The organism is Wenzhouxiangella sp. YN9 (genome assembly GCF_056324165.1).
Genome location: NZ_JBJNIP010000086.1, coordinates 1 through 57176 on the forward strand (window position 1 = coordinate 1; position 57176 = coordinate 57176).

The 57176-nt window shown below is 64.0% G+C and carries 49 protein-coding genes and 2 tRNA genes (1 of these 51 running past the window's edge); 19 read left to right on the forward strand and 32 right to left on the reverse strand.

The window, feature by feature from the left end; genetic code table 11:
* Positions 1–198: 198 nt before the first annotated feature.
* The 3 genes from ACEWQ0_RS05650 to ACEWQ0_RS05660 form a co-directional block, all read right to left on the reverse strand.
* Positions 199–1095 (reverse strand): diguanylate cyclase, encoded by an 897-nt coding sequence (locus ACEWQ0_RS05650; protein WP_476481545.1) that lies wholly within the window; start codon positions 1093–1095, stop codon positions 199–201.
* Between the two features lie 88 nt (positions 1096–1183).
* Entirely contained in the window at positions 1184–3202 is a 2019-nt protein-coding gene (locus ACEWQ0_RS05655) for a TonB-dependent receptor (protein WP_476484781.1), read from the reverse strand.
* Positions 3199–4500, reverse strand: a complete 1302-nt coding sequence (locus tag ACEWQ0_RS05660; RefSeq protein WP_476481543.1) for an MFS transporter — start codon at positions 4498–4500, stop codon at positions 3199–3201. The genes ACEWQ0_RS05655 and ACEWQ0_RS05660 overlap by 4 nt, the downstream gene beginning before the upstream one ends.
* Before the next feature lie 75 nt (positions 4501–4575).
* On the opposite strand from ACEWQ0_RS05660, the gene ACEWQ0_RS05665 reads away from it, so the two are divergent.
* Genes ACEWQ0_RS05665 through ACEWQ0_RS05675 form a run of 3 tightly spaced genes read left to right on the forward strand, consistent with a single transcriptional unit; the run spans position 4576 to position 6162 of the window.
* Positions 4576–5037 carry a YiiD C-terminal domain-containing protein gene (locus ACEWQ0_RS05665; RefSeq protein ID WP_476481542.1) on the forward strand — a complete coding sequence of 154 codons (462 nt, stop codon included), beginning with the start codon at positions 4576–4578 and terminating at the stop codon, positions 5035–5037.
* Positions 5038–5049: 12 nt separating this feature from the next.
* On the forward strand, positions 5050–5460 hold the full coding sequence (locus tag ACEWQ0_RS05670; RefSeq protein WP_476484782.1) for a hypothetical protein: 411 nt from the start codon (positions 5050–5052) through the stop codon (positions 5458–5460).
* Between the two features lie 60 nt (positions 5461–5520).
* Positions 5521–6162 carry a nucleotide-binding protein gene (locus ACEWQ0_RS05675; RefSeq protein ID WP_476481540.1) on the forward strand — a complete coding sequence of 214 codons (642 nt, stop codon included), beginning with the start codon at positions 5521–5523 and terminating at the stop codon, positions 6160–6162.
* 51 nt (positions 6163–6213) lie between these two features.
* Here the strand turns inward: ACEWQ0_RS05675 and panC are convergent, their stop codons facing one another.
* The 4 genes from panC to pcnB are packed head-to-tail and all read right to left on the reverse strand — an operon-like array spanning position 6214 to position 9675.
* Positions 6214–7068 carry a pantoate--beta-alanine ligase gene (panC, locus tag ACEWQ0_RS05680; protein ID WP_476481539.1) on the reverse strand — a complete coding sequence of 285 codons (855 nt, stop codon included), beginning with the start codon at positions 7066–7068 and terminating at the stop codon, positions 6214–6216.
* On the reverse strand, positions 7068–7874 hold the full coding sequence (gene panB, locus ACEWQ0_RS05685) for a 3-methyl-2-oxobutanoate hydroxymethyltransferase (RefSeq protein WP_476484783.1): 807 nt from the start codon (positions 7872–7874) through the stop codon (positions 7068–7070). The genes panC and panB overlap by 1 nt, the downstream gene beginning before the upstream one ends.
* The gene (gene folK, locus ACEWQ0_RS05690; protein ID WP_476481537.1) at positions 7874–8407 is read right to left on the reverse strand and encodes a 2-amino-4-hydroxy-6-hydroxymethyldihydropteridine diphosphokinase; all 534 of its coding nucleotides are present in this window, start codon (positions 8405–8407) and stop codon (positions 7874–7876) included. Before folK ends, panB begins: the two co-directional genes overlap by 1 nt.
* The gene (gene pcnB, locus ACEWQ0_RS05695) at positions 8404–9675 is read right to left on the reverse strand and encodes a polynucleotide adenylyltransferase PcnB (protein WP_476481536.1); all 1272 of its coding nucleotides are present in this window, start codon (positions 9673–9675) and stop codon (positions 8404–8406) included. The genes folK and pcnB overlap by 4 nt, the downstream gene beginning before the upstream one ends.
* Positions 9676–9838: 163 nt before the next feature.
* Here pcnB and fdxA point away from each other — a divergent pair, with 163 nt between their 5' ends.
* On the forward strand, positions 9839–10162 hold the full coding sequence (gene fdxA / locus ACEWQ0_RS05700; RefSeq protein WP_476481535.1) for a ferredoxin FdxA: 324 nt from the start codon (positions 9839–9841) through the stop codon (positions 10160–10162).
* Between the two features lie 60 nt (positions 10163–10222).
* Here fdxA and bamC read toward each other — a convergent pair whose 3' ends face one another.
* Complete coding sequence (gene bamC / locus ACEWQ0_RS05705; protein ID WP_476481534.1) at positions 10223–10855, reverse strand: outer membrane protein assembly factor BamC; 633 nt, start codon at positions 10853–10855, stop codon at positions 10223–10225.
* A 377-nt stretch (positions 10856–11232) separates the two neighbouring features.
* Here bamC and ACEWQ0_RS05710 point away from each other — a divergent pair, with 377 nt between their 5' ends.
* Together ACEWQ0_RS05710 and ACEWQ0_RS05715 are read left to right on the forward strand one after the other, a co-directional pair.
* Positions 11233–11697 carry a peroxiredoxin gene (locus ACEWQ0_RS05710; RefSeq protein ID WP_476481533.1) on the forward strand — a complete coding sequence of 155 codons (465 nt, stop codon included), beginning with the start codon at positions 11233–11235 and terminating at the stop codon, positions 11695–11697.
* Positions 11698–11730: 33 nt separating this feature from the next.
* On the forward strand, positions 11731–13122 hold the full coding sequence (locus ACEWQ0_RS05715) for a PhoH family protein (protein WP_476484784.1): 1392 nt from the start codon (positions 11731–11733) through the stop codon (positions 13120–13122).
* Positions 13123–13164: 42 nt separating this feature from the next.
* On the opposite strand, the gene ACEWQ0_RS05720 is transcribed toward ACEWQ0_RS05715, so the two are convergent.
* From ACEWQ0_RS05720 to clpB, 3 genes are all read right to left on the reverse strand, one after another.
* Positions 13165–13920, reverse strand: a complete 756-nt coding sequence (locus ACEWQ0_RS05720; protein WP_476481531.1) for an NRDE family protein — start codon at positions 13918–13920, stop codon at positions 13165–13167.
* 109 nt (positions 13921–14029) lie between these two features.
* Complete coding sequence (locus ACEWQ0_RS05725) at positions 14030–14491, reverse strand: flavodoxin family protein (RefSeq protein WP_476481530.1); 462 nt, start codon at positions 14489–14491, stop codon at positions 14030–14032.
* Position 14492: 1 nt separating this feature from the next.
* Positions 14493–17090, reverse strand: a complete 2598-nt coding sequence (gene clpB, locus ACEWQ0_RS05730; protein ID WP_476481529.1) for an ATP-dependent chaperone ClpB — start codon at positions 17088–17090, stop codon at positions 14493–14495.
* 157 nt (positions 17091–17247) lie between these two features.
* Between clpB and ACEWQ0_RS05735 the strand changes: the two genes are divergently transcribed.
* A complete protein-coding gene (locus tag ACEWQ0_RS05735) occupies positions 17248–19842 on the forward strand; it encodes a S8 family serine peptidase (RefSeq protein WP_476484785.1) in 2595 nt (864 codons plus the stop codon).
* 68 nt (positions 19843–19910) lie between these two features.
* Here ACEWQ0_RS05735 and ACEWQ0_RS05740 read toward each other — a convergent pair whose 3' ends face one another.
* The gene (locus ACEWQ0_RS05740) at positions 19911–21338 is read right to left on the reverse strand and encodes an aldehyde dehydrogenase family protein (RefSeq protein WP_476484786.1); all 1428 of its coding nucleotides are present in this window, start codon (positions 21336–21338) and stop codon (positions 19911–19913) included.
* A 122-nt stretch (positions 21339–21460) separates the two neighbouring features.
* Between ACEWQ0_RS05740 and ACEWQ0_RS05745 the strand changes: the two genes are divergently transcribed.
* Positions 21461–22027 (forward strand): cob(I)yrinic acid a,c-diamide adenosyltransferase, encoded by a 567-nt coding sequence (locus ACEWQ0_RS05745; protein ID WP_476481526.1) that lies wholly within the window; start codon positions 21461–21463, stop codon positions 22025–22027.
* Between the two features lie 6 nt (positions 22028–22033).
* Complete coding sequence (locus ACEWQ0_RS05750) at positions 22034–22945, forward strand: histone deacetylase family protein (RefSeq protein WP_476484787.1); 912 nt, start codon at positions 22034–22036, stop codon at positions 22943–22945.
* Positions 22946–23298: 353 nt separating this feature from the next.
* Here ACEWQ0_RS05750 and ACEWQ0_RS05755 read toward each other — a convergent pair.
* From ACEWQ0_RS05755 to ACEWQ0_RS05775, 5 genes are all read right to left on the reverse strand, one after another.
* Positions 23299–23372, reverse strand: a tRNA-Gly gene (locus tag ACEWQ0_RS05755).
* 136 nt (positions 23373–23508) lie between these two features.
* Complete coding sequence (locus ACEWQ0_RS05760; protein WP_476481524.1) at positions 23509–25122, reverse strand: BCCT family transporter; 1614 nt, start codon at positions 25120–25122, stop codon at positions 23509–23511.
* Positions 25123–25231: 109 nt separating this feature from the next.
* On the reverse strand, positions 25232–26587 hold the full coding sequence (locus tag ACEWQ0_RS05765) for a carbohydrate porin (protein ID WP_476484788.1): 1356 nt from the start codon (positions 26585–26587) through the stop codon (positions 25232–25234).
* 332 nt (positions 26588–26919) lie between these two features.
* Entirely contained in the window at positions 26920–27942 is a 1023-nt protein-coding gene (locus tag ACEWQ0_RS05770) for an HD domain-containing protein (RefSeq protein WP_476481522.1), read from the reverse strand.
* Positions 27943–27952: 10 nt separating this feature from the next.
* A complete protein-coding gene (locus ACEWQ0_RS05775) occupies positions 27953–28306 on the reverse strand; it encodes a Spx/MgsR family RNA polymerase-binding regulatory protein (RefSeq protein ID WP_476484789.1) in 354 nt (117 codons plus the stop codon).
* A gap of 109 nt (positions 28307–28415) precedes the next feature.
* On the opposite strand from ACEWQ0_RS05775, the gene ACEWQ0_RS05780 reads away from it, so the two are divergent.
* Both ACEWQ0_RS05780 and ACEWQ0_RS05785 read left to right on the forward strand, forming a co-directional pair.
* Entirely contained in the window at positions 28416–29438 is a 1023-nt protein-coding gene (locus ACEWQ0_RS05780) for an efflux RND transporter periplasmic adaptor subunit (protein ID WP_476484790.1), read from the forward strand.
* The gene (locus ACEWQ0_RS05785) at positions 29435–32662 is read left to right on the forward strand and encodes an efflux RND transporter permease subunit (protein ID WP_476484791.1); all 3228 of its coding nucleotides are present in this window, start codon (positions 29435–29437) and stop codon (positions 32660–32662) included. Before ACEWQ0_RS05780 ends, ACEWQ0_RS05785 begins: the two co-directional genes overlap by 4 nt.
* Before the next feature lie 193 nt (positions 32663–32855).
* On the opposite strand, the gene dapD is transcribed toward ACEWQ0_RS05785, so the two are convergent.
* The 3 genes from dapD to map form a co-directional block, all read right to left on the reverse strand.
* Complete coding sequence (gene dapD / locus ACEWQ0_RS05790) at positions 32856–33692, reverse strand: 2,3,4,5-tetrahydropyridine-2,6-dicarboxylate N-succinyltransferase (protein ID WP_476481518.1); 837 nt, start codon at positions 33690–33692, stop codon at positions 32856–32858.
* A 181-nt stretch (positions 33693–33873) separates the two neighbouring features.
* The gene (glnD, locus tag ACEWQ0_RS05795; RefSeq protein WP_476484792.1) at positions 33874–36510 is read right to left on the reverse strand and encodes a [protein-PII] uridylyltransferase; all 2637 of its coding nucleotides are present in this window, start codon (positions 36508–36510) and stop codon (positions 33874–33876) included.
* Positions 36511–36518: 8 nt separating this feature from the next.
* Positions 36519–37292 carry a type I methionyl aminopeptidase gene (map, locus tag ACEWQ0_RS05800; RefSeq protein ID WP_476481516.1) on the reverse strand — a complete coding sequence of 258 codons (774 nt, stop codon included), beginning with the start codon at positions 37290–37292 and terminating at the stop codon, positions 36519–36521.
* A gap of 193 nt (positions 37293–37485) precedes the next feature.
* On the opposite strand from map, the gene ACEWQ0_RS05805 reads away from it, so the two are divergent.
* The 7 genes from ACEWQ0_RS05805 to ACEWQ0_RS05835 all read left to right on the forward strand — a co-directional run bounded on the left by ACEWQ0_RS05805 (position 37486) and on the right by ACEWQ0_RS05835 (position 46136).
* Positions 37486–38757, forward strand: a complete 1272-nt coding sequence (locus ACEWQ0_RS05805; protein ID WP_476484793.1) for an efflux RND transporter periplasmic adaptor subunit — start codon at positions 37486–37488, stop codon at positions 38755–38757.
* On the forward strand, positions 38754–41933 hold the full coding sequence (locus ACEWQ0_RS05810; RefSeq protein WP_476481514.1) for an efflux RND transporter permease subunit: 3180 nt from the start codon (positions 38754–38756) through the stop codon (positions 41931–41933). Before ACEWQ0_RS05805 ends, ACEWQ0_RS05810 begins: the two co-directional genes overlap by 4 nt.
* Before the next feature lie 67 nt (positions 41934–42000).
* On the forward strand, positions 42001–42660 hold the full coding sequence (locus tag ACEWQ0_RS05815) for a DUF2959 domain-containing protein (RefSeq protein WP_476481513.1): 660 nt from the start codon (positions 42001–42003) through the stop codon (positions 42658–42660).
* A 392-nt stretch (positions 42661–43052) separates the two neighbouring features.
* Positions 43053–43700: an isochorismatase family protein gene (locus ACEWQ0_RS05820; protein WP_476484794.1), complete on the forward strand. Its 648-nt coding sequence runs from the start codon at positions 43053–43055 to the stop codon at positions 43698–43700.
* The gene (pncB, locus tag ACEWQ0_RS05825; RefSeq protein WP_476481511.1) at positions 43697–44866 is read left to right on the forward strand and encodes a nicotinate phosphoribosyltransferase; all 1170 of its coding nucleotides are present in this window, start codon (positions 43697–43699) and stop codon (positions 44864–44866) included. Before ACEWQ0_RS05820 ends, pncB begins: the two co-directional genes overlap by 4 nt.
* 46 nt (positions 44867–44912) lie before the next feature.
* The gene (locus ACEWQ0_RS05830; protein WP_476484795.1) at positions 44913–45812 is read left to right on the forward strand and encodes a patatin-like phospholipase family protein; all 900 of its coding nucleotides are present in this window, start codon (positions 44913–44915) and stop codon (positions 45810–45812) included.
* 27 nt (positions 45813–45839) lie between these two features.
* Entirely contained in the window at positions 45840–46136 is a 297-nt protein-coding gene (locus ACEWQ0_RS05835) for a hypothetical protein (RefSeq protein ID WP_476481509.1), read from the forward strand.
* Positions 46137–46204: 68 nt separating this feature from the next.
* Here ACEWQ0_RS05835 and ACEWQ0_RS05840 read toward each other — a convergent pair whose 3' ends face one another.
* The 10 genes from ACEWQ0_RS05840 to ACEWQ0_RS05885 all read right to left on the reverse strand — a co-directional run bounded on the left by ACEWQ0_RS05840 (position 46205) and on the right by ACEWQ0_RS05885 (position 55104).
* On the reverse strand, positions 46205–47965 hold the full coding sequence (locus tag ACEWQ0_RS05840; RefSeq protein ID WP_476484796.1) for a M28 family peptidase: 1761 nt from the start codon (positions 47963–47965) through the stop codon (positions 46205–46207).
* A 53-nt stretch (positions 47966–48018) separates the two neighbouring features.
* Complete coding sequence (locus tag ACEWQ0_RS05845; protein ID WP_476484797.1) at positions 48019–48660, reverse strand: response regulator; 642 nt, start codon at positions 48658–48660, stop codon at positions 48019–48021.
* Positions 48657–49841, reverse strand: coding sequence for a sensor histidine kinase (locus ACEWQ0_RS05850; protein ID WP_476484798.1), 1185 nt, complete (start codon positions 49839–49841; stop codon positions 48657–48659). Before ACEWQ0_RS05850 ends, ACEWQ0_RS05845 begins: the two co-directional genes overlap by 4 nt.
* A 160-nt stretch (positions 49842–50001) precedes the next feature.
* Positions 50002–51234, reverse strand: coding sequence for an IPTL-CTERM sorting domain-containing protein (locus tag ACEWQ0_RS05855; RefSeq protein ID WP_476484799.1), 1233 nt, complete (start codon positions 51232–51234; stop codon positions 50002–50004).
* A gap of 54 nt (positions 51235–51288) precedes the next feature.
* Positions 51289–52158, reverse strand: coding sequence for a hypothetical protein (locus ACEWQ0_RS05860; RefSeq protein WP_476484800.1), 870 nt, complete (start codon positions 52156–52158; stop codon positions 51289–51291).
* A gap of 823 nt (positions 52159–52981) precedes the next feature.
* Positions 52982–53055, reverse strand: a tRNA-Gln gene (locus ACEWQ0_RS05865).
* A gap of 88 nt (positions 53056–53143) precedes the next feature.
* Positions 53144–53536 carry a 30S ribosomal protein S9 gene (gene rpsI / locus ACEWQ0_RS05870; protein ID WP_476481503.1) on the reverse strand — a complete coding sequence of 131 codons (393 nt, stop codon included), beginning with the start codon at positions 53534–53536 and terminating at the stop codon, positions 53144–53146.
* A gap of 21 nt (positions 53537–53557) precedes the next feature.
* A complete protein-coding gene (gene rplM / locus ACEWQ0_RS05875; protein ID WP_476481502.1) occupies positions 53558–53986 on the reverse strand; it encodes a 50S ribosomal protein L13 in 429 nt (142 codons plus the stop codon).
* A gap of 87 nt (positions 53987–54073) precedes the next feature.
* A complete protein-coding gene (locus ACEWQ0_RS05880) occupies positions 54074–54412 on the reverse strand; it encodes a (2Fe-2S) ferredoxin domain-containing protein (RefSeq protein ID WP_476481501.1) in 339 nt (112 codons plus the stop codon).
* On the reverse strand, positions 54409–55104 hold the full coding sequence (locus tag ACEWQ0_RS05885) for a DUF481 domain-containing protein (RefSeq protein WP_476481500.1): 696 nt from the start codon (positions 55102–55104) through the stop codon (positions 54409–54411). Before ACEWQ0_RS05885 ends, ACEWQ0_RS05880 begins: the two co-directional genes overlap by 4 nt.
* Before the next feature lie 193 nt (positions 55105–55297).
* Between ACEWQ0_RS05885 and coq7 the strand changes: the two genes are divergently transcribed.
* On the forward strand, positions 55298–55936 hold the full coding sequence (gene coq7 / locus ACEWQ0_RS05890) for a 2-polyprenyl-3-methyl-6-methoxy-1,4-benzoquinone monooxygenase (RefSeq protein WP_476481499.1): 639 nt from the start codon (positions 55298–55300) through the stop codon (positions 55934–55936).
* A gap of 35 nt (positions 55937–55971) precedes the next feature.
* Here coq7 and ACEWQ0_RS05895 read toward each other — a convergent pair whose 3' ends face one another.
* Both ACEWQ0_RS05895 and ACEWQ0_RS05900 read right to left on the reverse strand, forming a co-directional pair.
* Positions 55972–56970, reverse strand: a complete 999-nt coding sequence (locus tag ACEWQ0_RS05895; RefSeq protein ID WP_476484801.1) for a YheT family hydrolase — start codon at positions 56968–56970, stop codon at positions 55972–55974.
* Positions 56957–57176 carry the 3' end of a lysophospholipid acyltransferase family protein gene (locus ACEWQ0_RS05900; protein WP_476484802.1) on the reverse strand. It continues 566 nt past the right edge of the window, so 220 of the gene's 786 nt are visible here — the last part of the coding sequence; its start codon lies off the right edge, out of view; it ends in the stop codon at positions 56957–56959. Before ACEWQ0_RS05900 ends, ACEWQ0_RS05895 begins: the two co-directional genes overlap by 14 nt.

The following is a 57176-nucleotide window of genomic DNA, read 5'->3' on the forward strand; positions in this document are numbered from 1 at the left end:
AATACCGAAACCGGCGGCCGGCTGGCGCGCGAAATCCTGGAAGTCGGCTCAAGCCGTCCGATTCAGGAATCCTGGCTGGCTTTCAGGGGTCGCGAACCGGCGCTGGAGCCGTTGCTGGCTTCTTACGGCATCGCCGCCTGAGCAAACCGACCGCTAATCAACGCAACGGGCGGGCGCCACCCTGTTTTCAGAGGCTGCTCAGCAAACGCGGTTTCGGCCCGAAGCCTTGGCTTCGTAGAGCTGCCCGTCGGCGGCCTTGAGCAGTTCGCTGATGCTGTCCATGCCGGGCTGCCAAGTGGCGACGCCGGCCGAAAGGGTGATGGTGTGCTCTTCATCGCCCAGGCGAAAGGTCTCGCTTTCGATCGATTGGCGAATGGTTTCTGCCAGCTGCCGCGCCTCATCACGGGTGGTATCGGGCAGGATCAGCGCGAATTCTTCGCCGCCGATCCGCGCCAGGGTATCGCTGGCGCGCACCCGCTCGGCGGCAATGGCGGTCAGCTCACGCAAAACACCATCGCCGGCCAGGTGGCCGTGGCGATCATTGATGTCCTTGAAGAAGTCCAGGTCGAGAATGACCAGCGCCAGGCGCGAGCCGGCGTCGCGCTGCGCCCGCGCGAACTCCTTTTCCAGCACGGCCATGGCGTGTCGACGATTGTAGAGCCCGGTCAGCGTGTCGCGAATGGTGCTTTCGTGCAGCTCGGAGTGATAGCCGGCCTCGATATTGCCCTCGTCGACGAACTTGAGCACGGTCTGGCTGATGCGCACCAGATCACCGTCGCGCAGGACGGAGCGCTGGATCTGTTGATCGTTCAACCAGGTATGGTTGGTCGAACCCAGATCTTCGATCCAGTAACGATCGGATTCGAGAAAGATCCGGCAATGCTGGCGGGAAATGCTGCGCTCGGAGATCTGAAAATCCGCATCCACCGCCCGGCCGATGACCAGAGGCGCCTCACCGGGCACGATTCTCGAGCCCAGGCGCGCGCCGCGAATGATGACCAGGCAGGCCTCGTGTCCCTCGTCGCGTCCGCGGGTCGTGCCGACGAATGCGGTCTCGCCGTCGGTCGCTGGCTGTCGGTCTGCTTCCTTGCTCACAATCTCGCTTCGAACTTCAAGGGGCCACCGGAACGCGAGTGCCCGGGCCAGTCAGCCGGTAGTGTACCCTGCCGTCGCAGAAAATGACTCAGCGCATCCACTCCAGAGCCACGAAGGCGCTGCGCCCGGCGCCGGGGAAGTAACGGTAGCCTCCGAAAGCGTAGTCGGCGCGCTCGGCGTACCGGCGATCGAACAGATTGCGCAGGCGCAGCGCAAGCTCCCAGCGGCTGTTGAGGGCAACGACGCCAGAAAGATGCGCCAGCGTATGCCCGTTGTAGCGCTTTGAATTGCGCGCATCCAGCCAGTACCTGCCCACATGTTCGGCCGTCAATTGCATTTGGAGTCGGCTGCCGGGCCGCCAGTTCAGGCTGGCGCTGGCCATGCGTTCGGGAGCAGCAGGAATACTGCGGCCGGAAACAATCCGCTCGCCCCCGAGGTCGCGATTGAAACGATACCAGTGGGTGGCATGGCTGCCGCGGGCCGCCAGATCCAGCGTGTCACTCAGTGAAAAGCCCAGCGAGAACTCGATGCCGCGATGCCCCGATTTGCCGTCGCTGACGTTGAAGCCCTCGCCGTCGCGAAAGATGTAGTTGCGCTTGTACTGATAAAAAGCCACGAGCTCCCAGTTCAGCCGGCCACGGCCACTGATACCCAGCTCCACGGCATCGAGTTGCTCGGGCTCGAGATCGGCCACGTCCTGGCCACGCTGCAGGCGGTACAGTTCGGTGGCCTGGGGCGCGCGAAACCCGCGGGCGATGCGCAGCCAGGCGCGCCCGTTCTGCAACGGTCTGGAAAGCGTGATTTCCGGAGCCAGCTCAAGAAAATCATCGCTGCGATCGGTCGGCCGGTTGTAGAGACAGCCGCCGGAATCGCAGGCCGTACCGTCTTCGGCCCGGTTGCCGGCGGCCATGCGATTGTCGTAGTCGTAGCGAATCCAGTCGGCGTGGGCGCCGGCGCGCAGGCGCCAGCCTTCGGTCAGGTCGAAGCTGCGGGCCAGATAACCGCCCAGGCGCTGGCCATCAACCACATAATCATAGTGCCGGCCTTCCGGGCGGATGGCAGCCACCGGCGGCGGCCCCTCGGTCGGGCCGTCCTGGATCTGGCTCAGATCGCCGCGGAAAATCTCTGCATCGATGCCCCAGTCCCAGCCGGCAGCAGGGGCTGCCCGGTCGTACTGCAGCCCCAGCGAAACCTGGCCATTGCGCTCCAGCGGCTGCCCCGGCAGATAGTGCTGCAAAAAAGTCATGTTCGAGCGACGGGCAAAGCCGCTGAAACGGTGCTCGACACCCTGCTGATCGCGCCACTCGCGCCGGCTGATCAGGCGCACGGCGTTGGCCCGGCGGAACGCCTCCGGGTTGACGTTGCTGCGACGCAGCTCGGGATCGGCATAAGCGCGGTAGCCATGGATATAGCCGGCGGTGTCCTGATCCAGTCGCGCAGCGCTGAGCAGCGTGCGCCACTGGCCTTCCGCTACCGGCACGGCGTGCTGCACGGTGGCGAGCTGATGGTCATAAGCCTCGTCAACGCGGAAGCTGCCGGCGTCGATGGCGGAAAAATCAACGCCGAAGGCGCCCGTGCCGACCTCGGCAGTGAGGGCTCCGCCCAGCCGATGATAGTCATTGCTGCCGGCTTCCAGGCGCAGGCGATTTTCACGATCGGTCAGCGGCGATCGCGGGGTGATGTCGATGACGCCGTGCAGGCCGCCGGAGGCGTGGCCGATACCACCGGGCCCGCGCAGCACGCTGACCGCCTCAGCCTGTGCCAGGTTGACCTCGAAAAGATTGTTGACGTTGCAAAACCCCGGGGGGCGAATGGGAATGCCCGCTTCCAGTATCAGCAGCGCACCACAGCCACCGGCTCCGGAGAGAATCGGCGAGCGAATGGCAGTCAGGTGTTCCTGGCCACTGCCGCGCGTCACCCAGCTGCCCGGCAGGCGTGAAAAAAGCTCGGCAGGATGCGTCGGCTGGAGCAACTCGAGCTCGGACTCGTCAAGCGTTGCCGTCGCCTGCGGCGAGTCCGGGGCAATGTCGCGACCGCGAACCGCGACGCGCGGCAGCTCCTCGGATGCCGAAGACAGGGCAGCGGTCATCAGCAGTGCCAGCATCATGACGGCGCCAGCTCCCGCTGGCGCAGGCGCGCGAGCAGCACGAAGGTGGTAGCCCCGCCGAGCGTGAGCGCGAACGGAAACAACAGCACAAAACGACCCCAGCCGGTACCGCCGGCCTCGAGCAGCTGGTAAACGCTGACGCCCAGCAGGGGGGCAATCAGCCCGCGAATGCCGGTCAGGGTCACGTGAATTCCCATGTAGAGCGTGGACTGATCATCGCTTGCAAAGTCGTTGTGGCCCAGATTCCAGCCCAGCTTGCCGCCGGCAAACGACGCCCCCAGCGACAGCGCGCCGGCCCAGAACAGCTGGTGAACACCGCTGATCGAGGCGATCATGAACAACAGCATGGTAATCACGAACATCCAAGCCTGGCGGGCACGATAGTCGAGCACGTGCATGGCATCAAGACGACGCGCCCAGATGGGCATGAACACCGCCAGGGTGGTCAGCGGCAAGGCGGTGGTGATCAGCACCTGTTCGAAGCGGGCAAAGCCGAACTGCTCGTTGAGCAGCACCACCAGCAAGGCAATGACCATCAGGTTGCCGCTGCCAAAGACGAACATCGTCATCATGTAGCGCCGATACCAGCGGTCAGTGCGCAGAATGTCAAACGCCGCGCGCAGCTGGCCGCCGCTGCGGCCGCGGCGCTGATGCAGCTCTTCGTGCTGAATGCGTCGCCCCTGCCGAACCCGCGTCGTCTGATAGCGCCAGGCAGTCAGCAGGCCGACCAGGCCGGCCGCCGGAAAGACCAGCCGCCAGACCTCCGGCCACCAGGTCATCAGCAAGCCGATGACCGTGGACACGCCGGCAATGGTCAGCGAATAGATGATGGTGATCCGGGCGGTGATCCGCGCGCGCACCTGACGCGGAAAGTTCGCCCGCCATATCGCCGCGCGCAGGGTAATGACGCCGGCCCAGCACAGCCGCGCGGCAATCATGCCGGCAGCAATGGCCACCAGGCCGATCCGATGGGTCGGCACCAGCGCAATCAGCGCCAGAAACACGCTGGTCAAGGCCATCAGCGCGGCCACCCAGGCGGCCTTGTCGCGCCCTTCAGCCAGGCCGGAAATCCACAGGCTGACCATATTGGCAAACGCCGGCGCACCGGCTACCAGCGCCACGGCCAGGTTGACCCAGACCGGCTCGGCCACCGCAGCGAACTGCGTCTTGACCACAATGCCGACCACGCCGCCTTCGAGCGCGCCCAGCGCCACCGCCATGGCCGCGTTGGCGCGCACCTCCCGCGGCATCAGGGTACGGGCGACAAAGGGCAGTGTTGATTTGCGGGCAGCAGGCATGCCGGCATTCTAGTGCACCCCGACATGCCGGGAAACCGTGGCGCCGTAACCGCTCGTCGCGGATAGAATGTGCGCATGGAACAAAACGCCAACGCAGCCGCCTGGCTGGAAAAAACGCTTACGACTGACATCCCGCTCGGCGGCGCGATGGCACTGCGCGTATGCCGCCTTGACGAAGCCGGCGTGGAGCTCGCCCTGCCGCTGGATCCGAACATCAACGACAAGGGCACGGCCTTTGGCGGGGCGCTGGCCAGCGCAATGATCCTGGCGGGCTGGTCGCTGCCGCGGCTGATCCTGCGCCGCGCCGGAGTCGATGCCGAGCTCGTCATCGGGCGCTGCGAAATCCGCTTTTCAACCCCGGTCGACACGGCTTTTCGGGCCACCTGCCGCTGGCCGGAAGCGTCGGCCCAGCAGCGCTTTCTGGACCGTCTCGAACAACGAGGTCGCGCCAGCCTGGAGCTCGAGCCCGAACTGCTTGCCGGCGGCAAGGTGGCAGCCAGGCTCGCGGCCAAGTATGCTGCTCTGGTCAGGAGCTGAGTGGGAACCCCGATGCGCAAGCCGTTGATTTTCATTCTGATGGCGTTGACCCTGGCCGCCTGCGCCGGCGGCAGCCAGATGCAGCGCGAGCGCCATCAGGCCATGGACCTGTGGCGGGAGATGGTGCGCTGGAACGAACATGACGCCCTGGTGGACATGATTCACCCCGACTGGCTGGCCGAACACCCCGTTCGCAGCGTGGACCTCGAACGCCTGCGCCAGTTCCGGGTCACCGAGTACCGCCCCCGCCAGATCAACAGCACGGCCGACGGCACACAGGTGGAACGCATCGCACAGATTCGGATGTATCATGTTCACAGCGCCCGCGAACGCGTCATTCAGCATCGCGAAGTCTGGCGCTGGGACGAAACCCGGGGGCGCTGGCTGCTCCACTCCGGTCTGCCGGATCCAAGCCGGAACTGAGTAACGGGGTACACCGGGACCGGGCCTTCGCCGTCAAGCTGAAAACGGAGGGTCGGACTGATGCGAACCATTGCCATTGTCAACGCCAAGGGCGGCTGCGGCAAATCGACTGTCGCCACCTCGCTGGCCGCCGCCCTGGCCTGGGAAGGCTACGCGGTGGCGCTGGGCGACATGGATCCCCAGCACTCGGCCGGCGACTGGCTCGAGCTGCGCCCTGACGATTATCCCGAGATCATTGCCGCCGAGCCCCACAAGGGCCAGCTGCGCGCGCCCGCCGAAGCCGACACGCTGGTGCTCGATACACCGGCCGCCGTTTCCGGGCAGGAGCTGGGCAACATCGTTCGGCGCTCGCAAACCCTGCTGGTTCCCGTGTTGCCCTCACCGGTGGACATGCGCGCGGCCTGGCGATTCCTCAACCAGCTGCTGCCGCTCAAGCCGGTCAAGGAGAAAAAGGTGCGCGTCGGGCTGGTGGCCAACCGCATCAAGCCCCACACCGTCATCTTTCGCGAACTCACGGGCTTTCTCGATGACTTTCGGGTGCCGGTCGTTGGCCGCCTGCGCGATTCGATGAACTACGTGCGCGCCTTTGAACAGGGGCTGAGCGTCTCCGACCTGCCGCCTTATCTGGCTTGGCAGGATTGGGAGCAATGGGAGGAATTGATGGGCTGGATTCGGAGCAGAAGATCGATTGGAAAGGGGTAAGTGTGAAGTGTGAAGTGTGAAGTGGGGAGTGTGAAGTGTGAGTACCAAGTGTCAAGTATCAGGGGGTTGGGGGACGGGGTGGTTGTCTATCAGCCTTGCTTTGCCCAGCCAGGCGGCGGCGAACAATCTGCCGGGTTCGCCGGGGGTTGCCGGGGCCAGGTTCCGGGGTGAACGCCATTCCAGGTAGTCCGGGCGAAATCCGGCGCTCTCGAGTGTTTCGATCGCACGCTCTTTGAGCACCGCGAAATCTTCGCCGGCGGCCAGCGCGCGGGCCGTTTCGACCAGCACGCGGTGTAGTGCCGGCGCAGTCGCGCGCTGCCCTGCGTCGAGATAGCCGTTGCGCGAGCTCATTGCCAGGCCGTCAGCCTCGCGCGCAATCGGCGCGCCGACCAGCTCGACGGGCAGCGACAGATCGCGCGCCATTTTCCGCAGAATCAACAGCTGCTGAAAGTCCTTTTTGCCAAAGACCGCGAGGTCGGGCTGAACCTGGCTGAACAGCCGCAACACCACGGTGGCGACACCATCAAAATGCCCGGGCCGCGAGCGCCCGCACAGGCAATCGGACAGGGCTGCCGGCACGCGCAGCATGAACGGATCATCGAGCGGATACATGACCTCGACCGGCGGCGCCCAGACCAGATCGCAGCCAACCGAGGCCAGGCCCTCGAGATCAGCGTCAAGGCTGCGGGGATAGGCCTCGAAATCCTCGCCGGGGCCGAACTGCGTCGGGTTGACGAAGATGGACGCCACCGTCGCCTCGCAGCGCCGGCCGGCCTCCTCGACCAGCCCGAGGTGGCCACGATGCAGATTGCCCATGGTGGGCACGAACCCGACCCGACCGCGCTTCTCACGCAAGCGCGCAACCGCATCGCGCAGCTCCGCCAGTGACTCGATAACCCGCGGCATTACTGCCAGGCGTGTTCCGGGCCGGGAAAGCGGCGCTCGCGCACCGCGGTGACGTAGGCCTCGAGTGCTTTGGACACGCTGCCGCCGTCGCCAAGAAAGTCGTGCACGAACTTTGGCACCTTGCCGCCGGAAACGCCCAGCATGTCGTGCAGCACGAGCACCTGTCCGTCGACTTCACTGCCGGCGCCGATGCCGATCACCGGAATACTCAACGCCGCGGTCACCTCGCGCGCCAGCGATGCCGGGACGCATTCCAGAACCAGCAGGCCGGCGCCGGCCTCGGCCAGCGCCTGAGCGTCGTCTTTCAGGCGCTGCGCCGCGCCTTCTTCGCGGCCCTGCACGCGATAGCCACCGAGCTGATGAACGTGCTGGGGAGTCAGGCCGAGATGAGCGCACACCGGCACGCCGTTGGCCACCATCGAGGCAACGGTGTCGGCATGGGCACGGCCGCCTTCGAGCTTGACCATCTGCGCGCCGGCGCGCATCAGCTCCGCTGCGGCAGCCATGGCGGTGGGCCGGTCGTGATAACTCATGAACGGCAGGTCACTGATCAGCAGCGGACGCTTCAGGCCGCGGCGCACGGCCCGGGTGTGATAGACCATGTCGTCAACCGTGACCGGCAGGGTGGAATCACGCCCCTGGACCACGTTACCCAGCGAGTCGCCAACCAGCACACAGTCCACGCCGGCGGCGTCGAGCAGGCGGGCGAAGCTGGCATCGTAGGCGGTCAGCATGGCAATCGGGCGGCCCTCGCTCTTCATGGTGGCCAGCGACGGCACGCTTACGGGACTGCTGGCGGTACTCATCAACGCGTCTCCATACTTTTCTTCAACGGTTCAAACTTCGAATGCGGTCCGGGTCGAATGCCGGCGCGCTCATTATCTGCCAGTTGGGCCAGCAGTGCATCCACCCGATCCAGGCCGGGCACCATCCGCTTTGGCGCCAGCTCGGCCAGCGGCAGCAGCACAAAGGCCCGCTGATGCAGTCGCGGATGGGGCACGGTCAGCCCCGGCTCATCGATTTTCTCATCGCCGTAGAGCAGCAGATCAAGATCGATCACCCGCGGCCCCCAGCGCCGATCGCTGCGCGCCCGCCCCAGCTCCGACTCGACGGTCAGCAGTTCACGCAGCAGCGCCGCGGCCCCCAGCCGGGTGCGCAGCCCGGCGACCGCGTTGAGAAACTCGGGCTGATCCGTATCGCCCCAGGGCGGAGTGCAATAAAAGCCGGAAACGCAGTGCACGGACACATCGGCCAGCGCATGTACCCGCGCCAGCGCGGCATCGAGCGTGGCCGCCCGGTCACCCAGGTTGGCGCCCAGCCCCACCCAGGCTTCGATCAAGAGGCCGCCTTGCGACGCTTTTTGCGCCGTTGACGCTTGCCGGGCGCTGCACGAGTCATTTCCCGACGTTCATCACCATCGACTTCCTGGAAAGTGGTCCACCAGTCAGCCAGCTCCTGCAGCTCGGGATTCTCGATGGCACGCAGCAGCAGAAAGTCGTAGGCAGCGCGAAACCGGCGCTCGCTCATCAGGCGAAACGCGCGCTTGCCACGCCGCCTCTCGAAGCGCGGCTGCAGGCACCACATCTCCTTGGCCATGCTGGAAAAACGCCGGTGAATGGCCACCCGCTGCGCCTGAGCCGCAAATGCTTCTTCGCCGGACACGGCCAGCGCTTCGACCTGCGGCAGCCCCTCGGCAACCAGCTGCTCGGAACGCGCACTGACCCGCTGCCAAAGAAAGGCCGCGAACAGAAAGGCCGGCGTGACCGGCTTGCCCTCGGCCACGCGCTGGTCGGTATTCTGCAGCGCCTGCTCGACGAGCACCGGAGGCCTGGCGGGATCATCAAACAGATTCGGAAACAACGGCTCCCACAGCCTGAAGCGAACCAGGGCCTGGAAAGTCGGCCAGGCGCGCCCGCCCATGAACAGCTTGATGATTTCATCGAACAGGCGTGCCGGAGGGATGTCGTGAAGCAGTTCGGCCATTTCCGGGATCGGCGCGGCCGTGGCCGGGTCGAGTTCCAGGTCGAGCTTGATCTTGAAGCGTACCGCCCGCAGCAGGCGCACCGGGTCCTCACGATAGCGGGTGACCGGATCGCCGATCAGGCGCAGGCGGCGCTTGAGCAAATCGTCGTAGCCACCCACATAGTCGCGGATGGTGGCCGTGTGCGGGTCATACATCAGGGCGTTGATGGTGAAATCCCGGCGTCGGGCGTCCTCGGCCTCGCTGCCCCACACGTTGTCGCGCACCAGCCGCCCCTGATCAACCTCACGGTGCTGATCGTCACCGCCGTCGCCCTCGCCGCTGCCGCGAAAGGTTGCCACTTCGATGACTTCGCGCCCGAAGCGGATATGAGCCAGCCGGAAGCGCCGGCCAATCAGGCGTGCGTTGCGAAAGAGCTCTGCGACCTGTTCCGGTGTGGCGTCGGTCGCCACATCGAAATCCTTGGGGTGATGGCCAAGAACCAGGTCGCGGATGCTGCCGCCAACGATGTAGGCCAGATAACCGGCCTGCTGCAATCGCTCGACGACCTTGCAGGCATTGACGCTGACGCGCTCAGGGCGAATGCCGTGACGCTTCTGGGGGATGATGCTTGCCGGATCAGACAATGGGTACGTTCCGTTTTCAGTGTGAAGTACAGACGGTCGCTGCGGCCCGTTCTTCTGGCGGCGCAGCTGTTAAAATGCAGTTTATCACCTGCCTGCACTCAAGCTCTTCCAAGTCTGGCCGGGGCCGCAGGCAAGCCCGGCAGCCAACCCGGAAAATAACTACATGACCTTCGTTGTTACCGAAAACTGCATCAAGTGCAAATACACCGACTGCGTTGAAGTCTGCCCCGTCGACTGTTTTCACGAAGGCCCCAACTTTCTGGTCATCGACCCCGAGGAGTGCATCGACTGCACTCTGTGCGAGCCCGAGTGCCCGGTGCAGGCGATCTATCCCGAAGACGACCTGCCCGCCGATCAACAGCATTTTCTCGAGCTCAACGAGGAGCTGTCGCAGGAGTGGCCGGTCATTACCGAAATGAAGCCGGCACCCGAAGATGCCGAACAATGGGAAGACGTGCCGGACAAGTTCAAGTATCTGGAGCGCTGAGTCTGGCGCAACCAGCGGCGAGCACCGCGTTCATTCAGCGCTCACGCAGCCAGCGGGCGCTCACCCCAGCTGTTCGCGCAGACGGGCCAGCACGAATTCCGCGCGGTCCATGTCAATGACTTCGCCATCGGCGTCGAGCAGCTCGACCCGCGTGATGACCTTGCCTCTGGATTCTTCCTCGACCACGTGGGCGATGTAATCGCCGCTGTAATCAATCGTGTCGGGGCGACTCCAGAACGTCAGCCGGTCGAAAAAGCCGATCTCGGGGCGAATCGGCTCATGGCTGAAGTGAAACTGATAGCGCCGCTGCCGTTCGTCTATGCGCTGGAGCTGCATGCCGTTTTGATCCAGCAGATCGCGCAGGTTCTGCCACACGCTTTCGGCTTCGCCCTGCACTGCGAGGTAAAGACCGGTGCGGCCAAAACGGATCTGCGAGCGCGACTGCTCGGCAACCGAGCTGGGCTGCACCTCCGGCGGCAGTTCCTGATTGCCCTGGGCGGCCAGCTCCGGCAGCGAGTGGCCGGGCACCTCGTAGGTGTTGCGCACCTCGGGCTGGTCCAGGCCCGGAGGCGCCTCGATGGGCTTGACCTCCTCGCTGGCAACGTAGATGGGTTGCTTTTCGCGGCTGGAGCAGGCGGCCAGCGTCAGCAGCGCGGCCGGCATGAGAATGAACAGGGTTCGGGCTCGAGTCATACCCCTTGGAATCCGGTCAGTGATATACGTTCAGTCGCTGCAGTCACGGCCAGAATGCTTTCTCGCCGACCGCGTGCTGACAACGACCGCATGAAACAGCAGCGCAGTTTATGCAACATGCCAGCTCACGTCCAGCAGGCTGGTGGGGTCATCAACCATGCGGCGAGCGCATGAAGGCAACTCGATCCTTGGATGCAACATCATTCAGGTCCTCCAGTCTTGCGTGTTGAACGCCTGGGCGTGTCCATGTTCCGGCTTGCTTGCGCCCCCCCTGGGGCGCAAGTATCCTGACGACAGGCGGATTGTAACCCAGGCCGGCGCACTGTCGCGGCGTCGACACAGCATAACCTACTGATTAAACGAAACCTTTACATTTCATGAGCCACTCTGACATCAAGCTTTCTTCTCCGCCGCTGGAAGCCACCGGCGGCGCAACCATTCAACTCGACGACTGCCTCGGGCAGCCATTGGTGGTCTACTTCTACCCCCGCGACAACACGCCCGGCTGCACCCGCCAAGGCGAGGCCTTTCGCGATCACTTTCCGGCCTTCGAGCAGGCGGGCTGTCGCATTCTCGGGGTCTCGCGCGACTCCTTGAAAAGTCATCAGCGCTTTGCCGAAAAGCATGATTTTCCGTTTTCGCTGATCGCCGACCCGGACGAGATCCTGTGCCGACAGTTCGATGTGATCAAGGAAAAGAACATGTACGGCAAGAAGGTCATGGGCATCGAGCGCAGCACTTTTCTGTTCGACGCCGACGGCAAGCTGGTGCACGAGTGGCGCAAGGTGCGCGTGCCCGGCCATGTTGAAGAAGTACTCGAAGCCGTTCAGGCACTTGGCTGAGCACGATCTTTTTGCACCTCTGGAGTCATTGTCATGGCGGAGCATCCGCGGCTCTACATTCTCGACACCAACGTGCTGATGCACGACCCCACGGCGTTGTTCCGCTTCGCCGAGCACGATGTCTTCTTGCCCATGATCGTGCTCGAAGAGCTTGATCGAGCGAAGAAGGGCGTGTCCGAGGTGGCTCGCAACGTGCGTCAGGTCAGTCGCTTCATCGGGCAGATGATGGAAGACGAAGAGTCGCTGGATGCCGGTGTGCCCATCAGCGAGCCCGATGGCTTGCGCCTGGAGGCCGGAAACGGTCGCCTGTATTTTCAGACCGAGCCACTGGGCGGCAGCGACGAGCTGGTCGGCGACCGCGCGCTGGCCGACAACGAAATCCTGCTGGCCGCGCTCGGCCTCGAAAAGCGCCATGAGCACCGGCAGGTGATTCTGGTCTCCAAGGACATCAACCTGCGCATCAAGGCGGCCATCCACGGCATCACCGCAGAGGACTATCACAGCGATCGGGCGCTCGACGACCTCAGCCTGCTCTACTCGGGCATCCGCGAGCGCGACAACCGCTTCTGGACCGAGCGCGATACGCGCGACTCCTGGACCGAACACGGGCGAACCTTCTATCGCATTGGCCGCGAAGCCGACGATGAATGGCACCCCAACCAATGCCTGCGCATCGACGACGACAACGGTCTGGAAATCATCGTTCGTCAGGTCGAAGCCGACAGCGTGGTATTCGAGGTGGCACCCGACTACTGCCGCTCTCAGCACGGCGTGTGGGGTATCCATGCGCGCAATCCGGAGCAGAATTTCGCCCTCAACCTGCTGATGGATCCCGAGATCGACTTCGTGACCCTGCTGGGTACGGCCGGCACCGGCAAGACGCTGCTGGCGCTCGCCGCCGGCCTGTCGCAGACGCTCGACGACAAGATTTATCGTGAGATCATCATGACCCGTGCAACCGTGTCGGTCGGCGACGAGATCGGCTATCTGCCCGGCACCGAGGAGGAAAAGATGACGCCCTGGATGGGCGCATTGACCGACAATCTGGAAGTGCTGACCGAAAGCGACACCACAACCAACGACTGGGGCCGGGCGGTAACCAACGAGCTGGTGGCCTCACGCGTGAAGATCCGCGCGCTGAGCTTCATGCGCGGGCGCACTTTTCTCAACCGCTACCTGATCATCGACGAGGCGCAGAACCTCACGCCCAAGCAGATGAAAACGCTGATCACGCGCGCCGGCCCGGGCACCAAGATCGTGTGTCTGGGCAACGTCGAGCAGATCGACACGCCCTACCTGACCGAAACCACCTCGGGGCTGACGTATGCCGTCGATCGCTTCAAGGACTGGCAGCACGCCGGCCACATCACGCTCAAGCGCGGTGAACGCTCGCGGCTGGCCGATTTTGCGTCCGAACACCTCTGAGCCCGGCAGCCCGAACGGGGCGCCCTCGCCCATCCATACCAGTCAAAGACCGGAAGCGAATCCGTAGCGCAGATCTGCAGTCGCGTTGCCGTCGCTGTCGTAGCTTCTCTCGGCCGCAAAGGAATGCTTCCCCAGGGCGAGCACGGAGGTGCAGCGCGTCCCGTAGCGCTCGCCGACAATGAATGGCGGCGACAGAAAACGCTCCAGCTCGGGGCCGACGCCGGTGTCGGGCAGCTCCGAATCCGACGCCGTCTCGCGATCATCCATCAGCGCGAACAGCCGTTCGACATCGAACGATGCGGCCGTTTCCAGGCCGCGCATGGCCGTGATCACGCGACGGGACTTGGGCCAGTCGGCATCCAGCAGGCCGTTGGCCAGGGCATGCACGCCCGGCCTGACGGCCTCGACCGGACCATGGGAAGAGGCGTACCAAAGGGATTTCTCATCGCCGACCAGCAGGTTGAACGGCCCGTAGTCCTCTCGCCGCGCGTGGATCTGACGTGCATAAGCCTCGGGCGCAGCGCCGCTTTCGATGAAGCGCAAAGGCAGCTCGCCGCGCGAGCGCGAGCCGGGCGGCGCATCCGGATCGCGAAAATTGGTCACCGCCGCCCAGCGCCCGCGGCGGCCAACGGCCAGCCAGGTGCCGCCGGCCTGCTCGTCGCGCCCGGCCAGCGGCCCCTGCGGCCAGCGCCACCAGGCCAGCGGCCTTGCCGGGCGCTGGTGCATTTCGTCGCGATTGGCCGCCAGCAGCAAATGGCGCGGCTGATCGGGCTGAAAGCTGAAAGCGATCAGGCACATATCGATTCATTCCGGACGTCTGCCATGGCTGCAGTATGCCGCAAAGTGCCGGAGTGCTGCGGCAGTGCCCGCCAGGACGACCCCGGTCCCGGGCCCAGTCCCGGAGCGGTCAGAAAACCCCGAGCTCCAGGCCGGCGGCCATGGCCAGGCCAAGTTCGCGACCCTGGTCCACGAATTCGTCGCGCCAGTCGCCGCGGCAGATCACCATCTCCTGCGCCGGCTTCCAGTCGAGCCCGCCACAGATGCTCTCGATGGCCCGGCGCGTGGCGGTGCCGTCCTTGCCGGCGCGGATCAGCGCGGCATACGGCATGGCGTCGGTATGGCCCAGCAGCGAATAGAAGCTGCGGTCGAAGAAATCCTTGAGCGCGCCGGCCATGTAGCCGAGATTTTCCGGGGTGATGAACACGACCGCGTCGGCGACGAGCACGTCATCCGCGTCGGCCTCCAGCGGCCGCACATGCCGGGTCTGCACCCCGTCGACGGCGCTGTCTTCAGCGCCATCGACAACCGCTTGGGTCAGCCTGCGGATATTGGGCGAAGGATCATGCCCGATGACGACCAGGCGCTTCACCTCAGGTGGCCGCCGCGGCCGGCTGCGCAGCCTGCGAGGCAAACGTCAGATCGTCTTCCCCGGCGTCGACGCGCACGGTGTCGCCGGGCATGAACTCGCCGGCCAGGATTTTCTGGGCAAGCGGGTTCTCGAGCCGGCTCTGGATGGCGCGCTTGAGCGGGCGAGCGCCGTAGACCGGGTCGAAGCCGGCGCGGCCGATCAGATCCAGCGCAGCGTCGGTGATTTCGAAACCGATATCGCGCTCGGCCAGGCGCTGGCGCAGATAGTCGACCTGAATGGCGGCAATGTCGTGGATCTGGGCCTGATCGAGCGGGTGGAAGACGACCAGCTCGTCGACGCGGTTGATGAACTCCGGGCGAAAATGCTGGCCGACGACTTCCATCACCGCCGCTTTCATCGCCTCGTAGCCCTGACCGTGCAGCTCCTGGATACGGTCGGAGCCCAAGTTGGAGGTCATGACGATCACGGTGTTGCTGAAATCCACCGTGCGCCCCTGCCCGTCGGTCAGGCGCCCGTCATCGAGCACCTGCAGCAGGATATTGAACACTTCCGGGTGGGCCTTTTCGACCTCGTCGAGCAAGATTACAGAGTACGGCCGACGGCGGACGGTTTCGGTCAGATAGCCGCCCTCCTCGTAGCCGACGTAACCCGGCGGGGCGCCGATCAGGCGGGCGACGGCGTGCTTTTCCATGAACTCCGACATGTCGATGCGCACCATGGCGTCTTCGGTGTCGAACAGGAAACTCGCCAGCGATTTGCACAGCTCGGTCTTGCCCACGCCGGTCGGGCCCAGAAACAGGAAGGAGCCATTGGGCCGGTTGGGGTCGGCCAGTCCGGCCCTGGAGCGGCGGATGGCGTCGGCCACGGCGGTGACGGCCTCGTCCTGGCCGATGACGCGTTCGTGGAGCGCCTCTTCCATCTTCAACAGCTTGTCGCGCTCGGCCTCGAGCATCTTCGACACCGGAATGCCGGTCCAGCGGCTGACGACCTCGGCGATTTCCTCGTCGGTGACCTTGTTGCGCAGCAGGGTGAACTCGTCACTGTCATCGCTGGTTTCGGCCTGCCGGAGCTGCTGTTCGAGCTCGGGAATGCGCCCGTGTTGCAGCTCGGCCATGCGCGAGAGATCCTGCGCCCGGCGCGCGTTGTCGAGCTCGGCGCGGGCGCGCTCGAGCTCTTCCTTGAGGTGGGTGACATCCTGAACCGATCCCTTCTCGGTCTTCCAGACCTCTTCGAGATCGGCGTACTCGCGCTCGAGTTCGTCGATCTGTTCCTCAAGATCGGCCAGGCGCTTGCGCGAGGCCTCGTCGGTTTCCTTCTTGAGCGCCTCGCGCTGGATCTTGAGCTGGATCAGCCGGCGCTCGAGCCGGTCGAGGGCCTCGGGCTTGGAGTCGATTTCCATGCGGATGCGGCTGGCGGCCTCGTCCATCAGGTCGATGGCCTTGTCGGGCAGCTTGCGATCGGTAATGTAGCGCTGCGACAGGGTCGCGGCGGCCACCAGCGCCGGGTCGGTGATGTCGACGCCGTGGTGAACCTCATAGCGCTCGACCAGGCCGCGCAGGATGGCAATGCTGTCCTCGACCGTCGGTTCCTCGACCAGAACCCGCTGGAAGCGGCGCTCGAGCGCGGCGTCCTTCTCGATGTTTTCGCGGTACTCGTTGAGCGTGGTCGCACCCACGCAGTGCAGCTCGCCGCGCGCCAGCGCCGGCTTGAGCATGTTGCCGGCATCCATCGAGCCTTCGGCCTTGCCGGCGCCGACCACGGTATGGATCTCGTCGATGAACAGAATGATCTTGCCTTCTTCGCGCTTGAGCTCGTTGAGCACGGCCTTGAGCCGCTCCTCGAACTCGCCACGGTACTTGGCCCCGGCGATCAGCGCGCCCAGATCGAGCGAGAGCACGCGCTTGTTCTTGAGCCCTTCGGGCACTTCGCCGTTGACGATACGCTGGGCCAGGCCCTCGACAATGGCGGTCTTTCCCACGCCCGGTTCGCCGATGAGCACGGGGTTGTTCTTGGTGCGGCGCTGCAGCACCTGCACGGTGCGGCGAATTTCCTCGTCGCGGCCGATCACGGGGTCAAGGCGCGACTGCTCGGCCTTCTCGGTCAGGTCGATGGTGTATTTCTGCAGGGCCTCGCGGGTGTCTTCGGCGTTGGGGTCGTCGACCTTCTCACCGCCCCGGACCGACTCGATCGCGTCCTCGATGGCCTGGCGGGTCACCCCGGCCTGATGGAGCAGCTCGGTCAGGCCCACCCGGGCCTCGAGCACGGCCAGCACGAACAGCTCAGAGGCAATATAGGCGTCACCGCGCTTGCTTGCGATCTTGTCGGTGAGGTTGAGCACGCGACCGAGGTCGTTGGACAGGTTGATCTGGCCGGCCTGACCGGTCACGGTGGGAAAACCTTCGACTTTCTTGCCCAGAGTCGAGCGCAGTTGATCGACCTGCGCACCCGAGCGCGACAGCAGGCCGCGAATGCCGCCGCCTTCCTGATCGAGCAGCGCCAGCATCAGGTGCTCGGGCTCAAGCACGGCATGATCCAGCCCCAGTGCCAGGGACTGCGCCTCGCCCAGCGCCTGCTGGAACCGGGCAGTCAGTTTATCCATTCGCATAACGGCTTGACTTCCTTGTGAATTCTTGGCTTATCCACAGAATTGGGTTCGGCCGCAGTGGAATCAAGTGGCAACGGTCGTGATATCCCTTTAGACTTGGCCGCGACTCTGTGTAAGGGGGCAGTCCTTGTCACGTATCCAACTGAATTTATTGGCGACAGCCGCCCTGCTGTCCGCACTGGCGTCTGCCGCGGGCCCGGCGGCCGCTGAAGCCTGGCTGCGTATCGACCAACCGCATGCTCTGCAGCGTGAGACGCTGCCGCCGGAGGCAATGGACTACGGCCACTTCATCTGGCTGCCTGAGCACACGGCCAATCGAGTCATTGGCAGCCGGCCAGCTCACCGTTTCGAGCGGCCCTTCGACATGCGCATCGACCAGGCTTATTTCGACCCGGCTGAAGGCTTTCCGCAGCTGCCAGAGGAGTGGCTGCGGACTGGCCCCGGCCCCGGCAGCGACTGGCACCTGATCCAGTTCACGGGGCCGATCCGTCCGCAGTGGCTGGAGCGTCTGCGGGAATCCGGCCTGGAGCCGGTTCAGTACATCGCCCCGTTCGGCTACATCGTGTGGGGGCGCGCCAAGGCAGTCGAGGCCGCGCGCACACTCGATCATCTGCGTTTTGCCGGCAGCCTGCCACCGATCATGCGCGTGCCGCAGGCCAGCCGCACCCCCGACGCGACCGGGACGGTCAAGGCCATGGCCCTGATACACAGGGGCGAGCAGAAACGCATCATCAGCGCCATGACCGCGGCGGGCGCCACCATCCGGCGGCGCACGAGCCCGGAGCAACTGCTGACGCTGATAGAGCTCGAAATCGCCAACCGGCACTGGCTTGAGCTGGCGCGGACCCGCGGCGTGCTGACGCTGCAGCGCATAGCCGACGATGGCGGGTCGCGGGGTGAGCTCAGCGGCCAGTCTCTCATTGGCGATCATGATGACATCAGCCAGCTCGACCCAGGCTTTGCGCAGAACCTCGCCGCCATGCATGTCGACGGCAACGGCGTGAGGGTCAGCGTCGTTGACGGCGGCATCCGCGAATCCCACGTCGACCTGGCCGACCGGATGCGCCCCTGCCAGAACCTGGGCATGTCAACCAGCTCGTGCTCCAAAGCCAACGACAGCCACGGCACGCATGTCGCCGGGGCCATTGCCGGCACGGGCAGCAGTGGCGTGACCGATACCGGCTTTCTGCGTGGCCTGGGCATTGCGCCGGCGGCGGGCCTGGTCCAGCAACGTTACTGCAACTTTCTTGGCCCCGAGTCATCCTGCAACGGCGCCATGGCGCCCGACGCCATGCTGACGATCTTTGGCGAAGCGGCCGCCAGCGCTGCGGTGATTGCCAACAGCTCCTGGGGACCGGCCGGTCTGCCCCAGGGCTACGACATCCCCACGCGACAGCTGGACATGATCACCCGCGATGCCGCGCCCCAGGCACCCGGCGCACAGCCCATTCTGCCGATCTGGGCGATCATGAATGGTTACGGGGATGGCGGTGGCGAATGTGCCCCCTCGTCCCTCGGCTCACCGGACGAGGCCAAGAACCTGCTGGCGGTCGGTTCCACGGCACTGCAGCGCAGCCTGAACGGCAGCACGATGCTTGACCTGTCCCACAACAGCGGTCACGGCCCGGCCTGCGATGGACGGCTGGTGCCGCACATCGTCGCACCGGGCTGCCATACCGATAGCACCCTTTCGGCGTCCGATAGCGCGTTCGGGCTGAAGTGCGGCACCTCGATGGCTGCCCCCATGGTGGCCGGTGCGGCAGCTCTGTTTTTCGAGCAGTACCGCTCTCACCACGGACGCTTTCCCAGCCCGGCGCTGACCAAGGCCCTGCTCACCGCCAGCGCGCGCGACCTGGCGGGCCAGCGCGACGCCGACAACAACCCGATGAATCATCGACCTGATCGAAAACAGGGCTGGGGGCGGATTCAGCTTGATCAGGCGTTGATGCCCGGGCTGCCCACAGCCATGATCGATCAGACCACCACCTTTACCTATAGCGGACAGGCCTGGACGGGCAGCTTCACGATTGCCGATCCCTCGCAGCCTGTTCAAGTGCAGCTGGCCTGGACCGACGCCCCCGGCCCGGGCACCGGCGGCACCGTGGCAGCCTGGGTCAACGATCTCGATCTGTCCGTTACGGTCAACGGTGAGGAATACCTTGGTAACAACATCGACAGCGCCAGCGGCTGGTCGGTCGCTGGAGGTGTGCCCGACATCAGGAACAATCTCGAAGGCGTCGTGCTGTCGCCTTTGCAACATGCGGGTCAGGCGCTGACCGTAACCGTCAGCGCCATCAACCTTGCCGGAGACGCGCTGGAGCCGTGGCAGCCGGTCAGCCCACGGCAGGATTTTGCCCTGGTGGGACGCAACCTGGCCGCGCCGGGCCAGCCGGTAGCGTTGCGGTTCGTCGAGCAGCCCGCACCCGCTCAGGCCGGCTCGAACCTGGAGCCGGTTCGCGTTCAGCTGGTGGATTCATCCGGCAATGACGTCACTCTGGTGCACGAGCGCGACATCACCGTCGAGCTGGAAGGCTGCAGCAGACTGACGCCGCTGGCCGGCACAAAGCGCAAGCGCAGCCACAACGGGCAGGCCGAGTTCGATGATCTCAGCATCGACGCACCCGGTCTGTGGCGCCTGCGCAGCGCCTCGTCGGATGCCGCCATTCAAACTGCCCTGAGCAACGAGTTTGCCATCGGCTCGATGGGGCTGTTCGATGACCGTTTCGAGGCGGCCTGTGTGCCCTGACAGGCGAGACCCGCCCGGCCCTGGTTCACCGCCCCGTTTCATCGTCGTCGAAGCGGTGAAAAGCAGGCTCAAACATCGCGGATTGCCAGCAGGCGGATCTCGGTCATGTCCTCGATGGCGTAGCGAATGCCCTCCCGGCCCAGCCCGGAGTCCTTGGTGCCACCATAGGGCATGTGATCAACGCGGAAGCTTGGCACGTCGTTGATGATCACACCGCCCACCTCCAGCCGATTCCAGGCCTTGTTGATCTTCGAGATATCGCGGGTGAACAGGCCCGCCTGCAGACCGTAGCGCGAGGCGTTGATATCTTCGAGCGCTTGATCGAAATCAGCAAAGCGCTCCAGAGTCACCACCGGCCCGAAAACCTCTTCAGAGCGCAGCTTGCTGTCGGCCGGCGGGTTCTCGACCACGGCCGGGCGCACGCTGCTGCCTTCGCGCTCGCCGCCCACAAGCAGCCGGCCGCCGCCGTCGACGGCCTCCCCGATCCAGTCGACCACGCGCTTGGCGTCGTCTTCGGTAATCATGGGGCCGACCCGGGTTGCCTCGTCACGCGGGTCGCCGCCGGATAGCTTGCCGACCTGTTCGCAAAGCTTGTCGCGGAAAGTGGCGTATATTTCGTCGTGCACCAGTACGCGCTGAACCGACACGCAGCTCTGTCCCGACTGGTAGAAACCGCCAAAGACCACCCGGTCGACCGCATCGTCGACATCGGCGTCGTGATCGATCAGGCAGGCCGCATTGCCGCCGAGCTCCATGACCACCGGCTTCTTGCCGGCCGCCGCCTTGAGTTTCCAGCCGACCAGGTCGGAGCCGGTGAAGCTCAGCAGCTTCAGGCGCTCGTCTTCGGTGAAGCCGGCCGCCTCGTCGCGATCAACGCACAGAATGGAAAACGCGCCCTCGGGCAGATCGCACTCGGCCAGGATTTCGCCGATCAGCAGCGCCCCGGCCGGCGTTTTGGCCGCCGGCTTGAGAATGAACGGGCAGCCGGCGGCAATGGCCGGCGCCACCTTGTGGGCAACCAGGTTGTAGGGAAAATTGAACGGCGTGATGAACGACACCGGGCCTAGCGGCACCCGTTTCCACATGCCGGTGTAGCCCTCGGTGCGCGGGCTGATATCCATCGGGATGACCTCGCCGCCGATACGGGTCGCCTCCTCGGCGGCAACCTGAAACGTCTCGATCAGGCGAGTGACCTCACCTTTGGCATCACGCCGGACCTTGCCGCCCTCGACGATCAGCACCTCGATGAGCTCTTCTTCGCGCTCGCGGCAGCGCTCGAAGCAGTGCAGCAGAATGTCGCGCCGCCGATAGGCCGGCAGCTCGGCCATCGGCCGGGTCGCTTTCACGGCCGCGGCAATGGCCTCATCGACAACCGCGCCATCGGCCTGCGCCACCCGCCAGGCGACGCTGCCGGTGTGCTTGTCGATCACCTCGAGGTCTTCGTTGGCGAACGCGGCGCGGTTGGCAAGATAATATGGCAGGGCTTTGACTGTCATGGCTCGACTCCAGCGGCAATCCCACTTCACAGACTAACGCAGCCCCAGTGAACCTGCAGCGAGCGGGCGCCAATTCTCCAACCAGCCAACCAGCCAACCAGCCAACAAACTATAATCCCCCCATGGGTAATCGACTTTCAAAGATCTATACACGCACCGGCGACGACGGCAGCACCGGCCTGGGCGACGGCAAACGCACAGCCAAGGACAGCCCGCGAGTCGAAGCGTATGGCACCGTTGACGAGCTGAACTCGGTCATCGGCGTGGTCATCGCCGAGCTCCAGCGCGCCGAGACCGACGCCAGACTGGCTCGGTTGCTGCTCGATATTCAGCACCACCTGTTCGACCTCGGGGGCGAGCTCTGCATCCCCGGAAGCGAGATGATCACCGACGGGCATATCGATCGGCTGGAGAGCGAGCTTGATCGGCTCAACGAATCCCTGCCGGTGCTCAAGGAGTTCATCCTCCCCGGCGGCTCGCCGGCGGCCGCGCAGGCACACCTGGCGCGCACGGTCTGCCGTCGCGCAGAACGCCGCCTGATCACCCTGGCCGGTATCGAATCGGTGAATGCGCCGGCGGTCCGCTACCTCAACCGACTTTCGGACCTGCTTTTCGTGATCGCGCGTACGGTAGCCCGAGCCTCGGGCGCCGGCGAAGTGCTGTGGAATCACGAGCGCAAAAAGGGCTGACCGCTCGTGCTCCGCGTTTTTTCGCATCCGGACTGCGCCGGCCACGAAACGCCCGATGGGCATCCGGAACGCCCGGCCCGCCTGGCTGCCGCCATGCGCGGACTTCAGCGCATGAACAGTCTCCACTTTCGCCAGGCCACGCCGATCGACGCGGCCACCCTGGAACTGGCTCATGCCCCGCACTACCTCGAGCGCATCGAACGCATCCACTCCGAAGGCAAACGCGAGGCCGTTGATCCGGACACCTGGTTCGGCCCCGGCTCGATGCGCGCCGCGCGGCTGGCCGCGGGCGCGACCTGCGACGGCGTCGATCATGTCATCCAGGGGCGTTGTCAGCGCGCCTTTGCCGTGATCCGCCCGCCAGGACATCATGCCGAGTCCGGGCGCGCAATGGGCTTTTGCATCTACAACAACATCGCCCTGGCCGCAGCGCGTGCCTTGTCCGCACACGGCTTGAGCCGCGTTGCGATCTGCGATTTTGACGTCCACCACGGCAACGGCACCGAGGAAATCGTTGCCGACAACAGCAAGATCCTGTTCGCCTCCTCACACCAGTCGCCGCTGTACCCGGGCACAGGCGATCCGCAGACAACCCTGGCCGACAACGTGCACAACGCCACACTCCCGCCCGGCGCCAACAGCGATGCCTTTCGCGGCACCTGGCTGTCGGAGCTTCTGCCGCGGGTGGCGGCTTTCAAGCCCCAGCTCGTTCTGGTCTCGGCCGGTTTCGATGGCCACAACGCCGACCCACTGGCGCAGCTTCGGCTCAAGGACGAGGACTTCTTCTGGATCGGGCAGGAATTGCGCAAGATTGCCGACCGACATGCCGGAGGGCGCCTGGTGGCGTCGCTGGAGGGAGGCTACGACCTCGAAGCGCTGGAACGCTCCGTTCAGGCTTTCGCCGAAGCCCTGGTCTGAAGCCACGGTCACGGCCTTGGACGGGCCGCGCCGGAGGCGCGGCCAGACAACGTGGCGGGTCTGGGCACGCGTTGCTTGCGTTGGTGCCGGTCCGGCACCTCGTCCGTCGCGGATGTAACCGCGACCTACGGTCTGGGTCCAAGGTGTTGCGAAATGTGACCGTAGGCTGCCTAGGTTGGGGCTACGTGCCCGACGGACGACGGGGCGGGTCTGGTCATGCGTTGCTTGCATTGGCGTCGATCCGGTACCTCGTCCGTCGCGGATGTAACCGCGACCTATTGAGAGCACCGAAAGTGGGACGTTGATGTGGAAGCCCCACTGCCATCCAATGACAACAGCAGCAGGGGCAAAGATGGAGCGGGCGAAGGGAATCGAACCCTCGTCACGAGCTTGGGAAGCTCGGGTAATACCATTATACGACGCCCGCAATGAAGCCTATCGTAGCCAGCGCTCCTGCGCTTGGCAATCCCCCGGCAAAGAATCAGAAAAGGAAAGCCCCGCGCCTTGCGGTCGCGGGGCCGTTTCTTCTTGTTGTTGCAGCTGCTGTTTTGCGGGTTGCCGCGTCAGACGCGGCCGAGCTTGATCAAGGTGAGCTCGTGGTTCAAGCCCTTGGCCAGGCTGACGCACATGGCGAGCAGCACGATCACGAAGGGCAGGCCCATGCTGACCGCACCGGACTGCAGCGCGGTAAGGGCCGCGTCGCCGCCCACGGCCAGCAGAACGCCAGCAACGACACCTTCGATGACAGCCCAGAAGATACGCTGGGGCACCGGTGCATCGACCTTGCCGCCGGCAGTGATGCTGTCGATGACCAGCGAGCCGGAGTCCGAGGAGGTGATGAAGAACACCAGAACCAGAACGATACCGAGAAACGACGTGATCGTCGTCATCGGCAATTCGGCCAGCATCTCGAAAAGTGCCAGCGAGGTGCCGCTGCTGCCGCTGGCCAGGGCGCCAATGCCATTCTTGACCTGATCAATGCCGGCACCACCGAAAGCGGTCATCCAGATCACGGTCACGATCATCGGCACCACCAGAACGGCCGTCATGAACTCCCGCACGGTGCGGCCACGCGAAACGCGAGCGATGAACATGCCGACAAACGGCGACCAGGAGATCCACCAGGCCCAGTAGAAGATGGTCCAGCCGTGATAGAAACCGGAGTCTTCGCGGCCCACAGGGTTGCTCAGGGGCAGGAAGGATTGCACGTATCCCAGGACGGTCGTGCCCACGTTGGAGGCAAAAGCGGCCAGGCCACCGGCAATGATCGTGAACAGAAGCAGGGCTGCGGCGATGAACATGTTGGTGTTGCTGAGCAGACGAACCCCGCCATGGATACCGCGAACCACGGAGATCAGGGCAATGACCGTGACCCCGAAAATGATGGCAACCTGGGTCATCAGGCCACCGTCGATGTCAAAAAGAAACGCCAGCCCGCTGGCCGCCTGCTGGGCACCCAGCCCGAGTGAGGTCGCCAGGCCGAACAGCGTCGCGAGTACCGCCAGGGTATCGATGATATGGCCGAACCAGCCCCAGACACGATCCCCCAGAAGGGGATAAAAGGCCGAGCGGACGGTCAGCGGCAGGCCCTTGTTGTAGCTGAAGAAGGCCAGCGACAGCGCGACGACGCCATAGATCGCCCAGGGATGCAGCCCCCAGTGATACATGGTCGCGCCAAGGGAAGCACCCGCGTTACCGGGGCCCACATTCAGCGGCCCACCGCCTTCTGCGCTATTGAAGTAACTGACGGGCTCAGCGACCCCGAAATACATCAGACCGATGCCCATGCCGGCCGCGAACAGCATCGCGAACCAGGACAGGTAGCTGAATTCGGGTTTGGCATCCTGACCACCGAGCCGAATCTTGCCAAACGGCAGCAGAATCAGCGCAAGGCAGAACAGCACGAAGATGTTGCCGGCCGTCAGGAACAACCAGTCAAAGATGCTCTGGATACCGTTGCGTGTATTGGTCAGATGCTCATTGGCAGCATCGGGGAAGATCAGCGAGAGGATTACGAACAGGACCATCAACGTCGCGGTGATAACGAAGACAGGATGGTGAATATCCATCCCCATGGCTTCGACGTTGTCCTGGCCGACTTCGTAGTCGGTGTCGTAAATCCGTTCGATCTGTTGTATTTCCCTTGGCTTCGGATCCCTTTCGTCAAGCTTGCTCATGCATTGTTCTCCCTTTGTTCGAGCTCATTTGCAGGAAAAAAGGCCCGATGCCGCCCGGGGGTGCTGTCAGCACCCCCGGGCGGCATCGGGCCTGATGAACCCACTCCAATCAGAAGTAGTAGCCGAAGTTGATGTTCAGCCGCGTATTGGTGCCACTCTTGGTGGGCGAGTCCATGGTGCCGCCGATGAACGGCTGGTTTTCCGCCATGACCAGATCGATATAGGTGAACAGGCCACCCGCGGTCACGGAAACGCCGGTGACGTTCATCCAGGTGTCGGCCAGGTCGGCCGACTTGTCGGTCACCAGTGAATAGTCGTTGTAGAAGGTCAGATTCGAGACCGGGCCCCAGTTGACCGGAAGGCTGTAGGCCACGTTGCCGGTATAGGTTGTGGCCTTGGACGCAATCGTGTCGTAGAAGGCGTAGGCGCCCACGGCCATGCGATCCCAGCCGTCATCCATCCGGTAGTCGTACTTGGTGGCCTGCAGCTGCAGGTTCCACGGACCGTAGTTGCCGACCAGATGCGCGGCAACAGCCTGCTGGTCGCCGATATTGCTGCCTGAACCGTCAACGACGCCCCCGTACTGTCCCGACAAGCCGATTTCCGTGGAGTAATCGGTGTCGTAACCGAAGGTATAGGCGGCACGCGCGTTGAAGATGTTGTTATCGAAAGCACCGTTGATCGGATCGGCAAAAGCGTCCTCACCGGGGGCACGAGTGCCGACGATATTGTAGGAGTAGCTTTCCGCTCCGCCGGGGCCGCCTGCACCGTGCTCGTCGTTCAGATAGAAAGCGCCCTGCAGATTGAGCGGGCCGTCATCGTGAATCAGCTTGATGCCGAAGTCGTAGTCATCTTCGAGGCCAAGGTAGTAGTTCGAGCTGAAAAAGAAGCTGTGCGAGTTGTACGGAGTGACTCCGAAAGGCACCTGGTTGACGCCGATCTGGCCCTGAAGCGAGTCGGTAAAGTCATAGCCGACCCAGGCATGATGGACCACGTCCATGTAGTCATAGTGGCGGTACTCTGCCGAAAGCAGGACATCACCGATGCTGCCGTCGAAATTCAGGCGAATGGTGTCCATCTCGAAGACCCCGTCCTGGCGCTTGGTCGGCTTGGAGTAGTCTTCGTACTTGTACTGAAAGCGAACGGCGCCACCAACATGAATCTCGTTCGACTTCTTCTCGTCGTAGGTGCTGGCGGCGATCTCCTTGACCTGCTCTTCGTCAGCGCCGGCGTCTTCGACCTCGGCCAGGCGCGACTCCATCTCTTCGCGCTGCTGCTCCTCGTCGTCACGCTCGGCACGCAACTCGTCAAGCTGACGCTGCATTTCCAGCAGCTGCTGCTGCATGCGGTCGATCTGCCCTCTGAGAATATCGGCCTCGTCCTGCCCTTCCGAAGCATTCGCTACGGACAATAAACAGACCATGACCAGACACGCAGAGAGCTTCAACCAGGATGACTTGCGCATGTTCGTCTCCCTTGATAGGAACTGTGGGTTACCTTCGGCAGCCACGCAGCACCGGGCAGAACGGTAATGAGCCGCCCCGGCAGCGTACCCGCACAAACAGGTACGCCGGAGCGAACGAACCCCTTCAGGCTTGCTGCTCGAACGCGCTACCGAAGCTCGATATTAATAAGATCTTAACAGATTGGGCATCGGTGAGCAAACAAACATTTGATCTGCATCACCTTTTGGCCCGACACACTGCCCCGCCGAAGCGTTCTTGCCAACGGCTGAATCAGGCCTGCAACCACGGCTCGGGGGGCGCGGAAATCAGGAATACGATTGGTGGGTGAGGGCTACACGAGGCCTCGCGGGCGGAACAACCGGTCGTGCAGGCTCAGTGCGTAGCGGTCGGTCATGCCGGCGACAAAATCGAGCACTTGAGTCAACCGGTCGTCATCGGCCAGGCAGTAGCTGTCGGGTATGTGCTCGGGGTGGGCGAGCAAGTGATCGACCAGTTGATGGATGACCGCGCGGGCTCTCGCATTCTGCGCCTGCGCCTCGGGGCGCAGATAAACACGCTCGAACATGAACTCGCGAAAGCCCCGCATGGCCTGCAGCACGTCGGCGCGCATCACCACCTTGCCGCGACGAATCGATTCTTCGATCACCGCCTCGATCATGACGTTGATCCAGCCACGCTCTTCCAGTGGCCCCAGCACTGCGATGACGTCGGCAGGCACATCTGCGGGTTCGATGACGCCGGCCCGCAGCGCGTCCTTGAGGTCGTGGTTGAGGTAGGCGATCCGGTCGGCGTAGCGGCAGACCCAGCCCTCCGGCGTGTGCGGCGGTGGCTTGACGCGCCAGGTGTGGGCGCGAATGCCATCGAGTACCTCCCAGGTCAGGTTGCGGGGTTCAAGCACCCGAAAGATACGCACGCCCTGCTCCGAATGCAGCCATTGGCCATCGTCGGCATACTCCGACAACGCTGCCTCGCCGGTGTGGCCAAATGGTGTATGCCCACAATCGTGAGCCAGGCAGATGGCTTCGGTCAGGGTTTCATTGAGGCCCAACGCGGCCGACAAGGCACGCGCCACCTGGGTGACCTGCAGGGTGTGCGTCATGCGGGTGACAAAGTGATCGCCTTCCGGATTGATGAAGACCTGAGTCTTGTGCTTGAGCCGCCGGAAGGCCTTGGAGTGCAGGACCCGGTCGCGGTCGCGCTCGAAAGCCGTGCGGTAGGGATCGGGCGCCTCGTCGACTTCGCGACCGCGCGTGGCCGTCGATCGAGTTGCCAGCGGCGATAGTTCATGCTCACGGGCCTCGCGCTGCTCGCGAGTGACGGTCTTGAGTGAAGGGCGATCCGCGGGCGTATCCATGCGTAACAGTCTACAGCGCCTGTCTGACGGATTCATCGAAACCGACCAGCACCGTGTCGCCCAGCTCGAAGACCGGGCGCTTGATCAGCGTCGGGTGGCGACTGAGAACACCGGGTGCCGTCTCCGGATTCGACGCAGATGCACGCTCATCCTCGCAGAGGCCGCGCCAGGTTGTCGAGCGCCGATTGACCAGGCGCTTGACGCCCACCGCCTCGACCCAGCTACGGAGCACGGCCTCATCCGGCCCGTCTTTCCGCAGGTCGTGCAGGCAATAGTCCCGGCCGGAATCATCGAGCCACCTGCGCGCTTTCCTGCAGGTGTCGCAGCTGTTGATAACGTAGATTGCAATCATGTCTTTCAACATGGGCGCTGCCCTTGCCGGAGGCAAGTCGCCCCTCGCTTGATATCGACGCTGCAGCCACCATATCGTATAATTCTAATATTAACGACCCGCTGAGCCGAAGGGGATGCAAATGAACACCCGAACCTTTCTTGTGGCGGCCGCAGCCGCATGGGCAATTGCCCTGGCCTGCCCGGCAGCCGCCGCGCAGTGGGCGCCCGTGGAACGAGCCCGCCTGGTCGAGTCGATCCGGCTCGACGGCGTGGTCGAGGCGGTTCAGGAAAGCACCGTTTCGGCTCAGACGGCCGGCCGCATCGTGGCGCTGCCCTTCGACGTGGACGACACAGTCGATTCCGGTGCCCTGATCGCGCAGCTCGAAGACACCGAGCAGCGCGCCCGCATGCAGCAGGCCGAGGCCGCGCTCGACGAAGCCGAGGCCCGCCTTGCCGACGCCCGGCAGCGCTTCGCGCGAATCGAGCCCCTGGCCGAGCGCGGCGTCGCCTCGCAGTCGGATCTCGACGCGGCCCGCAACGCGCTCAGCGCGGCCCGAGCGCAGGCCAGCCGCGCCCGCAGCGGCGTCGAAGAAGCCCGCGAGCAGCTTGAATACACGCGTATCGTTGCCCCATACGGCGGCGTGCTGACCGCACGCCATGTCGAAGTCGGCGAGTCCGTGCAGCCGGGCCAGCCGCTGCTCAGCGGCTTTGCCCTCGACCCGCTGCGCGTGGTGGTCTCGATCCCGCAGCGCTACATCGATCGGGTCGACGGCAAGGAAGATTTCCGCATCCTGCTCGACGACGGTCGGGAAATGGCCATCGACCGGATCACGCGCTTTCCCTTCGCCGGCGCGGCCGGGCACGGCGTGAACGTGCGCATTACCTTCGAGAACGGACAAATGGACGCCTATCCCGGCCAGCTGGTGCGGGTGATGCTGGCGGTCGCCACGCGCGAGGCGCTGTGGGTTCCGGCCGCAAGCCTGCTCGAGCGCAGCGAACTGCGCGCGGTGTTCGTGCGCAGCAACTCCGGCGCGCCGAGACTGCGCCAGGTGCGCATCGGCACCCGCGAGGGTGACCGCCTCGAAGTGCTCTCCGGCCTCGAGGAGGGCGAGGAAGTCGCACTCGATCCCGAAGCCGTGTTTGCCAGCAAGGCGCAGCAATGAGCGAACAACAGCCAGCCATTGGCCTGTCGGGCCGCATTGCCCGCGCGTTTCAGGACTCGCGCCTGACGCCGCTGCTGGCCGCCGTGGCCATCATCGCCGGAATACTGGCGGTCATCATCACGCCCAAGGAAGAAGAGCCGCAGATCGATGTGACCATGGCCGACGTGTTCGTGCCCTTCCCCGGCGCCAGCGCGCGCGAGGTCGAACATCTGATCACCAACCCCGGCGAACAGATCTTCGACGAGATCTCCGGCGTCAAGCACGTCTATTCGACCACCCGCCAGGGCCTGGCGGTGATCACCGTCGAGTTCGAGGTCGGCGTGCCGCGCCAGGACGCGCTGGTGCGCCTGTACAACAAGGTCTATTCCAATCAGGACTGGTTTCCGGCCGATCTGGGCGCCGGCCAGCCGGTGGTCAAGCCCAAGGGCATCGACGATGTGCCGATCGTCAGCCTCACGCTCTACGACCCCACCGGTCATCAGACCGGCGAGGACCTCACCCGCCTGGCCCACACTCTGGAGGTTGCGCTCAAGCGCGTGACCGGCACCCGCGATGTCTACACCATCGGCGGCCTGCCCGACCGCGTCGAAGTGCGCTTCGACCCCGCGCGGCTGGCCGGCTACAACCTGAGCCTGCCCGCCATTCGCGAGGCCGTGCGTGCCGCCAACAGCGCCGCCGGCGAGGTGCGGATCGTGCGCGATGGCGTTTCGATTCCGGTTCAGCCCGGCAGCCTGATCGAGCACGTCGAAGACGTGCGCGCGCTCGTCGTCGGCCAGCACGAGGGCACAGCCGTGCGCCTGGGCGACATCGCCGAGGTACAGCGCGGCCGGGGCGTGCCCGACCAGAGCGTGATGCTCGGCTTCGGTCCGGAAAGTCAGGGCCAGACCGGCGGCGTGCATCCGGCCGTGACCCTGGCGGTGGCCAAGAAACCGGGCGAGAACGCCATCGATATCGCCGACGCCGTCGGGCAGCGGGTCGAAATGCTGCGCGGTCAGGTCATTCCCGACAATACCGAAGTGCTGATGACGCGCAACTACGGCGAGACCGCCACCGACAAGGCGCGCTCGCTCATCCGCGACCTGATCTCGGCCACCATCTCGGTCATCCTGCTGGTCATGGCCACGATGGGCTGGCGCCAGGCGCTGATCGTCGGCATCTCGGTGCTCGTCACCCTGCTGCTCACCCTGGTGTTTTCCTGGGCCTGGGGTTTCACCCTCAACCGCGTTTCGCTGTTCGCCCTGATCTTTTCCATCGGCATCCTGGTCGACGACGCGATCGTCGTGGTCGAGAACGTGCATCGGCGCATCAGCGTGTCCCGGCGTCCGATTCGCGAGGTAGTGCCGGTCGCCGTCGACGAAGTCGGCACGCCGACCATCATGGCCACGCTCACGGTCATTGCCGCGCTCTTGCCGATGGCCTTCGTCACCGGCCTGATGGGCCCCTACATGGGTCCGATTCCGATCAATGCCTCGGCGGGCATGCTGCTGTCGCTGGTGATTGCCTTCGTGCTCGCCCCGTGGCTGGCCGTGCGCCTGCTGCGCCCCGAACGCGATGCCGCCAGCCAGGGCGAAGGCGGCGGCGAGAGCTCCATCGAGGGCATCAACCCGCGCCTCAAGCGCTTTTTCACCGGCCTGTTCACGCCGTTTCTGGGCGGTGACCGGCACGCGCGGCGCAATCGCTGGCTGCTGGCCGGCGGCGTGGTCGGGCTGACCCTGCTGGTGGCCCTGTTGCCCGTCTTTCAGGCGGTGGTTCTGAAGATGCTGCCCTTCGACGACAAATCCGAGTTTCAGGTTGTTGTCGACATGCCCGAGGACACGCCCATGGAAGAGACCATGCGGGTTCTGCTGGCCATGGGCGAGCATCTTTCCGGCGTCGATTCGGTTGCCAACTGGCAGGCGTATGCCGGTGCCTCGGCGCCGATCAATTTCAACGGCCTGGTGCGCCAGTACTACCTGCGCGCCGAGCCCTGGCAGGGCGATCTGCAGGTCAACCTCGTCGACAAGCGCGATGAACAATCACACGACATCGCCAGCGCGCTGCGCGCGCCGCTGACGGAAATCGGCGAGCGCTTCGGCGCCGCGGTGAAGATCGTCGAGGTGCCCCCCGGCCCGCCGGTGCTCGCGCCGGTGGTGGCCGAAGTCTACGGGCCGACGCAGGCCGCGCGCGAGAAACTTGCCGGCGAGCTCGCCGACGACATGCGCCGCATCGACGGCCTGGTCGATATCGACACCACCATTACCGCACCGACCCGGCGCTGGCAGGTGATCGTCGACCGCCATCGCGCCGCTACCCTGGGCGTCGGTCAGGCACAGGTGGTCGATACCCTGGCGCTGGCCCTGGGCGAGCGCAACGTCGGCTATCTGCGCGAGCCCGGCGCCAAGTACGCCGTGCCCATCCGCGTGATGCTCGACGAGGGGGTGAGAGCCCAGCCGGCCGCGCTGATGTCGCTGCCGGTGGCCACCCGCGACGGTGAGATCGTGCGCATCGCCGATGTTGCCCGCATCGAGCCGTCGGACTGGCCGGGCGTCATCCAGCACAAGGACCTGCTGCCGGTCGTCTACGTCACCGCCGACATGGCCGGGCGCATCGATTCACCGCTGTATGGCATGTTCGCGATGGCGGCCAGGCTGTTCCGCGACGACGACGGGCCCGCTCAGTACTGGATCAGCGCGCCCGACTGGCCCGGCACGACGGCGCTGAAATGGGACGGCGAGTGGCAGATCACCTACGAGACCTTCCGCGACATGGGTACGGCCTACGCCGTGGGCGTGTTCGCCATCTTCCTGCTGCTGGTTGCGCAGTTTCGCGCTTATCTGATTCCGCTCATCGTCATGGCGCCCATTCCGCTGACGCTGATCGGCATCCTGCCCGGCCACGCCCTGCTCGGCCACGAGTTCACCGCCACCAGCATGATCGGCATGATTGCGCTGGCCGGCATCATCGTGCGCAACTCCATTTTGCTGGTGGTCTTCATCCGCCAGCTGCTCGATGAAGGCGTCTCACTCAACGATGCCGTCATCAAGGCCGCGGCCGTGCGCCTCAAGCCGATCGCGCTCACGGCGGTGTCGGCAATGGTAGGTGCGGCCTTCATCCTGACCGATCCGATCTTCAATGGTTTGGCGATTTCGCTGATCTTCGGCCTGTTGATCTCGACGCTGATGACCGTGCTGCTGGTGCCGCTGCTCTACTACGTGTTCATCGGCGAGCGCGCGGTCGACGTCTAGACCCGGGTCGCGCTACACCCATTACTTCTACGGTAGGGCCCGGCTGTGTAAAACCTCAAAACCCACGGAAGGCACGGATGGTCACGGAAAGCTCATGTCTTCAGGGAAGGCCTCAAAAAGAGATTCAATCCGGTTTTCTCCGTACCCTTCCGTGTCTGCCGTGGTTACAAGATCTTGATTGCCGGGGAAGCAATTACTCAGCACTGCGCAGAAGCTCGTTGACCGAGGTGCGCGAGCGCGTTCTCTCGTCAACCTGCTTGACGATGATGGCTGCATACAGGCTGTGGCTGCCGTCATTTGCCGGCAGGCTGCCGGCGACCACCACCGAGCCGGCGGGCACGCGCCCGGTGATCACCTCGCCGGTCTCGCGGTTGTAGATTCGCGTCGACTGGCCCAGAAACACGCCCATGCCGATGACCGCGCCCTTTTCGACGACCACGCCCTCGACCACTTCCGAGCGCGCGCCGACAAAGCAGCCGTCCTCGATGATGGTCGGGCTGGCCTGCAGCGGCTCGAGCACGCCGCCGATGCCGGCACCGCCGGAGATATGCACGCCCGCGCCGATCTGGGCGCACGAACCCACCGTCGCCCAGGTATCGATCATGCTGCCGGCGCCCACGAAGGCGCCGATATTGACGTAACTGGGCATGAGCACGGTGTCGTTGCCGATATGCGCGCCGCGGCGCACGGTCGCGGTGGGCACCACCCGCGCGCCGCACTGCTCGGGCGAATCCATTTCGTCGGCAAAGCGCAGATCGACCTTGTCGAAGTAGCGGCTCACGCCGCCTTCCACCACGCGGTTGGGGGTGATGCGAAAGTGCAGCAGAATGGCCTGCTTGAGCCAGCCATTGACCTGCCAGCCGCCGCTGCCGTCCGGCTCGGCCACCCGCAGCTCGCCACTTTCCAGCCCTTGCAGACAGGTATCGATCTGGCCGCGCAGCTCATGGTTGTCGTACTCCGGCGAGAGTGCGTCGCGACGGTTCCAGGCGGCTTCGATGGCGAGCTGGAGCTCATTGAGTTCGTTCGACATTTTTTAGTAAGTGTTGAGTGTGAAGTGTGAAGTGTAAAGAATCAAAACCAACAACACCAACAACAAGATCTCGCAAAAACCTTCACACTTCACACTTCACACTTCACACTTCACACTTCACACTTCACACTTCACACTTCACACTTCACACTTCACACTTCACACTTCACACTTCACACTTTCACCCCACATCCAGTCGCTTCCGCAGCTCGTCTTCCAGCACCATGCAAGCTTCACGGTCCAGCGGCTGCCCGTGGGCATCGGTGATGGTGAACACGTCTTCGACGCGCTGGCCGAAAGTGGCGACCCGGGCGTCGTGCAGGCGCAGGCTGCGGCTGACCAGGGCTTCTGCGATGGCTGACAGCAGCCCGGGGCGGTCGGTGGCGGCAACCGCAAGCCGGGTCAGGCCGTCGCGTCTTGACAACGTGATTTCCGAGCGACCGAGGAAAGGCTGAAGGCGGCGAGGCACCGGCCGGGCCGGCAGCGGGCGAACATCGCGTGCGGCCAGCTGTGCCACCAGCAGGCGCTTGAGCCGCCCGACGTCTGAGTCGTGGAGCGGCTGGCTGTTGGCGTCCATGATCTGGAAGATATCCCAACTCTTGCCGTCAGCGGTCGTGATCACGCGTGCGGCCAGCACATCGAGCTCCATGCGATCAAGCTCGCGTGCAACCACGGCAAACAGGCCGGCAAAGTCCTCGGCCTGAACGAAAATCTCGCTGATGCCCTTGTCTTCGAGGCGGCGGGCACCCACCAGCGGCAACTCATCAGCGGCCAGCACTTCAGCCGTTGTCCAGACCAGCTGTTCGGCATCCAGGCGCAGGAAGGCGCGCTCCGGGAGGTGGCGCCAGCAGCGCTCGACCTGTTGCGTGGCATATCCACGCGCGCGCAACGCGGCCAGCGCCGAGGCGCGCGTCCGATAAAGGCTGGTCCGGCGGTCGAACGGATGCTCCAACCCGCGGGCCAGGGCGGCGGCAGCGGCTTTGTAGAGTGTCCACAGCAGGCTGTCCTTCCAGGAGTTCCACAATCGCGGGCTGGTTGCAGCGATGTCGGCAACCGTCAGCACGTACAGGTGATCAAGACGACGCTGGCTGCCGACTCGTTCGGCAAATGCGTTCACCACCTCCGGATCGGAGATGTCCTCTCGCTGGCTGGTGCGCGACATCAGCAGGTGTTCTGACACCACCCAGACCACCAGGTCGCGGTCGTTGCCGTCCATATCCAGCCGGTCGACGAATTTGCGCGCGTCTGCGGCACCCAGCTCTGAGTGGTCGCCGCCGCGGCCCTTGGCAATATCGTGAAACAGCGCCGCCAGATAGAGCACCTCGGGTCGCTCGATGCGGCCGAATACCTCGATGGCATGCGCAAATCGTTCCGGCTGTCGGGCGCAGGCAAAGCGCCTCAGGTTGCGAATCACGAACAGGATGTGCTGATCGACCGTATAGGCATGAAACAGATCGAACTGCATGCGGCCGGTGACCTGCGCAAATTCGGGCAGCAGCGCGGCCAGCACGCCATAGCGATTCATGCGGGCAAGCTGACTGTGCACCAGGCGATCGCGTCTGAGCAGCGCCAGGAGGGCGCCCAGAACCCGCGAATCGCGGCGATAGCTCTCGTCGATGAGGTAAAGATGTTCGCGTACCCGCCGGATGGTGGTTGCGCGTACGCCGCGCGCCTCGGGATGATCAGCCAGCAGCAAGAACATGCGCATGATCTGCTCCGGATGCTGCACCAACGCGTGCTCATCCTTGAGCTCCAGATAGCCGTGGTGAATGCGGAAAAACGCATCGATATCGGCTGAAGGCAGATGACGACGGCCGGCCAGCAGCTCCTCATCGAAGCTTTGCAGCAGCCGCTCGTTGAGGCGTTCGAGCTGCATGACCTTGCGGTAATGAATCTGCATGAAGCGCTCGACCGGCTCGTTGCTTTCACGGCAGCGGCCAAAACCGAAACGCTCGGCCAGCCGGCGCTGGTGCTCGAACAGCAGACGCTCTTCGGCCCGCCCGGCGGTCTCATGCAAGGCCCAGCGCAGGCGCCAGAGATGTTCGCGGCCGGCCACCAGCGCTTCGTGCTCGCGCTCGCCAAGAAAGCCGTACTCAACCAGGCCGTGCAGGGTGGAGGTGCCAAAATGACGACGCGTGACCCAGGCAATCATCTGCAGGTCGCGCAAGCCGCCCGGCCCTTCCTTGAGATTGGGCTCGAGGTTGTAGACGGTGTCTTCAAACTGCCGATGGCGCTGGTCTTGCTCGGCCAGTTTGGCGGCGAAGAATTCTGCGGCTGGCCACAGCAGCGGGGCATCGGTGCGCTCGCGCATCTGCCGGTGCAGGCAGCCGTTGCCGGCCAGCAGGCGCGATTCCATCAGATTGGTGGCAACGGCTACATCGTCACGCGCGGCGGTGACGCAATCATCGACGCTGCGCACGCTTTGCCCCGGATGCAGGCCGGCGTCCCAGAGCACCTGAACGAAGCGCTCGAGTGCGCCCTTGTTCACCGCCCTGCCCGCGGGCAGCAGAATCAGCAGATCCGCGTCTGAATGCGGATGCAATTCGCCGCGCCCGAAACCGCCGGTTGCACACAGCGCAATCCCATCGTCGGGTGGGGCCAGACGCTCCCAGGCGGTGAGCACCAGTTGCTCGACCACCCAGGCCCGGCCCTGCACGAGATCACGGATTTCGGCCCCGGCCGCGAACTGGCGACCTAGTTCTGAATCAGCCTGTTCGCGGGCACGGTTCAACGCCCGTCCGAGTGCGTCGGGGCGAGCTTCAAGGGCAGCAAGGGCGGCAAGATCGAGGCAGTCGCGGGTCGCCGGAACTGCGCTCAATCGATCAATCACAGGGGCTGATCTGGCAACTGCGTCAGAATATCGTAGCCGTCTTCGGTGACCGCCAGGGTGTGCTCCCACTGCGCGGTCAGGCTGCGGTCGCGCGTAATCACCGTCCATTCGTCGGGCAGCAGTCGGGTATGGCGCTTGCCGAGGTTGATCATCGGCTCGATGGTGAAAGTCATGCCCGCCTCGAGCACCATGCCCTCACCGGGGCGGCCGTAATGCAGCACCTGCGGCGCCTCGTGAAAGCCGCGACCGATACCGTGGCCGCAGTACTCGCGCACCACCGAGCAGCGCTCGCCTTCGGCATAGGTCTGGATGGCATGACCGATGTCGCCCAGCGTTGCCCCCGGCTTGACGACGGCAATGCCGCGAACCATGGACTCGTGCGCCACCTCGCAGATGCGCCGGGCCTTCACCGAAGGTTCACCGACATAGAACATTCTGGAGGTATCGCCGTGCCAGCCGTCCTTGATGACGGTGACATCGATATTGATGATATCGCCTTTCTTGAGCCGCTTTTCGCCCGGAATGCCGTGGCAGACCACGTGATTGACCGAAGTGCAGATCGACTTGGGAAAGCCCTTGTAGTTCAGCGGGGCAGGCACGGCTTCGAGCTCACCGACGATGTATTCGTGGGCGATGCGATCGAGTTCGGCGGTGGTGACACCCGGCTGGACATGCGGCTCGAGCAGGGCCAGAACGCTGGCTGCCTGCTGACCGGCAACGCGCATGGCTTCGATTTCTTCTGACGTCTTGATATGAACTTGATGATTCATCGATGAAACCATTGATAAACCGTAACAGTCTACCTGATAGCACCTGCACCGGCGGCGGAAAGCTGACCTTTGTCCGCCGGGGCGCAGGCGCATTCATGCCTTTTGGCACGTGCGCTGGCGCTTGTGTCAGTGGCAGGATGCGCACAAGCTGAGTGCATGCTCGAACACCTCGATCCGGGACCCGAGAAACCCCATGAACAGATTCCGCCGCTACATCCTGCCGCCGGCCCTGATTGCCGCCTCGATCATCCTTGTTGTCATCCTGGCCAGCAATCGACCCGAGCCACCCGAGCGCGAGCCGACCGAAACCGCAATGCTTGTCGACACCATTGCAGCCGAAAGCGCCGGCGACCGTTTCGTCGTGCACGCGCAGGGCACGGTTCAGCCGCGCACCCAGACCACGCTTGTGCCCGAAGTCAGCGGCAAGGTAACGCAGATATCCGAGCAGTTCGTAGCCGGCGGTTTTTTCCACGCCGGCGAGGTGCTCATCGAGATCGATCGCAGTGACTACGAAACGGCGTTGAAACAGGCCGAGGCCGAACTGGCGGGCGCGCGCGCCCAGCTGTCTGACGAGCAATCGCGCTCCGAGCAGGCGCGTCGCGACTGGCAGCAGCTGCACGGCAGCGCCGACCGCGAACCTTCCGAGCTGGTCCTTCGCATTCCGCAGCTGGAGCAGGCCCGAGCTTCCGTGCAGGCAGCCGAGGCGGCCGTGGCGCGCGCCAGGCGCGACCTCGAGCGCACCCGCATCTCGCTGCCTTACGACGGCATGGTGCGCTCGCGCGCGGTCGACATCGGCCAGTATGTCAGCACCGGCACCACGCTGGGCGAGGCTTTCGCAGTGGATGTCGCCGAGGTGCGCCTGTCGCTGCCCGACCGCGACCTGGCGTTCGTCAACCTTCCCCGGCCGGGGAAGGAGAACCAGCCCTCGCCGCGCGTGCGCTTTCACGCCAGCGTCAACGGCGAGCGCGGCAGCTGGAGCGGAAAAATCGTGCGTACCGAGGGGGTCGTCGAGCAAACCACGCGCTTGACCTGGGCGGTGGCGCGCATCGAAGACCCCTACGGCCTGCTCGGCGCCGATCGCAACGTGCCGCTGCCCATGGGCAGCTATGTGCAGGCCGAAATTCACGGACGCTCGGCCGCTGGCCTGGTCGAGCTGCCGCGCGAGACCCTGCGCGAGGGCAATCGGCTGTATATCGCCGATGAAGACGAGCGCCTCGAAATCCGCAGCGTCGACGTGGTGCGTTCAACGGCAGAGCGCGTTTATCTGTCCAATGCGATCCAGCCCGGCGAACGCGTGATCACCACCGCCATCAACACGCCGATTCCAGGCACGAAGCTCAACGTGCGCGCGCCCGGCGCGGATCAACCCGAGCTGCGCATTCTGCCGGCACAAGACCAGGAGCAGAGCGACCGGGCCCGGGGTCTGGCGCAGGATGAAACCGCGCAGACGGAGGACGCCAGATGAGCACCGACCGAAACTGGTACGGCAACCTGATTGCCTGGTTCGCCAACAATTCGGTGGCGGCCAACCTGCTGATGCTGTGCCTGCTTGCCGGCGGGGTGGTAACGGCATTCACCATCACCAAGGAAATCCAGCCGCAGATCGAGACCAACTACGTCAACGTCACCGTGCCCTATCGCGGCGCCACGCCGCGCGACGTCGAGCAGGGCGTGCTGATCAAGATCGAGGAAGCAATCCAGGACATCGACGGCGTCAGGGAAATCGTTGCCACCGGACGCGAAGGCTCGGGCAATGTTCAGGTCGAAGTCGATCAGGAATACGACGTGCTCGAAGTCCTTGATGAAATCAAGACCCGGGTGGACTCCATTGCGACGTTTCCGGCCGAAACCGAGCGGCCGATCTATCAACGCAACACCTGGACCCAGGAGGTCATCTGGGTGTCAGTCTTTGGCGACGTGGGAGAGCGAACCCTCAAGGAGACGGCGCGCGAGATTCGCGACGACATCATTGCCCTGCCCTCGGTCTCGCGGGCCGAGCTGATCGGCGCCCGCCCCTACGAGATCGGCATCGAGGTGCGCGAACAAACGCTGCGCGCCTATGACCTGACGCTGGGTGAAGTCGCCCGGGCCATTCGCCAGTCGTCGCTGGACCTGCCCGGCGGCCGCATCGAAACCGCCGGCGGCGACGTGCTGGTCAGGACCGTTGGCCAGGCTTATGTCGGCCGCGATTTCGAGGATATTGTCGTGCGCAGCAATCCTGACGGTTCGAAGGTGCTGGTGCGCGATATCGCCGACATCAACGACGGCTTCGTCGAACGCGACCGCTACGCGCGCCACAACGGCAAGCCGGCCACCGCCATCCGCGTGCTCAGCGTCGGCGAGCAAAGCGCGCTGGCGGTTTCCGACGAGGTGCGCGACTACATCACCGAAAAGCGTCGCAACATGCCCGCGGGCATCAGTATCGACTGGTGGGCCGACATCGCCTATTACCTGCACGGCCGCATCGAGATGATGGGCAAGAACCTGCTGGTCGGCGCCCTGCTGGTATTTCTGATTCTGGCGCTGTTCTTGCGGCTGAAGCTCGCCTTCTGGGTGATGGTCGGTCTGCTGGTCGCCTTCCTCGGCACCCTGTGGCTGCTGCCGGCTTTCGGGGTCACCATCAACTTGATCAGCCTGTTCGGCTTCCTGATCGTGCTCGGGATCGTGGTCGATGACGCCATCGTCATCGGCGAATCGGCCTACACCGAAATTCGCGCCAAAGGCCACTCGACCGAAAACGTCGTCAACGGCGTCTACCGGGTGGCAACTCCGGCCACCTTCGGCGTGCTGACCACGATCGCGGCATTCTTGCCCATTCTCATGATCTCGGGCATTTCCGGCCAGTTCTTCGCCGCCATCGGTTGGGTCGTTGTCCTGTGCCTGTTCATGTCACTGATCGAATCCAAGCTGATCCTTCCGGCGCACCTGTCGCACATGCGGGTCGGGAAATTCGAAGCGACCAGCACCAATCGTTTCGTTCGCTTCCAGCGCAACTTCTCCGACGGCCTGTACAGCTTCATCGACCGTTTCTATCTGCCGACGCTGGGCGTTCTTCTGCGCAACCGCTATCTTGCGCTGGCCTCGTTCGTTTCCGTCCTCATCCTCTCCATCGGGCTGGTCGTGGGCGGCATTGTTCCGCGCGTGTTCTTCCCGGACTTTGCCGGCGAATTCATGCAGGTCGAACTGCAGATGAACGAGGGCACACCCGCCTACATCACCCATGCCAACCTGGACCATCTGGCGGCCGAGCTGGAAAACACCGACAGAAAGCTGCAGGCAAAACACGGCCTGGATGAAGATATCGTACGCACCGTCTTCGCGTGGTCGGACTCCGACACCTCCGGCGGCATGCTGGTGGAGCTGGCAAAACACGAAAATGGTCCTGTCACCATCACCGAGCTGCAGCGCGAGTGGCGTGATGCAGTCGGCCAGATTCCCGGTGCGCGCGGCTTGCGCATCGGCAACGCCGGCGGCGGACCCGGCGGCGGCGGGCCCGATATCTCCTTTCAGCTTGTCGGCAGCGACCTCGACCAGCTCGAAGCCGCGGCGTCGGCGCTCGAACAGCGGGTCCAGGCCTACGAGGGCACCTACGACGTGCGCAACTCCTTCGAAGGCGGACTCAAGGAGCTGCAGCTCGACATCCGGCCCGAGGCCGAGGTGCTGGGCTTGAGCCAGCAGGATCTGGCGCGCCAGGTTCGTCAGGCCTTCTTCGGCGAGGAAGTCCAACGCATTCAACGCGGCCAGGACGACGTCCGCGTGATGGTGCGCTACCCGCGCGAGCAGCGCACCTCTGAGGGTTATCTGGAAGCCATGCGCATTCGCACGCCCGACGGCGCGGAAGTGCCCTTCGGGGCCGTGGCCGACGTCAAGGTCGGCAACAGCCCGTCGGTCATCCGCCGCTTCGACCGTCAGCGCTCGATCAGCGTCACCGGGCGGGTCGACAAGGAAGTAGCCGAGCCGGGGCGCATCACCAGCGAGCTGCGCGAGCAGCACCTGCCCGAGATTCTGGCCGGCCACCCCAACGTCAGCTACCGCCTGTCAGGCGCTACCCGCAGCCAGCAGGAGGTCGCCAGCGACCTGCTGATGGGCACCGGTCTGGCCATTTTCCTGATCTATGCGCTGATCGCGATTCCGTTGCGCTCCTATCTGCAGCCGCTGCTGATCATGTCGGTGATCCCCTTTGGCATGATCGGCGCCATCTTCGGCCACTGGCTTCTGGGAATCCCGATCAGCATGCTCAGCTTTTTCGGCATCATTGCCCTGGCCGGCGTTGTCGTCAACGACAGTCTGATTCTGGTCGACTTCGTCAATCGTCACCGCCGCGAAGGCCAGCGGCGTGTCGAAGCAGCGATCAAGGCCGCACGCCTGCGCTTTCGCCCCATCATCCTGACCTCGGCGACCACCTTCCTGGGCCTGGCGCCCATGGTGTTCTTCGAAACCAGCCTGCAGGCACAGATGGTCATCCCCATGGCCGCCTCGCTGGCCTTCGGCATCCTGTTCGCCACGGTCATCACTCTGGGCCTGATTCCGATCCTGTACCTGATCGGCGACGACCTGACCGCACAGGTGCAACGCCTGACCGGGCGCCGGCGCCATGACGCAACTTCCGACGAAAGCGCCTTGCAGGGGGGCGACGGCTGAGCGGCAGGCCCTGCGCCTTGCCTGTACAAGCGGGTATGATGTAAAACCGATCACCTCGGAGCCGCCCATGAATCCGATCGCCAACTCGCGAGCACAAGCCCTTTGCCTGCTGCTGATCGTCGTCGCCGCCCTGAGTGGCTGCCAATCGGTCAAATACCGCGCGCTCGAGACCTTCGGCGTGGAAAAGCGCGACATCCTGTCGGGCCGCGTCGAGTCCGCGCGTGACAGCCAGGACCAGGCCCGCGAACAGTTTGCCTCGGCGCTGGAACAGTTCCGTGCCACGGTCGCCTTCGACGGCGGCGAGCTGGAAGCACTCTATGACCGCCTCAGCAACGCTTATGAACGCAGCGTCAAGAACGCCGACCGCGTGCGCACGCGCATAGACGAGGTGCGCGATGTGGCCGAAGATCTGTTCGACGAATGGTCCGACGAGCTCGACGAGTACGAAAGCGCCGACCTGCGCCGCCGCTCGAGCGACCTGCTTGACGAAACGGAAAGCCGCTACGAGCGCATGATCACGGCCATGGAGCGGGCCGAAGCGACCATGGATCCGGTGCTGCAATCGTTCCAGGATCAAGTGCTGTTTCTCAAACACAACCTCAACGCTCGCGCTATCTCGGCGCTGAGAAACGAACTCGAAGGCATCGAGAGCGACACCCAAGCGCTGATCGAGGCCATGAATGAAGCCATCGCCGAGGCGGACGCCTTCATTCAGGCGCTGGAGTGATTCGGGACGCTTCACGGCCTGTGGAATCGGCGAAGCTGCGCCACCAGTCGTGGTGCGGGTCTTGACGCGTCAGTCATCCGTCGGGGACGTAGCCCCAACCTACGCAGGCCACGATCACATCCCGCAACACCTTGGGCCCAAAAGGTAGGTCGCAGTTACATCCGCGACGGACGAGGTGCCGGACCGACACCGTCGCAAGCAACGCCTGTCCAGCCCTGCCACGTCGTCTTCGCGAAGATTCCGTCGCCGGGTGCGTGAAGCGAAGCGCAACGCACCCGACCGGCAAGCATGCGCCAGACCTGCAGCGCTCCATGCCGGCCTTGGCTTGAGCGTGCCGCATCCGCATATACACTGACACAGACCCGAATAACGGAAGACCCACGGAAGATCTCATGAAACTCCCGCACAAACAATACGTTGCCAGCTTTGACGTGGACGCACAGCGCACTTTCACGCCGCTGTGCCCGAATGAACTGCCGGTGGACGAGGGCGACACGATCGGCCCGGAGCTCAATCGGCAGGCGGAGTTCGCCGCCTGGCGCCTGGGCTCGAAGGACGCCCACAGCCCGAAAGCGATATGGGTGACCGACAACCCCGACATGATCGGCAAGCCGGGCGTCGAAGGCGACAACGTCGAGGAGCACTGGCCAGTGCATGCCGTGCCCGGCACCGATGGCTTTGAGCTGCTTCCCGAGCTGCCCAGACCAGCCGACTACGATTTCTTCGTCTGGAAGGGCGTCGAGCTTGACATGCATCCCTACGGGGCCTGCTACCACGACATCGCCGAGGAAATGAGCACCGGCGTGATCGAGTGGCTCAGGGCCCGCGACGTCAGCCACGTGCTGCTCGGAGGCCTGGCCGCCGACTATTGCGTGCGGGCCACGGCGCTGCAGCTTCAAGCGGCGGGCATTCAGGTGATTCTCAATCGCGCCGCTACCCGCGGCATTGCCGCAGAAACCGTCGAGCAGGGGCTTGCGGACATGGAGCAGGCCGGCGTCGAGTTCATCGACAGCTGCGATGAACTGAAACTGCCGGCATGATCATCGAGTCCCTGCTCGATACCGATATCTACAAGTACTCGATGATGCAGGCGGTGCTGCATCAATTTCCGAGTGCCGAGGTCGAGTATCGGTTCAAGTGCCGTAGTGAAGGTGTCGACCTGCGCGCGATTCGCAGCGATCTGGAAGACGAGCTGACGCACCTGTGCACGCTCACGCTCGATCCCGACGAACTCGACTATCTGAGCAGTCTGCGCTACGTCAAGCCCGACTTCATCGAGTTTCTGCGCCTGTTCCATCTGCAGTCGCGCTTCGTTCACATCGGAGAAGAAGACGGCCAGTTGAGCATCCGCATTCGCGGCCCCTGGCTGCACACCATCCTGTTCGAGGTGCCGATCCTGGCGATCATCAGCGAGCTGTATTCCCGCCACAGCTGGCCAGCCCATGGCCTCGAGGAAGGGCGCGAGCGCCTGGCGACCAAGATCGCGCAGGTCAAGGCAATGGAGCATCCCGGGGAATTCGTGTTTTCCGACTTCGGCACTCGCCGACGGTTCTCGGGGGCCTGGCACGACGAGGTCGTGGGCACCCTTGCCGACGAGCTGCCCGACAATTTCCGCGGCACCAGCAACGTCGCGCTGGCGCGCAAGCACGATCTCGTGCCCATCGGCACGATGGCGCATGAGTTCATTCAAGCCTGCCAGGCGCTGGGCCCGCGCCTGGCCGAAACCCAGCGCTTTGCCTTCGAGGTGTGGGCGCGCGAGTATCGGGGCGATCTCGGCATTGCCTTGTCCGACACCTACAGCCTGAAGGCCTTTCTGCGCGATTTCGACATGTATTTCTGCAAGCTGTTCGACGGCGCCCGGCAGGATTCGGGTGATCCGTTCGAATGGGGCGAGGCGATGATCGAGCACTACCGCAACAACCGCGTCGACCCCAAGACGCGCAGACTGATCTTCTCCGACTCGCTGACCATCCCCAAGGCCGCCGACATCTGGCGGCGCTTTCGCGATCGCATCAACGTGTCTTTCGGCATCGGCACCAACCTGACCCACGATACCGGTGTACAGCCGGTCAACATCGTCATCAAGATGACCGAGTGCAACGGCCAGCCGGTGGTCAAGCTCTCCGATTCGCCAGGCAAGGTGGTTTCGACCGACCAGCACTATCTGGCCTGGGTGCGCCAGGCCTTCGACATTCCGGCCGAGTGAGGCCAAGTCGCGTTGCTGCGCCCGCCAATGGGCTAGAATCCGCCGCATGGAGCAGCTGAGAAACCCCCTTGCCGGACAGAGCGTATCGCTGGTGCTGGGTGCCGGCGGCGCGCGCGGTCTGGCGCATATCGGCGTCATTCGCGCACTCGAGAAGGCCGGGCTGGAAATCCGGCACATTGCCGGTTCGTCAATGGGGGCGCTGATCGGCGGCATTCACGCTGCCGGCCATCTCGATGCCTATGAAGAGTGGGTCGGCACGCTCGAACAATCGCATATTCTGGCGCTCATCGACTGGACTTTCTCTGGCGGCGGCCTGATCCGCGGCAGAAAGCTGATCGACAAGCTGGTTGAGCTGACCGGGCACTACGACATCGAGTCACTGCCAATGGATTTCACCGCCGTTGCCGTCGATCTCGACCAGGGCCGCGAAGTCTGGCTGGACCGCGGCCCGCTGTTCGACGCCATCCGCGCGTCGATTGCCATCCCCGGTGTTTTCACCCCGCATGCGTATCGCGGCCGCACCCTGATCGACGGCGGCATTCTCAACCCGGTGCCGATCGCGCCTACGCTTCGAGCCATCAATGATTTGGTCGTGGTCGTCGACGTGAATGCCCCAGCAGTGCAGCCGCCGCCGCTGAAGCCGGCGGCAGAACCGGACGATGATGCCCACGGGATGCTGAGAAAGGTGCGTGAGTTCATGAACGGCTGGCGCGACGACGAACCGGAAAAAGACAAGCGACCCGGCCTGATGGCCGTGATGATGCGCGCCTTCGACACCATGGAGGCGGCCATGGCCCGTCATCACATGGCGATCTTCCAGTCGGATATCATGATCAGCGTTCCCAAGAACGCCTGCCTGGTGCACGAGTTCCACCGCGCCTCCGAGCTGATCCGGCTTGGTGAAGAGCTGGCGCACGAAGCGCTGGCTGGCTACGCCAACCACTGAATCAAGTGCAGACCCAAGAGACTCCTGATGCCCAATAACCACGACTTGCTTTTTGACGAAGCGGCCGACGCCGTGGTCGATCTCGGCAACCGCCTGGCTGCCGCCAACCCGGACGCCGACCCCTGGGCCCTGGCAGACGGCCTGATCGCCGGCGCCGTGCACTACTGGCTGTATGCCCACCAGCCCGAAAGCCCCGTCGCGGCCGACGACGACATGTTGACCGCGCGCGAGCGGGTGGAAGAAATGGTCAATCAGGTGATGCAGTCAGCCGAAGAGAGCGAGTATCTGCACTCGCCGCAGGATACCGACGTCGGGCGGGCATAGCGGCCGCGGCTGCAAACGTCCGTGCAGGTCGGGGGCGTCCCCGACCTGCACGGGCTGGCGGCGCGCGCTCAGCGCCGGGATTCTTCCCGAATGGCCTTGAACTCGTTGCCGTCATACCACTCCGGCCAGCGATCGCTGTCGGCAACCGCGCGGCCTACAGTGTAGAACAGCTCCAGATCTTCGGCCACGCCGCGCAGATCCCAGTCCTCGCTCCAGGTATCCGCCGGCTTGTGATAGCGCTTGTCGCGATACTCGGCCTGCTGCGCGAGACCGTATTCGCGGCCCTTTTCGCGGTGGTCGACTCCACCCTTGGCGTACAGGGCCGGAATGCCGATCTTGGCCAGATTGAAGTGATCGGAACGATAATATGAGCCGCCTTCCGGGCTGGGTTCGGGCTGCGTCTTGCGGTCCTGCCGCTCGGCCGCTTCGGCCAGAATCTCTTCCAGCTCGGAGGAGCCATAACCGACCACGGTCACATCGCGCGTGGGCCCGATGATCGTGAGTGCGTCCATGTTGATGGCCGCGACGGTGTCGCCGGGGGCGTAAACCGGATCATTGGCGTACTGCGCCGATCCAAGCAGCCCGGACTCTTCCAGCGTTACGGCCGCAAACAGCTGCGTGCGCTCGGCCGGGCCCGCCAGCATGTTCAAACGCGCAATCTCGAGGATCCCCGCGACCCCCGACGCATTGTCGATGGCGCCGTTGTAGATGCCGGCGGAGCCGGAAATCTCCGGGTCTTGCCCGAGGTGATCCCAGTGAGCCATGTAGATGACGGCTTCGTCCGGCCGCTCGGTCCCCGGAATCCGGGCGAGCACGTTGTAGGACTCACCCCGGCTGGTTTCGTTACGGACCTGCGCCGCCATGGTGGCATCAAGGCTGACCCATTCGAAGCCCGGCTTCTGTGCCCTCTCCTTGAGCTCGTCGTAGTCCTGGCCGGCGCTGCTGAAGAGCTCACGGGCACTGTCGACGGTCAGCCAGCCTTCCAGCGCGACGCGCGGGGCCGACTCATCACTGGCCAGGACAAACTCAGGCCCGGACCAGGAGTTGACCACGACCTCCCAGGGGTAGCTGGCCGGCTCGGTCTCGTGGACCACCAGCGCCGCGGCTGCGCCCTGACGGGCGGCTTCTTCGTACTTGTAGGTCCAGCGGCCGTAATAGGTCATCGCGCGGCCGTTGAACAGCGCTTCATCGCCGGTGGCAAAGCCGGGATCGTTGACCAGCATGACCACGGTCTTGCCCTCGACATCCAGGCCGGCATAGTCGTCCCAGTCGTATTCCGGGGCAACAATGCCATAGCCGACAAAGACCATCTCGGAGTCCTCGACGCCGTGAGGATCGGTACCGAGGCGTTTCGAGTTGATCACCATCTGCTCGGGATAGCTGAAGTTCATTTCGCCGCCCTCGTGATCGATCGACAGATCGCTGCGCTCGACATTCGTCAGCTCGATCATCGGCACCGGCTGCAGATAGCTGTCGCCGTATCCCGGCTCCAGCCCCAGCTCGGTGAACTGCTTGACCAGATAGTCAACGGTCTTGCGCCCGCCCGCGGTGCTCGGGGCACGTCCTTCGAAGTCATCATCCGCCAGCGTGGAGACATATTCGTCGAACAGCTCGGTATCCACGCCGTCACCCGGAATTGGCGGCAGACCGGGCTCGGTGGCCTCGCCCGCATCTGTCGACCGGGCGGAATCAGCTGCGGAACCGGCTTCATCGGCCATTTGCGGCGCCGAGTCGGCGGCATCGTCCTGGCTGGCGGGCTCCGATGAACCCTGCCCGCCACAGGCTGCCAGCAGCAGCGAAAACAGAATCGCGGTCAGATAACGAGACATGGCATTCAATCTCCCTGGGAAACACCCGATTCTAGCAGGCCCGGCGCCGGGCGTCAGATCAGGCCGGCTTCCAGCGCCTTGAGAACGGCGCGGGTGCGGTCACGCACCCCCATTTTCGACAAAATGCTGGAGACGTGATTCTTGACCGTGCCTTCGGCCACGCTGAGCGCGCCGGCGATCTCCTTGTTGGAATAGCCGCCGGCCATCAAACGCAGAATTTCGGTTTCGCGCGCGGTCAGCGGGTCGGGCTCTGGCAGGCTGCTGAAACCGGTTTCCATCCGGCCCAGGCCCTTCAGCAAGCGTTCAGTGACGGCCGGGCGAACCAGGGTCTTGCCCTGGGCAACCTCGCGTACCGCCTTGATCAACTCTTCCAGGGCCACATCCTTGAGCAGGTAGCCGCGCGCACCCGCGCGAATGCCGGCCAGCAGCAGGTCATCGTCATCGAAGGTCGTCAGGATGATAGTGGGCGGCAGGGCCTTCATTCGCGACAGCTCGTGCATTACCTCCAGCCCGTTCTTGCCCGGCATGCGCATGTCCAGGAGCAACACATCGGGATCGATCTGCGGAATGACTGCGATCGCCGTGTCGCCGTCGGGCGCTTCTCCGGCCACACTGATGTCCTCGGCCAGTTCGAGCAGTGAACGCACGCCCTGCCTGACCAGCGTCTGATCGTCGACCAGCATCACCCGAATCATGCCTCACCCTCCGTGGGCAGCCAGGCTTTCACCTGAAAGCCGGCACCGGGCCGGGTGGCAATATCCAGCCGGCCGCCCACCTCGCGGAGCCGGTCCCGCATGCCGCTGATGCCGTTGCCCGGCAACAGGTTGACGCTGCCTCGGCCGTCATCACGGGCCTTGAGAATCAAGCCCCCCGCCTCTTCGCCCAGGGTGAGCCACAGACTGGATGCCTGCGCGTGCCGTACGGTATTGGTGATCAGTTCCTGCGCGCAGCGCAACAGGATCTGTGCACGTTTGGGATCGGTCAGGGCAAGATCGCCGGAAATATCCAGCTCGATATCGAGATCCGGCACTCCGGCGGCCAGCATTTCCAGCGCCTGGCGGAGGTTGACCTGGTCATCGCGGCGCATGTCGCTGACGACCTCGCGCACGTCAGACAGAAGCAGGCGCGCAATCGAGGCGGCCTTGTCGACGTGCTCGCGCGGCTTGCCGTCACTGGTGTGGCTGGCCACCTCGAGATTGAGCGTGAGCGCCGTGAGGTGGTGCCCGATCAAGTCGTGCAGCTCGCGAGAGATTCGGACACGCTCGGCGATACGGGTATTTTCCGTCAGCAGCGACTGGGTTGCCAGCAGCTCGGAATTCACCCGCCGCAGCTCCGAACGCGCCTGCATCTGCTTCAGAGCCAGCAGGGAAGCAATAAAGGGAAAGCTGGTCAGGCCCAGGTTCATCAGCAGTTGCACCAGCCACAGCAGCCAGCTGCCTCCGGGGCTGAAGGCGATCCACACGCTGAACGCCAGCGCCAGCCCAACCACCCAGCCAACGCCGACAACCAGGGGAAGAATCCACGGCAGCAGAGCGGCTAGGAGCATGGCCAGCAAGCTGCCCAGCCCGGTATTGGTGAAGTAGGTCACCCCGAAGGCGGAAACCGACAGCACCAGCATCAACAACACCCGCTTCCAGAACGGTGCCGATCTTTGTCGGCCGATCACCGGGTGCCAGAGCACCAGCATGAACAACAAGGCCGCCGACCACCAGCCGACGATGTCGCCGGTTGCCGGCGCTTCCGGCAGCATCCACGGCAGCAGCAGCAGCGTCAGCGCGGTCAAAAACCAGACCAGCACGCCTACATAGCGCAGCCAGTCGATGCTGCGGATCTCCGAAAGAAAGCCGAGACGCTCCAGAAGCTGTTGCAGATTCATGCGGTGGATTTTAAACCCGTACGCAGCCGGGGTCATGGGTCAGTGGTCATATCGCGCTGGCCGGCGCATTGGCCAGACAAAGAGAAACCGCCGGGAAGGCCCGGCGGTTTCTCTTTTATCTGCGCGGCGACCGAACGGGGGTCGCCTTCAGATCAGCGGATCAGGCGCGGAAGAAACGCACCGAGATACCGCCAACCATCAGCATCAGCAGAGTCAGCAGAGCGATGCTCCAGTTGCTGAGGGTCGGCACCGGAATAGGCTCGAACTCGGTGGCGCTGCAGGAGATCTCATGCGCGCCATCAAAACCGTTGTCCCCGGTGCACGCCAATGTTGCCGAGTAGCTGTCGCCTTCGATCGCTGAATCCGGGACATCACAAGCGATGCTGAAATCGGTGGATTCACCGGCGGCAATCGTTCCGCTCAGCGGCGACGGCGTCACGCTGATTTCCGGATCGCCAGTCAGGTCACATGTGAAATCACCGGCGGCCGAACCCGAGTTCGAGATGCTTCCGCTTCGGCTGGTGCTCGAGCCGACAACCACGGTGCCCAGGTTGACCGCGCCGAAGCTCGGGCTGACGCCCAGATCGGCAACCGAATCCGCGCTGCCGGCGATGTCGGCCGACGGGTTCGGGTTGACGTTGGCATCGCTGGTGATATCGATCTGATTCGAATACGAGCCGTTGGCGGTGGCGTTGAACTGGATATCAATCGTGCAGCTCGTGCCAGCGGCCAGGCTGCCGGTGCAGTTGTCGGCCGCAATCGTGAATTCCGCGTCCGGGCCAGCCAGCGCAACGCTCGAGATATTCGCATCGGCCTGGCCAACGTTTTCAACCGTGAAGGTGTCGGTTACCGGCATTGTGCCGAGATCAACCGTGCCGAATCCCATCGGGTCCGGGGTCAGAGTGAGTTCGGATTGGGGGCCGGAGACAATCTCCACCCGACCGTCAGTGAGATTCACCGACTCACCAGCGGGCGAGGTGCTGGCTACAACAAGCGTAAGGTCACTAAAGTCGCCTGCGCTAGCGCCACCCGCGATATCAAACGTAATCGTGCCACTCTGATCCGTGCTAATTGCGGAACCCAAATTCTGGAAGGTGATACGAATGGTGTTTGCGGCGATGGTCTGGCAAGACTCAAGACTGGTGGTGACGCCACTGAGACAACCGTCGACATCTGTGCCACTTGTCTGAGGAGTCAAAAGCCCATCATCAAAAGTAAGGTCGAGCCCCACACCTTCAATGACTCCGCCAGCGGTGTAGTTCCAGTCAACGGTGACGGATGTCGCTGAGACATTCACCGTTTCAGAGCTGACCGAAGCACTTTGCGCAAACACGAGCGAGGGTGCGCTTGCAATTAGAAGACCGGCCATGATTGCAAAGCCTTTTCTGTACATCGCTTAATTCCTTATATTATCAAAACGTCGTAAGTTGCGAATAGAAGCACGCATTCAGCTATTCAGGGAGCAATCCTCATTACCGCCCGCGAACCTATCAAAAACGGCTGACACATCGCTTAGGTCAACAAGTCCACTTTCATCGTAGTCAGGCTGCCCAGCGGCAGGGGTCCCACCGTTGCTTGCAAATTCGTCAAAAATTGCCGTCACATCATCAAGGGCAAGGGCTGTCCTGCTTGAGTCAGTGAGCCCACGGCAGAGGCGGCCCGGCCGATCCGTCCGGCGCGAGTCGAAGTCGTCAAAGTCGAGGCTGCCGCCAGAGGCGCCGTTGACGTTACCGAGGCTGGCGTTGTTGATGACCAGGCCGGAGGTATCAACCGTGGTGGTCAGGTCAGAAGCGCCATCGACGCTGTAGAAGATGTCCGCTGAGGAGTCGGCCTGCCACTCAAACTCGACCGAGTGCCAGCCAGCGCCGACACCAGCTTCTACGATATCGGTCGATCCGCCGCCCTGATCAAAAACGCGCAGGGTCAGGTCGCCGGCGTTGGGACTGTTGTACCAGACCTGAATCTGATCGTCGGTGCCATTGTCGGCACCAAACAACTGCACGGCGTTCGAGCCGGCATCGTCAAGAAACACATAGAACCGCGTGATATAGCTGGCTTCGTTCATCGGCGAGTCATCGGTGACATAACTCACTGTACCGTCGAGATCTACGCGCAGACCGCAAGGGCCACCGTAGCGGCGATTGGCGGTTGCAGCAGTGTCTTGTGTGCCGGTGTCAGCATCGCTCAGCCCGCCGGTCTCGCCGGACCAGTTGGAGATGGTGCAGGTCTGTGCCTGGGCGTTGAGGGCAAAGCCGAGGCAGGCGCTAACGGCGAGGCCGGCCAGGAGTGCCTTGCGGGCGGTTGTCATCAGTTTCATGTTCGTGATTCCTCATTCGTGTTTGTAGCAGGAAACGCGCCGAGCTGCCGAACCCTGGTGCCCGGGCTTCCGGAGGGCTGACAGGAACTTGCGGAACTCTGCTCACAACCTCGTGCAGCGCAGTCTAGCCCATTGATTTTGCGGGCGCAACCCGTGTTTTCACGATCGGGGCAAAGTTCCCTCTTACTGGATATATACGCAAAGCGGCGGAGAAACGTGTCAGGTATTTTCGTCCTGATCCTCTTTTCCCAGCCAGATACAAAGCATGCCGGCCAGGGCTCGCGGCTTCGCCGCTCGGTTGACTGCGCCCGCTGCGCGGGCTTGCCCTTCGCTCCGCTACGGGTTGCTCCGGCCGCTTCGCGGCCTGCACATCGTTCCCTCTCCCCCAGCCAAAAACGAAAAAACCCGGCCAGGGGCTGCGTTCCGGTCTCAGTGGCGCTTCTTGACACACGGGATTGCTGCGCGGCCTTCAGCCGCTTGCCCTTCGGGCGGTCGCTACGCTCCAGCGAGCTCGCGGCTTAGCCGCTCGGTTGACTGCGCCCGCTTACGCGGCTTGCCCTTCGCTCCGCTACGGGTTGCTCCGGCCACTTCGCGGCCTGCACATCGCTCCCTCTCCCCCAGCCAAAAACGAAAAAACCCGGCCAGGGGCTGCGTTCCGGTCTCAGTGGCGCTTCTTGACACACGGGATGGACTGCGCCCGCTTACGCGGGCTTGCCCTTCGCTCCGCTACGGGTTGCTCCGGCCGCTTCGCGGCCTGCACATCGTTCCCTCTCCCCCAGCCAAAAACGAAAAAACCCGGCCAGGGGCCGGGCTCTTTCGTTTTTGGCTGGGGGAGAGGGATTCGAACCCCCGCTGACGGAGTCAGAGTCCGTAGTCCTACCACTAGACGATCCCCCAATGAGATCGTTGGCGTCGTTCGACCGCCTGCGGCACCCGTAGGTCGGGGTTACATCCCCGACGGGCGAGGCCCGGAACGCCTTCGAGCTTATCGCTTCGAGTACTGCGTTGCCTTGCGCGCCTTGTGCAGGCCGATCTTCTTGCGCTCGACGGCGCGATCATCGCGCGTGGCAAAGCCGGCCTTGCGCATTTCGCCCCGCAGTTCTTCGTCGTATTCCATCAAGGCGCGCGCCAGCCCCAGACGAATGGCGCCGGCCTGGCCGGTGGTGCCGCCGCCGCTGACGGTGACGTTGACGTCAAAGCGGTCGGCCAACTCGACGAGCTCCAGCGGCTGACGAACGATCATCTGCGCCGTCTGGCGGCCGAAGAACTCTTCCAGCGGCTTGCGGTTGATGGTGATCTGGCCGTTGCCGCGGCGCAGGAATACCCGCGCGCTGGAGGTCTTGCGTCGGCCGGTGCCGTAATACTGTTCAGTTGCCATGTCTTCAGTCGTCCTAAAAGATTACAGTTCCAGCGGCTGGGGCTGCTGGGCGGCGTGCGGATGCTCGGTGCCGGCGTAAACCTTGAGCTTCTTGAACATCGCGCGCCCCAGCGGGCCTCGCGGCATCATGCCCTTGACCGCCAGCTCGATGACCTTTTCGGGCCGCCTGTCAAGCTGTTTCTCAAGGGTGATCGACCGCATATGGCCGACATAACCGGTGTGGTGATAGTAGATCTTGTCGGTCATCTTGCGGCCGGTGGCGTGGATCTTCTCGGCATTGACCACAACGATGTAATCGCCGGTGTCCACATGCGGAGTGTATTCCGGCTTGTGCTTGCCGCGCAGACGACGGGCCACTTCGGTGGCCAGCCTGCCAAGCGTTTTGCCTTCGGCGTCGATCAGGTGCCACTGGCGGCGCACGTCTTCTGCCCTGGCGCTATAGGTTTTCATGGATTCCGTCCGCTCGCTAGAATATTGAGAACGTTGCAGTAAAGAGCGGGGATTCTACAGCAAGCGAAAGCGGGCTGCAATAGCCAATCACTCTGCGACCGGCAGCCGCGCGGGCAGCATCAAACGCTTGACGGGGCGTCCCTCGACGATATGGGATTCGATGATCTCGTCGAGATCGGACTCGTCGATGTAGGTGTACCACACGCCCTCCGGGTAGACCACGAGGCAGGGCCCTTCCTCGCAGCGGTCAAGGCAGCCGGCGGTGTTGGCGCGCGCGGCACCCGCGCCGGACAGCCCCAGTGCCTTGAGCCGGGACTTGGCGTAAGCGCGCAGCCGGGCTGAACCACAGCGTCCGCAAGAGGGTCGTTTGGCGCCCTCGGGACGCTCATTGGTGCAGAAAAACAGATGGTGGTTGTAATAGCTCACTTTTCGCCGAACTTGTAAACGAGATTGGCCGTGGTCAGCGTATCGGTCTTTTTCACGCCGGGGTCCACCTCGGTATTATGCCGCACGGCACCCGACAGCTTGAGAGCAAAACGGGTATTGATGGTCACGTTCAGCGCCAGCTCGTTTTCGGCAAACGTATTGTTGCTGCCGGCCTCGACCAGCAGGTCATTGGTCAGGTCGGCCGTCTCCGAGATGCTCCAGGCATAGTTTGCCGACAAACGCCCGATCACGTTGGTGTCGGTGGGCTCTTGCGGATCTTGCGGCTCGGCCCGGCGCACACCGGGGCCGAACTCGGCCGCCAGCTCATGGGTCTCGGTATCGAGAATCTGGCGGCCATAACCCATCGACAGGCTGGCCTGATAGTCGTAGCTGGAAAACTCGTCCTGGTCGTAGCGCAGAGCGCCGAACAGGTAGGATTTTTCGTTGAAGTTGTAACCGGACTTGTAGCCCAGGGTATAGCGTTCCGCGTTGAGCTGGCCCTCGTCTTGAGCGCGCAGCGCTGTCAGCCTCAGGTGGTTACGCCACTTTTCGGACTTGCGTTCGAAATTCAGCCCCAGGTTGAGGGTTTCGGTTTCGGAGTTGCCGCGGGCGATCACGAGGCCGAACTCGCCCTTGCCCGACCACTCGGCGGCGTCAGCCGGGCAGACCAGCCAGCCGCACATCAGGATCATTGCGAAAGATTGCATATAAAGGAGTTTGTTCTTGTTTGGTCTGCGCTCGACAGACAATGACATCATCGGCACGTCAAAGTTTCCCTCGATTTGCGGCTGATTCGTGCATGCCGAGCCGGCTGCACGGCGGCAAGTATAATAGCCGGACGCAACATCCCGAACCATGCAAACCGCTCCCGACCATTCAATATCCATGCGCGAACCCACGACTCTCGACCGTATTCTCAGCCAGCTGGACGGCGGCCTGCGCGCCGCATTCGGCCCGCCACCCGACGCCACCCACCCTTCGCCGGCAAAGAATCTGCCCGACGCGCCTCTCGACGACTCCGAACGCCGCCTGGCCGCCGGCCTGATGCGCATCAACCACACCGGCGAGGTCTGCGCCCAGGCGCTTTACGCCGGGCAGGCAGCGACGGCCCGCAGCGACGAAATCCGCGCACAGATGGCCGAAGCCGCCCGCGAGGAAGAAGATCACCTGGCCTGGTGCGCCGAACGGCTCGACGAGCTGGGCAGCCGGCCCAGCCTGCTCAATCCGCTGTGGTACGTCGGCTCCCATGCGATCGGCGCCGGCGCCGGCCTGGCGGGCGATCCCTGGAGCCTGGGATTTGTAGAGGCGACCGAACGCCAGGTCGAAGCCCATCTCGGCGAGCACCTCGAGCGTCTGCCGCCACAGGACCAGCGCTCGCGCGCCATCGTCGCGCAGATGAAAGAAGACGAGGCGCGCCATGCACAGATGGCTCTCGACAGCGGTGCTCATGTTCTGCCCGCGCCGGTGCAGCGTCTGATGGCGCTGACTGCAGGCGTCATGAAAGCGCTGGCCTACCGCATCTGACGGGGGAGCGGCTGACTCAAGACCCGTGCGTGCGCTCAGCCCGCAAGGATTGACAATTCGCGCAGCAGGCGCTGTTCGATCCAGCTCTCCAGTCGCCAGTTGCACAGAAACCCGCAGTGGCCGCCGTGCGCGAGCACTTCCACATCCAGCGCCGGCGACTGCGGCAGCGCGTGCACATCATCGACAGGAATGATCGGGTCGTCTGCGGCGGTGATGATCAAGGTCGGTGACTGCAGCCCGGCAAGGTAGTCACCGGCCACGGAATAGCCTTCGAGATAATCGTCGAGGCCGGCCATGTCGGTGTAGCGCTCGATCAGCCATTCGGTCTGTTCCCGCACCCGTTTCAGCCGGAACCAGGGCTGCAGACTGTAGCGCTCGGGGAAGAGCGATTGCTTGTATTTGAGCGATCGGCGCCATTTGTGTACGAAATAGCGCTGGTAGATCGGCAGACCCTGCTCCATGGCATCCAGGACGCGCTGCGGGCGGATCACCGGGCTGACGGCCACCGTGCGCTGCAGCTCGAGCCCGCGCGCAGACGCGTGTCGGGCGATCCGCAGGGCAAAATTGCCGCCCAGAGAAAAACCGGCCAGAAAAACCGGGCCGTCGTACTCGCCGGCCACGATGGAGACCACGTCGAGCACTTCTTCAAGCAGACAGGAGTGAAACAGGCCTTCATTGAGATGGTGCGAGCCGCCGTGGTCGCGAAAATTGAGCCGAAAGGTATCGAAACCGGCCTGATCAAGCGTTGCCGCGCTCGACAGCAGGTAGTTGGAGTCGACACTGCCTTCCCAGCCGTGCAGCAGAATCACCAGCGCGCCGCGTCGGCTCGCGGGAGCGCGATTGGCAAAGCCCAGCAGGCGGCTGCCGTCGGCAGCGGTGACGACGCGCTCGCTGCAGCGGGCCAGATACGCGCCGGCGTGTTTTCTCACCTTGCGCCGCCGCAGCGGGCCCGAGGTGAGAATCGACTGCACGTGCGGGCTCGACAGCAGCCCCCGCGGCAAAAACGGAGCAGCGGATGAATCAGACGTTGTCATAGCAATCCTTGACCACGGCGCCGGCCTTTTCAGCCAGCCGGCGACGGCCGCTATCGTAATCCATGATCGGCTCGCCGATCACCACCCGGCCGGTCAGCGGTGCGGCAGCCATCAGCCGGAAGAAGTTGCGCAGAAAATTCTCGTGCGGCCCGAACACGAATTCATCATGCAGATCGCGCTCGCGCTGATAACGAATCGTCACCGGC

Bases quoted from the DNA above. Each gene is read 5' to 3' on its own strand.
- ACEWQ0_RS05655 (WP_476484781.1), bottom strand. From the start codon at position 3,202: ATGATGCTGGCACTGCTGATGACCGCTGCCCTGTCTTCGGCATCCGAG.
- ACEWQ0_RS05660 (WP_476481543.1), bottom strand. From the start codon at position 4,500: ATGCCTGCTGCCCGCAAATCAACACTGCCCTTTGTCGCCCGTACCCTG.
- ACEWQ0_RS05665 (WP_476481542.1), top strand. From the start codon at position 4,576: ATGGAACAAAACGCCAACGCAGCCGCCTGGCTGGAAAAAACGCTTACG.
- ACEWQ0_RS05670 (WP_476484782.1), top strand. From the start codon at position 5,050: ATGCGCAAGCCGTTGATTTTCATTCTGATGGCGTTGACCCTGGCCGCC.
- ACEWQ0_RS05675 (WP_476481540.1), top strand. From the start codon at position 5,521: ATGCGAACCATTGCCATTGTCAACGCCAAGGGCGGCTGCGGCAAATCG.
- panC (WP_476481539.1), bottom strand. From the start codon at position 7,068: ATGCCGCGGGTTATCGAGTCACTGGCGGAGCTGCGCGATGCGGTTGCG.
- panB (WP_476484783.1), bottom strand. From the start codon at position 7,874: ATGAGTACCGCCAGCAGTCCCGTAAGCGTGCCGTCGCTGGCCACCATG.
- fdxA (WP_476481535.1), top strand. From the start codon at position 9,839: ATGACCTTCGTTGTTACCGAAAACTGCATCAAGTGCAAATACACCGAC.
- bamC (WP_476481534.1), bottom strand. From the start codon at position 10,855: ATGACTCGAGCCCGAACCCTGTTCATTCTCATGCCGGCCGCGCTGCTG.
- ACEWQ0_RS05710 (WP_476481533.1), top strand. From the start codon at position 11,233: ATGAGCCACTCTGACATCAAGCTTTCTTCTCCGCCGCTGGAAGCCACC.
- ACEWQ0_RS05715 (WP_476484784.1), top strand. From the start codon at position 11,731: ATGGCGGAGCATCCGCGGCTCTACATTCTCGACACCAACGTGCTGATG.
- ACEWQ0_RS05720 (WP_476481531.1), bottom strand. From the start codon at position 13,920: ATGTGCCTGATCGCTTTCAGCTTTCAGCCCGATCAGCCGCGCCATTTG.
- clpB (WP_476481529.1), bottom strand. From the start codon at position 17,090: ATGGATAAACTGACTGCCCGGTTCCAGCAGGCGCTGGGCGAGGCGCAG.
- ACEWQ0_RS05740 (WP_476484786.1), bottom strand. From the start codon at position 21,338: ATGACAGTCAAAGCCCTGCCATATTATCTTGCCAACCGCGCCGCGTTC.
- ACEWQ0_RS05745 (WP_476481526.1), top strand. From the start codon at position 21,461: ATGGGTAATCGACTTTCAAAGATCTATACACGCACCGGCGACGACGGC.
- ACEWQ0_RS05760 (WP_476481524.1), bottom strand. From the start codon at position 25,122: ATGAGCAAGCTTGACGAAAGGGATCCGAAGCCAAGGGAAATACAACAG.
- ACEWQ0_RS05765 (WP_476484788.1), bottom strand. From the start codon at position 26,587: ATGCGCAAGTCATCCTGGTTGAAGCTCTCTGCGTGTCTGGTCATGGTC.
- ACEWQ0_RS05770 (WP_476481522.1), bottom strand. From the start codon at position 27,942: ATGGATACGCCCGCGGATCGCCCTTCACTCAAGACCGTCACTCGCGAG.
- ACEWQ0_RS05775 (WP_476484789.1), bottom strand. From the start codon at position 28,306: ATGTTGAAAGACATGATTGCAATCTACGTTATCAACAGCTGCGACACC.
- ACEWQ0_RS05780 (WP_476484790.1), top strand. From the start codon at position 28,416: ATGAACACCCGAACCTTTCTTGTGGCGGCCGCAGCCGCATGGGCAATT.
- ACEWQ0_RS05785 (WP_476484791.1), top strand. From the start codon at position 29,435: ATGAGCGAACAACAGCCAGCCATTGGCCTGTCGGGCCGCATTGCCCGC.
- dapD (WP_476481518.1), bottom strand. From the start codon at position 33,692: ATGTCGAACGAACTCAATGAGCTCCAGCTCGCCATCGAAGCCGCCTGG.
- map (WP_476481516.1), bottom strand. From the start codon at position 37,292: ATGAATCATCAAGTTCATATCAAGACGTCAGAAGAAATCGAAGCCATG.
- ACEWQ0_RS05805 (WP_476484793.1), top strand. From the start codon at position 37,486: ATGAACAGATTCCGCCGCTACATCCTGCCGCCGGCCCTGATTGCCGCC.
- ACEWQ0_RS05810 (WP_476481514.1), top strand. From the start codon at position 38,754: ATGAGCACCGACCGAAACTGGTACGGCAACCTGATTGCCTGGTTCGCC.
- ACEWQ0_RS05815 (WP_476481513.1), top strand. From the start codon at position 42,001: ATGAATCCGATCGCCAACTCGCGAGCACAAGCCCTTTGCCTGCTGCTG.
- ACEWQ0_RS05820 (WP_476484794.1), top strand. From the start codon at position 43,053: ATGAAACTCCCGCACAAACAATACGTTGCCAGCTTTGACGTGGACGCA.
- pncB (WP_476481511.1), top strand. From the start codon at position 43,697: ATGATCATCGAGTCCCTGCTCGATACCGATATCTACAAGTACTCGATG.
- ACEWQ0_RS05830 (WP_476484795.1), top strand. From the start codon at position 44,913: ATGGAGCAGCTGAGAAACCCCCTTGCCGGACAGAGCGTATCGCTGGTG.
- ACEWQ0_RS05835 (WP_476481509.1), top strand. From the start codon at position 45,840: ATGCCCAATAACCACGACTTGCTTTTTGACGAAGCGGCCGACGCCGTG.
- ACEWQ0_RS05840 (WP_476484796.1), bottom strand. From the start codon at position 47,965: ATGTCTCGTTATCTGACCGCGATTCTGTTTTCGCTGCTGCTGGCAGCC.
- ACEWQ0_RS05845 (WP_476484797.1), bottom strand. From the start codon at position 48,660: ATGATTCGGGTGATGCTGGTCGACGATCAGACGCTGGTCAGGCAGGGC.
- ACEWQ0_RS05850 (WP_476484798.1), bottom strand. From the start codon at position 49,841: ATGAATCTGCAACAGCTTCTGGAGCGTCTCGGCTTTCTTTCGGAGATC.
- ACEWQ0_RS05855 (WP_476484799.1), bottom strand. From the start codon at position 51,234: ATGTACAGAAAAGGCTTTGCAATCATGGCCGGTCTTCTAATTGCAAGC.
- ACEWQ0_RS05860 (WP_476484800.1), bottom strand. From the start codon at position 52,158: ATGAAACTGATGACAACCGCCCGCAAGGCACTCCTGGCCGGCCTCGCC.
- rpsI (WP_476481503.1), bottom strand. From the start codon at position 53,536: ATGGCAACTGAACAGTATTACGGCACCGGCCGACGCAAGACCTCCAGC.
- rplM (WP_476481502.1), bottom strand. From the start codon at position 53,986: ATGAAAACCTATAGCGCCAGGGCAGAAGACGTGCGCCGCCAGTGGCAC.
- ACEWQ0_RS05885 (WP_476481500.1), bottom strand. From the start codon at position 55,104: ATGATCCTGATGTGCGGCTGGCTGGTCTGCCCGGCTGACGCCGCCGAG.
- coq7 (WP_476481499.1), top strand. From the start codon at position 55,298: ATGCGCGAACCCACGACTCTCGACCGTATTCTCAGCCAGCTGGACGGC.
- ACEWQ0_RS05895 (WP_476484801.1), bottom strand. From the start codon at position 56,970: ATGACAACGTCTGATTCATCCGCTGCTCCGTTTTTGCCGCGGGGGCTG.